Origin of the sequence: Tsukamurella paurometabola DSM 20162, assembly GCF_000092225.1 — a bacterium.
Taxonomy (GTDB): Bacteria; Actinomycetota; Actinomycetes; order Mycobacteriales; family Mycobacteriaceae; genus Tsukamurella; species Tsukamurella paurometabola.
On sequence record NC_014159.1, the window covers coordinates 1 to 56,153 of the forward strand.

Genomic DNA, 56,153 nt, shown 5'->3' on the forward strand with positions numbered 1-56,153 from the left:
AAATTTAGACCTGCCTTTCGATTGCTCTCGCAACACGGACAGGTTCGGGTGTGCTTACCAGTACCGATCGTTGGTCATTAAGTGTGATCAGAACCGCTGGCCCTGGGCCGGACACGTAGCCGGTAAGAGACCCGGATCGACGAGCGAAACCTATCCCATGTCGCCACAAGCTCTTCGCTTCTTCGGCTTTAGCGATGTCGTCGATGGGTACCGTCCTTTGCCCAACCCAGAATCCTTTGATCGTGACGTTCTTCGACGAGACATGCACCGTTATTCCTGGCCACGCAATAGCAGTGAGTAGGGCCATCAGGAGAAGGCTCAGCAGTAACCCCCGGGATAGCGTTGAAGAGGTTGATTTGGTGCCGTCTATCAGCCACGAGACACCGAATCCACATGCGGCAGCAGATATCGCGATAAGTAGTCCAGGGACGAGCGGTACGCGCGAGTTCGTAATAATCACTGTATCTCCAAACCCTGATTGTATGGCGCTTCGAGTGCTGCGGTGCAATAATGGTGCGTATGCAACTCCGTACCTCTTTCGAGACGATCTCACCACTAGTGAGGGCGTTCACTATCGTGAACGTAGTAGTGGCTATTTTTACCGGTGCTTCAGTCGCGTTTAGCTACGCTGATCTGCCTAATCCAGCGGCGGCGCAGTGGAAGCATGGTGAGGTCGTCAACACCGAACCTCCTCTGTTCTTCGTTGGAATCGGCGTCGCCCTCACACTGGTTGTAACCGCTTCGTTTGCCATAGCGATAACGGTACGCCGACCGCGCCCGATAGTGGCGAGAGTGCTCGCTGCGGTCGCTTCTGGGGTACCGCTATTTGTTAACAGCCTTCTCTTGCTGGTCCTTTTCGGACAATTCGGTATTGCCGATGCGGGCCGCGCTCTGCCTCCTTCTTTGGACCAGATTTGTGGTGTTGCCGGAATTGCGGCGGTGGTCGGCATTGTCGTGGCGTGCTTCTTCTCTCCGGGCGCTACCGGCACGTCCCCGCGCCAGATTGTCTCCAAGTGATCTAATCGGAAAAGTAACTTTAGCGAGTTGTGGTAGAAATTTCTGCAGGCTCCACCCTAACGGCACAAGCATGACAATATCCACCGCCCACATTGTAATGGCGAAGCTCCACAGGCCGAGGAATATGCCGATTAGAAGATGAAACCCGATTCCCATTGCAAGCATTATTCTTCGAAATCGAGTGTTGGATGAAAACAGAGCGAAGACCAAAAAAATTTCTATTAGTAGCGGACCCCATGTGAACAATGGCAGCGTCCACGGGTTCGAAAGCAGAGGTGCTAATAGCGAGTGTAGCCACTGGGTCATCCCGAAGGCCGGGTCTGTGCTCCAGTAGTAGAAGGCTGTTCCGTTTGCCCATTCATCGTGGGACAGTTTCGATACAGACGACTGGAAGTATATAATCGCGCCCTGAAGTTTCATGAGCAATACACCCACGGCTGCAATCGCGAAAGCGTAAGAAGTCTTGTTCGAAGTGGAGGATTGACTACCCGGTTTAGGGCGATAAGCCTGCCATGCCCAGCGACGACTGTCAGTCAGGCAGATTGGCAGCAGGAGCAGCGTCATGATCGTGGCTACCTGCTCGCCACCGTCGGGTGCAGCTACCGCAGTGATGAAGCTGGCTTGAACGTACCAGTGCGGTAAACAGGTGAATTGAGGGCGCCATCCGCTGGCAATCACCAGTAGCACTATGACTGCCAGCGTTTGCATCCAGCCAAGATAGGAGCGTTCGACAAGACAGAATGCAAATGCCTGATTTATCCCGGTGCATGTTGGAGCCAAGCCGGTATCAAGACGATACGTGAAGAGCGAATTTGGCGACGAGAACGTAAGAGTGCCTGCTAGTGAAAGTGCGATCAAACTTCGAACCAGCCCGATCGTGCTCGTCCAGGGTGCTGGGACTCGTAGATCGGTCAGCATTGCACCTCCACGCTGGTAGCCTCTGTTGCCGCGCGCGCTGGTACATTCAGATCCCGCCAAGCCCACGGCGTAGTCTTCATGCGCACTACCTCGATTCGCCCGCAATATGTCGGCGAAGGTGTTTCAGATTTCGCCATATTAACAGGCTTGTCATCTAAACTGGCCTGGCCGGCACAGGTTGCCGCATCCTTCGATTTGCACCGCCGCCAGCTGTCGCTAGAAATCCTTTTCAACGCAACAGCCATCTCCATTGACTGTTTCCGGGGCTCGCGATCCAAACCGAACACATTACCGGGCTTGCTGTAAGGAAAGTCTCCGACCGGTGCTGCAATTCCTTTGGTTTCGACCTTGTACAGTGCGAACGAGTCCTCCATAGGCGACTTCGTGAAAAATGCCCAGCCTTGCGGAGATAGCGCAGCTAAGCCGCTACGAACATACTCTGCCTGGCCTGGAAGGTGGAACGGCGTCGCTGGCAGCCATGCTGCTGCCACGTAAAAGCAGATCACCACAAAGGGGGCCGCCACAATTGCCATGATGCGACGTGGCACGGTCGCATAGACCGCAGGGTTAGCGTCTGTTACGGACGACGTCTCTTCGGTGGAGTCAGCGGCGCCGCTCGTGCCGCCTCTATCCAACGTTTTGCAGCGATTTCGTGAGCTGCCCCATGAATCGATCTCGATCTAGGCTGGAAGCTGTCCCGTTCGCGCGCTCTGCATTAGGCCACAAGACATTCTGGGCGTACACTGCGTTAGCCGCCACAGCTGCCAGCTCAAAGACCGCTCCCCCTACGGTTGTTACCGCGGCAGCGACGTGGAATACTGCCAGTGCGACAAAGGGAAAGACTCCGCATTCCGGCGCTTCAGTTTCGATCTCTTTTGTGGTTATTCCAGCGCTGCGGATCTGTACGGGACCGTCATTGATTGCTGCTTCGACCGCGTAGGGGTCACCGCTGGTGGTAGCGCTCTTGAATTGTGCGAAATAGCCAGGGTTCTTAGCATTGATCTTGTCGACGATCAGATTGCCAGCAGCCAGCGCTTGAGGAGTATTGTTCTGCGGGTAGGCTGAAGCCAACTTCGACAGCAGTTCCGGATTGCTGGCGGCCAGTTTCTGTGCCAGGGGGCCCTCTCCAAGGAGCACCGCGCGGAAGATTTCTTCGCCGCCTGTTCCGCCGGTAGCCGCTGGACTGGCGGGTAGAGGGCTTGAAACAGGCTGGGCTAGAGCAGGCGCAGCTGTCACAGCCGCCCCCGCGATGCATGTTGCTGCAATGAGTGCGGTCGCGCGTCGCTTGGTGTTGTTCATGCGTGGTTCCCCTCCAAGGATCCGCAGCGTGCGGTCTCACGCCGCGAGATGTAGTGCGTCTCACTAAGGACACTCTCAGGCTCGCACAGCTCGGACGCGTCGTCAACGGTTCGTAAGCACTTGGTACGTAAGCACCTGGTATGAGCCACCTCCCGCGTGATTCGCCGCGCTTCACCAGGGCGGCAAGGAGGGCGCCGTGGGGATATCGCGAGGTTCGAAATGTGTGTGGCCATCGAGTTCATTGAAGGCGCCGTACGACACGGATTCACCATCGCCGTCGCGATGCATGTCATCAGCAACGCCCGCTGCCACGAGCCGCAGTTCGCTCAGCCGCGCGTCCTCTTCGGGGTCAAGCCGGATCTGTGGATCGGCCCGAGCATGCAGCCGAGCGCTCCGCTGATCGAGGTCATGGCCGAGGTGAGCCCGCCGTCCACGGTTTTGATCGACACGCGTGCTCGAAGCGCGGAAGAAGTTCCTGGACGGATCCCCGGAATGAATGGGAAGTGATGATGAGCAAGAAGATCGATCAGGGCCGCTACAACCGGCTGGCGGACTGGGCGCAGTCCGACGCTCCTGTGATCCACCCATCGCGCGGCATCAGCGGTGACGCAGCCGCGGCCGCCGGTGCGGACCTTCTGCGCCGCGCCGGCCGTCCTAGCCTGGAAGAGTCTGGCGCGACGTCGCCGCGCCGCCAGGTACGGCTACCAGAGTCGCTGAGCAAACGCGTCGACGCTCTCGCTGAGGCCGATGGGCGCACACCGAGCGAGCTGATGCGCGAAGCGATCGCCGACTACGTCGACGCACATGAAAACCACCGGGCCGGATAGCAAGACCGGATCTACCTGTCAGGGGCATTGGAGAGGATCATCGGCATGAACAGCGCTGCTATGACGATCATGCTGGCCGCCGGTAATCCGGCTGATGCGCCGATGCCGTTCTTCGAGATGTACGTCCGACCTCTGATCCTGATCGGCGTCGGCCTGTTCGTCGTGACGTGGCCGCTGTGGCTGGTGCTGGCGTTCGTCCTGGCCAAGCCACGCGCTCATGCCCGGGCTGCGATGCTGGCGGCGCGCACTCGCGGGCAGTACCGGGTCGCGCGGCGGCGGCGCAATTGGCTGGTGTTCTGGCACACCTTGGCCTGCGTGCTCGGCCTGGGCCCGTTCTTCGCGGTGGCCTTCGGTGCGATCAAGGGGCCGGTGATTGCTCCGCAGGCCCGGTCGTATCCCGTCCACTACCCGTACTAGAAGACGGTGCGCCAGCATGAACGCCGACCTTCTTGTGCGCGCTCGGGCCTTCTTTGCAAACCGACCGGTTGACGCTTCCTGTCTCTTGGTGCTCGTCCGCGTGATCTGGGTTTCCGCTTCGATTGTCGCGCTGATGGCACCGGAAGAACTTTACGAACAAGACCTCTCGCGGGGAGTCGTGCTCGCGGCTGTCGCCGCGACGGTCGGCATAGTTGTTGTAGTTGGTGGGCATTGGCTTACTCAGTCCTCGCTTCTCCCCTCCGCCAGCTGGCTAGGATTTGCTTTACCCCGACGGTGGTGGCTGTGGCTCCCCGTAGGCGCAGCCGCTGGCTTCGCCCTCTCGCGAGGTCTAACTGCACTGCATCTTCCCCAGCTCTGGCCTGCACTGACTGATTCGACCGCGCAACAACTGGCGAACAGCGAGCAGCAAGCAGCTGAGGCGTTCACCTGGACGGACTGGACACACGCAGCAGGCGAGGAAGTGATCTTTCGCGTGCCCGTGATCATCGTGGCGTGTTCCGCGCTCGGCTTGGCCGGAGCCCGGATGACCGATGCGTCTCGGGCCCGTCTCAGCGTCCTGGCTGGCGTGGTGATTGCAACGACACTCTTGTTCGGTCTGATTCATCTTGACTACGGCTGGTTCAACGTCGTTACCACCTGGGTGTTAGGTGCAGGGTGCGCCGCCATCGCGATCGCCTCTCGATCGGTGTGGCCAGCAGCGGCTCTGCACGCGGCTTACAACACCGCCAACCACTTCCCAGACATTGTGTGGAACCTCTGGTGACCAAAGGGTTCCTGAGCAGGCAGCAGCGGTCACCACAGCGGCAGGGTGGGCGCCGTGGCGGTGATGTCGCGGAGGCGCCGGTAGCTACTCAGGTCGAAGGGTGTGCCGTCGCGGTGGGCGATGGTCAGTTCGCGGACAGCGACCGACAGCTCCGCTCGGCGGCTGGAGTCGACGACGGCTTCGCTGTTGTGGTGTCGGCCGGAGCTGATGGCGTGGCGCAGGTTCGCGGATTGGGTGGAGGGGTGCACGTGGGCGCCTGCGACCCTTACGCATAGGGGTTCGTTGCAGTGGTGTTCGAGGACGCCGTCGGCGGGCAGCTGGCCTTGGTGGGCCCAGAGGGCGAATCGGTGAGCGGAGACGGTCACCGGCTTAGCCTCACCGGGCATGGAGATGGTGACGCGGCCGTACCCGTCGGGGGTGGAGATGGCGCCGGTGAAGATCAGGCAGCCGGTGGGGATGGTGACCAGCTTGCCGGCGAACGCTGCGACCGCGGCCGCCGGTGGCGGCGCGGTGAAGGCGCGCCGCGGCGCGCGCCCCCGCCCGCCTGGGGCGACCGCGCCGCCGGCCTGGCCGTCGACGGCAGGCAGGCCGGGGATCTCGAACGCGAGCTGCACCAGCTCTGCCTCACCGCTGTTGCCACTGCTGTGCTGGCTTTTCATCATTGCCGCCGCCTGGTCATGACTCGTAGGGGTTGCGGGGCGGGTCGATGACCGCCGATTCGATGACGGTGAGCTGCGGCCCGTCCGGCCCACGGGCGGCGGTCACGGTCGCGGTGATCCACGTACCCGGTGCGAGCTGGCCGGTGCCGGTGATGCGGATCGACGAACGCACCGCGTCGGAGGCGCAACAGGTGAGCTGCATCCGCGCGATCCGCAGCCCGCCGTCCTCGTCGACGAGCTGCCCGGTGACGGAGATGGTTCGGCCATCGAGGGTCTGCCCGACCCGCAACCGGCCGCCGATCTGATGCAGCGGCACCGTCGGGACGCCGTCGGGCAGTGCCTTGAAGACCGGGGTCCGCTCGCCTCCGGCGAAGAGCGGCTTGCCCGACGACAACGCTCCGGTCACCGGTCCGGTCGCGCAGACCGCGATCAACGCGGCGCCGGCGAGCGCCAGCCACACCGTCAGCCCATGCCCCGCCCCCGAGTCGTCGGCGCGCGCCTGGTGGCCGTCGCCGTGCTCGAGGTCGGTGCAGCTGCACGGGTGATCCTCTCGCGCCTCGGTGTGACCGCGACCGGCGATACCGGTCGCTACGACGATGATGCCGCACACCACCAGGACCGCGGCGGTGGCCAGCAGTGGCAGTTGGTAGGTCGGGCGTACGAACCACAGGTACCGATCTGACAGCGCGGCTGCGGCGAGAACCGCGCCGACGGTGATCGCGGCGCCGGCCGGCGCCCACTCGCGGGCGCTCATCCGGTCACCGTCTCGATCACTGCCGCGGCGACGGCCGCGATCGGCAGCGCGAGTGCGATCGCCAGCACCGCGATCCTCGCTGCCACGCGAGCGCTGAACGCCCGCGCGTGCAGCGCGGTCAGCTTGACGTCAGCGACGGGCCCGACGAGCAGAAACGTCAGCTGCGCCGCGGCCGGCATACCGGGGAAGGAAGCGACGATGAACGCATCCGAGCTCGAGCACACCGCGAGCAGGTATGCCGCCGCCGCGGCGGCGAGCATGACCACCAGCAGCGGTACCGTCTCGCTGACCTGGAACCCGGTCACCGCGAACACGGCGCGCACCCCGGCGACCATCACCGCGGCGCCGACCAGCGCACCGATGCCGGTAACCGCATCGCTGAGGACCTGTCTGACGATCACAGGACCGCTATCCCCGTGCTCGTGCCCGTGCCCGTCATTGTGGTTGGTGCCGCTGAGCCGGTACCGGGTGATCGCTGCGGCTGCGGTGGGCCACCACCGGTCCAGCAGCACCGCCGCCAGTGCGGCGAGTACAGCACCGCCGGCGATCCGCGCGAGCGCGATCTGCGGCTCGCCCGGCAGCGCCGTGAACGTCGCGACCGCGACGATCGGGTTGACCGCCGGAGAAGCGAACATCACCGCCAGCCCTGCCGCCCGCGACATCCCACCGGCTGTGAGGCGCTGGGCGATCGTCACCGACGCGCACTCGCACCCGAGCACCCCAACGCTCGCCGCTACGCCGACACTGGCTGCACCGACACGGCTGCGCGGCACCCACCGCCTGAGGTCGACCCGCTGCGATACCGCGGTGATCGCACCGCCGGCGACCGCACCGAGGACCACGAACGGCGCTGCCTGCATCACCACCGCTGCGGCGATCGCCACCGCATCGGCGGCCTGCGGCCATCGCAGCCCGGCCGCCCGCGACGACAGCGCCAGCAGCATCACCGTCACCGCCGGCAACACAGCCGCCAGCTTCGCTCGCCCCGCTCCCCCACTGCCGACGTGGACCGCCTCCGCTCCCATCGCCTCATCGGCGGCATGGTGCGAGCGTGTTCATCGCCGCCGGCCCCACGCCGGCGTTCGCGTTCGCGCTGGCCGGGCCTGCGAGCGTGGTGCGCGGTCGATCACCGCGACACCGATCGCGCTCAGGCCGCTACCTACCGCGGCGCCGGCCGCCACACTCGCTGCGAGCCCGAGCGCCTTCACTGTGCTCTCGGATGCCAGCACGGCATTGCACCAGACGATGCCCGCGACCGTCACGGCCAGGCCGGCGCCGACCGCGAGCACCCAGCTCGCGGCCAGCGCCGCCCGTCGCCCTCCGGATCCTCTCTCGCACCGCACGCCGGCCGCGCCCCTGCGAGCCGCCGCGGACATCACGCCTGCACCCGCTCCGCCGCCGACGCGCCACCGTTCGCGCCCTCACCGTTGTCGGCACCCGAGCTCTCGTCGTCCGTGCCAGCGGCCACGCCCTCGGCGGCAGTGGTGTTCTCCTGCGGCGCGGCGCTGGCTTTGCGGCCGCGGGAGACCAATCGGCTGACCTCGCTCGCGCTCGCGCCGGTCAGCTCGGCGATGTCGCTGTGGTTGAGGCCGTCGTCGGCCATCGTCGCCAACGCGATCGCCTGCGCCAGGTGCTGCGCGTCGCGTTTGGCGTCGAGCTTGTCGAGCTCTTCAGTCGCCTTGAAGTAGTCGGTGACCGCGTCCTCTTGCCGCTTCTCCCGCTCGCGCCGGGCCCTGGCCGCGGCTGCGACCGCTGCCCGCGCACGATCACGCGCGCTCACCCGGGCCCCGGTTGATCCTGCCGACGCTCCGCTTGCTGCCTTGCTCGTCTTCTCACTCGTCGGTGCCGCCATTGCAGCTTCCCCTTCCTGTCCGGAAATCCAGGCACTCGCCTGGTTGGTCGCTGACCGCAGTCGCACCCGCGCACCCGAATCGCTGTCAGCTCTGACACGCAACCGCCGTGGCGACAGTCCGGCCCACGCGGGGCCGCAAAAAGGGGTGGGGTGCTCGCTCTCGGCGCGAGCCCAAGGGGACCGACGGCGATCGCTGGCGCAAGATCCCTCCTCGCGCCCGGTGAGAGGCGTCAGGAGGGTGCTTGGCCGCGTCGCGCAGACGCGCACCTGGCTTTCGGGTTTCGTGGGTGAGGCGAATCCCGGGGGCCGGTGCCGATGCCGTGTGCAGTCACCGACGATGCTACCCGCGCCGTCGTGATCCTGAAGGCCCTGACGGCCTGACACAAACGCCCCCGCGCGGCCCGCCTCGCCGCCGCTTCGCCGCCGCCCCGCGGCTACCCGGGCCGCGCGCCCGCCGCCCGGCCGCGGTCCTGTGCTCTCTCACGATCTGCATCGACTTGCGGGCTCTCGCCGCCGGGGCTGTGGCCTGACTTCACCGGGCGGTGCCCTGCTCCTGCTCGCCGGACGCGCTACACGCGCCGCTCGCCTCCGTCTGGCCTGCGGCCAGCTCTTGCCGCTTCGCGGCTACGAGAACTCCACCCGCTTCGCTGGACGATCTTTTGCCCTTGGCACCTGCGGTGCATCCCGCACGCGGGACCGGACAAAGATCGACACACCTTTTGCAGAGTTTCTGACTTTCGGGGCTGACCCGTATTCTGGGCCACGTACGTGGCCCTGATTTGCGCCCTGACGGCCGCAAATGATGCTGGTGAGGAGGTGGTCGACCGTGGTGATGACGATGCACGTCCTGCACGCTGGGGACGGCTACACCTACCTCACCCGCAGCGTTGCGAGCGCCGATCAGCAGCGCGGCCGCGGCACCTCCCTATCGGACTACTACGCCGCCAACGGCACCCCGCCCGGCCAGTGGACCGGCCGCGGACTGGCCGACCTCACCGCGTTCGGCAGCCCGGAGGGCGAGAGCGGCCTGGTGGGCGGCGCGGTCACCGAGGCGCAGATGCGCGCCCTGTTCGGTGAGGGCCTGCACCCGAACGCGGACCAGCTCATCGACGCCGGCGCCGACGTCGGCGATACCCGGCTCGGGCGGCGGTTCCCGCTCTACGCCAACGCACCGAGCCCGTTCCTCAAGGACTTCGCCGCCGCTACCAAGGCGTTCGAGGCAGGGCAGCAGCGCCGCCCGGACGCCGCCGAACGCGACCAGATGTGGATGCGCGCTGCCCGCGAGCACTACGAGCTCGCGCACCCGAACAAGGTCGATCCGAGCGAGCAAGCGGTGCGGGCGTGGGCGGGTCGGCAGCGCGCCGCCACCCGCCAGCCCGTCGCCGGATACGACCTGACGTTCACCCCGGTCAAGTCCGTGTCGGTGCTGTGGTCCCTCGGCGATGAGGACACCCGACGCACCATCGAGGCGTGCCACCGGGAGGCCGCGGACGAGTCGATCCGCTACCTGGAAGACAACGCTCTGGTGACCCGCCGCGGCGGCAAGGGCGAGGCGCAGATCGACGCCGGCGGGCTCGTCATCGCTGCTTTTGATCACTACGACAACCGCGACGGCGAGCCGAACCTGCACACCCACTACGCGGTGTCGAACAAGGTTCTCGGCTCTGATGGCCGGTGGTCGAGCATCGACGGCACGCCGTGGTTCAAGGCCGCATCGACCGCCTCCGCCCGCTACAACGCCGCCCTGGCCGACAAGCTCACCGACCGTCTCGGCGTCGAGTTCCGGTCCCGGTCCAAGGGCGCGGACAAGGAGCCGGTCCTGGAAATCGCGGGAATCACCGACACTCGTATCGCTTCGCACGCCGGCCGCACGGCGACCATCGAGCAGCGTTACGCCGAACTCGAAGCCGACTACATCGACCGGCACCAACGCGCCCCCGGGCGCGCGGCTCGCTACCAGCTGCGGCAGAAGGCGAACCTGGACACCCGCCGCGCCAAGGCCGCCCTGGCAACAGGTTCCGCGGCCGACCGGGGCGACGGCGCCGCCGTCGTGCACGGCCTCGGCGCAACTCTAGAGCGTGCCCGCAAGGTCGATGTCGCCGCGCACCCGGACGCCGCCCGCGGCCGAGCTCTGCTCGAACACTGCCAGGCCGAAGCCGCCCGACTCACCGATTTCCGCGCCGACACCGCGCGGCTTTCGGTCGACGAGCTCGCCGACCTCACCACCGCCAAACTCGAGCAACGGTTCAACAGCTGGTCCCCCACCACCGTCACCCGGTGGGCCACCATCGTCGTCGCGCAGCAGGCCACCGAGGGCACACTTCCCGATGGTGTTGCCCGCGCCGATCTCATCGAGCAGGTCACCGCGGCGGTCACCAGGGACAGCCTGCGGATCGACGCCGTCCATCCCGTCCTCGACACCAGCACCGGCCTGATACCGGAGGCCATGCAGCGCCGCAACGGCGAGCACATCCTCACCCCGGTCGGCTCCACACTGCTCACCTCCACCCGTGTCGTCGAGTCCGAGCACAACCTGATCCTGGCCTCCGAGACCGTCACCAGCACCGTCGCCACCGACGCCGCAGTCAAGGCCGCGATCGCCGCGGTGGGCGAGGAAACCGGCTTCGCCCTCAACGAAGGACAGGCCCGCCTCGTCGAGCACTTCTGCTCCTCCGGCGCACTACTCGCCGTCGGTGTCGGCCCTGCCGGCACCGGCAAGACGACGTCGATGAAGGCGACGATCGCCGCGTGGGAGAACACCACCGGCCTGCCGCAATCCGTGCAAGGCCGCAAGGTCATCGCCCTCGCGCCGTCCGCTGCCGCCGCTATGAAGCTCGGCGACGAACTGGGTATGGGAACTAGCGGTGACCCCGCCGATGCCGCCCGCACCATCGACACCGAGGTGGTGTTCTTCACCGCGAACATGAAGGCGCTCGCTGCCGCCCGCGAGGCCGGTGACACCACGCAAGTCAAGAGGCTCCGTGAGCGCATGACCCGCCGCATCCCCCGCGGGTCGATGCTGCTCGTCGACGAAGCGGGCATGGCATCCACGGCCAATCTCCACGAAATCCTCCGGATCGCCAAAGCCACTGGCTCCGTCGTCCGCCTCCTCGGCGATCCCCTCCAGCTCGACGCCGTCGACCGCGGCGGCGCACTGGAACTGCTCGCCAAACACACCGACGCGCCCACCCTCACGAAGGTCGTGCGGTTCGTCCAGTCCGAACGCGCCGCCGACGGCACCCTCGCCGCAGCCACCACACAGGTTGTGGAAGACGGTGTGGAGAAGACCGTTAAGAAGGGGCTCGACACGATCGCCGCCGAGAACAGTCTGCGGATGCGCGACGGTCACCACGACAGCCTCACCATGTTCGACGAGCGCGGCTGGACCCACCATCACAGCGCCAAAGAAGCAGCGCTCACCGATGTCGTCGCCGCCCACCTCGCCGATCAGCAACGCGGATCCAACGCGATGGTTGTCGCCACCACCCGCGCCGATGTCAAGACCCTCAACGAGATGCTGCAAGCCCACCACCGCGAGACCGGGACCGACCGCACCGACCGCACCGTCAGCCTCTCCGACGGCCTGACCGCCGGCCGCGGCGACATCATCGTCACCCGCGACAACATCAAGATCAAACGCCGCGGCGGCAGCCACGACCGCATGCCGATCGCCAACGGCGAACTGTGGACGGTCGAAAAGATCGACCGAGACGGCGGCATCACCGCCCGCAACATCGACGACGGTGGACGCATCGAACTGCCCGCCGACTACCTGCGCGCAAACACCGAACTCGGCTACGCACTGACCATCCACCGCTCACAGGGGGCCACCGTCGACACCTTGAACCCGCCGGTCGGGTTGACGGTATCGAGGCGCAGGCCCAGTAGCGGAGCGAGCGCTCGGTAGTCGGGAAAGTCGCCTGCGTAGATCGCCATACATCGAATCGTACGTGCAAATGTGCGGCCTACCCGAGGCTCAACGGTCCGGGTTTTCTGACACACTGCCGTGCGATCCTGCAGGTGTGACCACGCTCGGATACGCCCGCGTCTCGACTGCCGATCAAGACCCCGCGCTACAACACAACGCGCTCGCTGCGGCCGGGGCTGAGCGCGTCTGGACGGACACGGCCAGTGGGGCCCGAGCAGACAGGCCGGGTCTTACCGACCTCCTCGCGTACGCCCGCTCAGGGGACGTTCTGACGGTATGGAAACTCGATCGCCTGGGCCGCTCACTCCCCCACCTGCTCGCCACCGTCGAGCACCTGGCCGCCGAAGGTATCGAGCTGCGATCACTCACCGAGGGCATCGACACCACCACGCCAGGCGGTCGCCTCGTCTTCCACACCCTCGCGGCCGTCGCAGAGTTCGAGCGTGACCTCGGCCGCGAGCGCACCCGCGCCGGCCTCGCGGCCGCGCGCGCGGCCAGGCGCCGCGATTGGCCGGCCCAAGCTCGCAGAATCGACCCGCCTGGCGATCGCGAACCTCGCGGCTGCGGGGACCGCCAAGACCGAGATCGCCCGCACACTCGGCGTATCGCGTTCCAGTGTCTACCGCGCTCTCGGCGAGGAGGAGTGATCTACTTCTGATCGACGGCCTCGATTTCCGGCGTTGTCGTCGTCGAATCTGCCTCCCACTGCGCCTGAGGCGAATCCGCCGAGGCATCCCAGAAAGCTTGCTCGTCGTTGGGCAGTGGGGCGTCGAAGTTATCAGGAATCACCAGGTCCGGGGACTGTCCGAACGTTCGAGCCGCCGGCATGTCTTCCTTCAAAAGGGGCACCTCCTCTTTGCGGGCTTCCCGGCTCAACGTACTGCCAGACTCTCTCACCACTGCAACATACTGACATATATATGTCAGTATGTTCCTTGCTGTGTCGTCGCCAGCTCGTACCGTCTACGACGTGAACAAACGTGAGTACACGCGATTTCTGTTGGACACGGAGCAGAAGACCTACGCCCGGTTACGCGCCGCGCGGCCGCTACCGACGGAAGTGACAGCCAAATGGGACATGGACTTTCGGGGCGATCTGCGATTCATGAAGGCAGCCCGCAAAGGTAGCTGGGAACTCGGAGTCGGATACCTGAAAGAACGGCCGTTGGATGCTCAAGCTCGAACGCTCCTCATCGGACACGACGGCATCATGGCAGGAGTCGTCGTTGAGATCATGATGGACGAGGCCCAGGCCGCCGCGGAGGATCTGCGTACAGCTCTCCGCGGCAAGCAGCCTCGATCGCTTCTAGGGTTGACTCCTCCGCTCGATCCCCAGGACACGCGCAACTGCGCCAAGTTCCTCGATCAGGCGGCGGACTACGTCGGTGTGCTCGGGTTCGTGCACGGCGAAGAACTGCCAGCAGGCACAACAGTCGTCAATGGCCTTATCTACCTCGGTCCTCAAGGGGTCGCCGGGTGGCGCGACGAGTTCTAGGAGGCGAGCCGGAAGCATATAGACATACGTATGGCAGTCTGCCATGATGTAGATATGTCGAATCAGCTCCCCGAGGGCGTGCCCATCGACCCGCGCCTCGATGAAGTCCGAACCCAGGTCACCGACCTGCTTGTCGCCGCAGCTCAAATGCAACGTCGTACGTCCGGCGATCGGTCCGGCCCGCTCGAAGAGGGTGGCCGGCCACTGTGGAACGGCCCGGCAGAGCCCATCGACTTCTCGGACTTCCTCGCGTCCGTGCTGTGCGACGTTGCCGATCGCGTCGGCGGCGTCGACACGCTCATTTCCGGCCGTCCCGGCTCCTGGGAGTCCGAGCATGTCGCCGCCCTAGCGCAGTCCCTCAACTGACATACCGACAGAAAGACATACATATGTCCACCGTTGCATTCGTCCACACCAAGGGCGGTGTCGCCAAGACGACCAGCTCGATCTATCTCGGCGCGGCCGCTCATAAGCGCGGCATGACGGTCGAGCTGCTCGACGCCGATCCGCAGCGATCTGCGGGGGAGTGGGCCGACGATGCAGCCCAGGCCGGCGACCCGCTGCCGTTCCCCGTCCGTACAGTGACCGCCCGTAGCCTTCGCCCGACGCCGGGCGTAGACCTCAGCATCATCGATACCCCGCCCGGCACGGCGTCGGTGATCGCGCCGTCACTCGAGGTGGCCGACCTCGTGGTGATCCCTACTGGCGTCTCGCCGCTCGATGTGCGCCGCGTCTGGCCGACCCTCGAAGTGACGGCACACAAGCCCACTGTCGTGTTGTTGACCGGTGTAGCGCTGAATACAACGCTCGCGACCGAGGTTCGCGCGGCCCTCGATGACGAGGGTGTCGCCGTGGCTACGACCCCGATCCTGCGCCGCGAGGGAATCAGGAAGGCGTACGGCACCGCTCCGCGGTGGCCGCTCTACGGATATGACGACGTGCTCGATGAGTTGATGGGAGTGCTGGTGTGAGCGATCTACGGAGCAAGGTGCAGAAGCGGGTCCAGCCCGCGGCAGCGGCGAAGCCGGTCGCTGACGTGCTCAAGTCGGAGCGCTCGGACGTGAAGCGCACGACCTTATACCTGTCAACCGATGATGTGCGGGCACTGAAACAGCTTGCGCTTGACGAAGATACGACCATGACCGCCCTGGTCAACGAAGGGATAGCCTGGGTGCTTCAATCCCGAAGCAAGTAGCCATACCGACATACATATGTCTGTATGTCGATATGGGTGATCCGGGCCAGTCCTCGACGGAACCCGTTGCGGAACAGATCGGCTACGCGGAGGCATGGTCTGGACCTCAGCTCCACCGTGCAGCATCCTCACGCGCTGTAGCGAGAGCCGGAGCGAGCGCACCTCCTGCACGTAGATGCTCGACGACGCTCGCGCCGTGCAGCGCACTATTGGGTGCCTGAAGCCACATGATCGCGATCCACGGATCTGCTGCAGGTTGCTGCAGGATCTGCCACACCTCGATAAGCCCCGGGATGACGGTGCGGTTTTCGGTGAACTGCCAGGCCGGGTACACCCAGGTCCGGTGGGCGTCATCCTGCAGACACGCTACGACGGTGCCGGCGTCGACGCGCTCGGCGAGCGCATGCTTACTGATTCCAAGCCAGTCGGCCACCCCGGTCGAGTCGTAGAAGGGGCCGAACTGGTCGTAAGCACGTGCCGTCACTACGCCTCCCCTCTCAGCTGGGTTCGCTACGTTCCAGCACCTCCGGGCGCTTGAGAAAGACGCGAGCCGCAGGCCTCGTCATCCGGCGAGTAATCCTGCGGCTCACTTTCAACCCCACCTCGATAGGGCGGCTACAGATATCAGCTTAGCAGTCTGCCTGCTAGCAGACGAAGCGAGTAAGCCGCAAGCGACACGCGGAAGTTCGTGTTTATGCAGGTAAGGCGCTGTATTCCAATCTCTTCGCCCTCGGCTGTATCTGCCGCGCGTACGAATCCCCCGCGTGTCCCTGCCTTTCTGCACCCCCGGCATGCAGGGTTATGACCGCGTGACCGCCGTGGTCGCGCCCCGTAACTGATCGGGCCACCAGATCGGCTACAACGTGCTCGACCGAAAGGAGGTGAGGCCATTGAAGGCACCGACATCACGCAAGCGCGGCAGGAAGAAGCGGAAGCCGGGCGAGCGTTGGGCGATTGCTAGTTTCGCCGTCAACGTCGCCCGGCTCGGCGTCGAGCTGCTACTGCTCATGTTCTGACCCCACAACCCGATGAAGGCAATGAAGCCGCCTGTCTCCTGTTCCCGCAGGACCAGGCGGCTTCATCGTAGTCAGGGGACGTTTCTTGGTGCCAGAGGTCAGGGATTTGCCGCGAGAACCTCAAGGGCACTGCGGCCACGGGTCGCCCACGGCTCACCAGGCGCGACCCATGCTCGGTGCCCAGGATCCTCCAGCGCCTCCCACAGAAGCTGCACGCGGGAGCGATCGTGTCCAATCATCCGCTTCTTGTGCTGGACTGGGTTCTTAACTGTGCAGGCTAGGATCGCAGCGTCGTCGAGGTGTCGATCCCGGTCGCGCGGATCGGACCGATAGGCGGCACCCTTCAGTACGAGCGCACCGAGCACATCGGGGACGCTGACCACGACAATCCCCTGATCGGTGTTGATTTCGCAGTTCACGGTTTTGCGTAGCGCCGAGGTGCCCCCAGGCACAGCGAACACCTCCCGCTTGAGCACACGCGGCCGCTGAGACGGTGGCAGATGGTCGGCGACCATCACGTCGACCTGCTCCTGTTTCCGAGGGCCGCGGGTGAATCGGTGCACCGGCCCATCACCTACGGGCTCGCTAAGTACGTATCCGAGTCCTTCTAGCTGCTCACGGATGCTCCCCCAGGTTGCAGCGCCGGTCTCGATGTGGATCACCATGTCGACGTCGACGGTGGGCCGCGTCAGCTGCATCCCGGCGTGAGCTGCGTGCAACTGCACCATCAGGCCTCCGACGAGCGTCCACTTCTCGTGAGGGATCGCACGCACCAGCTCGACGAGCTGCGGCCACGGAGGCGCCCACCCGCCGGGAGGGGCCTCAACCTGCCACTGCGGCCGCTCCTTACCCGTCACGAAACCTGTCCGAGCAACTGCGTCAGCACGCGGTGGCCGGCCGCGGCTTCTCGAGTATCTAGCGATTCCATCAGGTCAACGGCCACCGTAGCGATGTAGATCTCGTCGACCGGCCACCGCGCTTCGGTCGGCACAACCCGAAGGTAATACTCGCCCCTAGGGGCCTCGATGAGCCCCAGGTCCCGCGCCGTGGATTCGACCCGATCCTCGGCAACGTAGCCCTCGAAGTCGTCTCGGTGGACGGTCGCCAGTCCAAAGAGCTCGCCCCAGTAGGGGTCGGCAAGCACACTGGTACCGGTCGCCAGCAGTCCCGTATTGTCGCCCCACCCCTGCATACGCTTGACCCTGGCCATGCGCCGGCGTACTAGCCAGGCCACCTCCTCCGCGCTGCTGCGCCGCAATCGCGCGCGCAGCCGGGAAAGCACCGGCGGATCTACCCAGTCCACCGACTCGTCAGAGAGCAGCGCGAGAGCCGCCCACGCCGCGGCCGCACTCAACGGACGGCCACGGTGCGGGCGGGCCTGCGCCCGACGGTGCACCGACGCGCCATCGAGCAGCAGCACACCCCCAACTGTCCGAGCCACTGTCAGCTCACCGCGGTTCGCGAGTCGCGCGACCTGCCGCGGGGTCACCTGCAGCCTCTCCGCTGCATCCGCGACCGACATCTCAGCACTCATACGCTATATGGTCGCGCAGTCGACCTATTTCTGCAATAACTAGTGTTTAGAGGTTACGCGCAAGATCGATTACGATCCGCCGGCGTGTCTCCGGAGAGACCAGGATCCCAAGAGGCGACAGTGTGCGGAGTCCGCCACCAAAGTCAGTGTCAGCTGTGATCTGCGCAGCGAGCAATTCCACATCACCCACCGAGAGCAGGTGCACCCACTGCCGGTAGCAGCGGCTGTAGAACTCGCCCTTGACGCTACCGAAATTTCCCTCAAGTCTGGTGCGCAGCCGCGGATCCAGCATGCGAGCAGGGTCATTGCGTAGAACCTCAACAGCAGCTATCGCCATCCTCATCTGACGCGCATACCGGTCGCCCTGCAACCGCCCAGCCTCCCTCCCGCCGAGAATTACCCCTACACCGTAAGCGCCGCACCCAACCGGGAGTATCGGAATTTCGGTGTAAGTGGCCCGACTCGCTGACCAGAGCTGGTTGGTGGGAAAGAGGGTCTGATGACCGAGACACTGCATGTCATGGACGATGGCAGGCAACCAACTGAGCAGGAGCTGCAGCTCGCGCGGGAGCTCGTCGCGCAGGCCCGGGAGCAGGGCGCGTCGATGAGCGCGCCGGGGATGCTGCGGGCGTTGACGAAGACGATGCTCGAGACCGCCCTCGATGAGGAGATCACCGAGCACCTGGGCTACGACAAACACCACATCGAGGGTCGAGGAAGCGGGAACTCCCGCAACGGTGCCAGGACGAAGACAGTGATCACCGAGACCGTCGGGCCGATCGAGATTGAGGTGCCACGCGATCGGGAGGGCTCGTTTGATCCGAAGATCGTCGCCAAGCATCAACGTCGTCTGAATGGGGTTGATGAGATCGTCTTATCCCTCGCTGCGAGGGGGCTGACCAGCGGCGATATCGTCGCGCATTTCGATCAGATCTACGGCGCCTCGATTAGCAAGGACACGATCTCCCGGATTACGGACAAGATCGTCGAGGAGATGACCGGCTGGTTCAACCGGCCGCTGGAGCCGATCTATGTCGCGGTGTTCATCGATGCCCTGCACATCAAGGTCCGCGACGGGCAAGTCGCTAACCGGCCGTTTTACGCGGCGATCGGCGTTGATCTCGACGGGCACAAGGATGTCCTAGGGATCTGGGCCGGCGAAGGCGGCGGGGAGTCGGCGAAGTTCTGGTACGCGGTGCTGAGCAGCCTCAAAAGCCGCGGCGTGAACGACGTGTTCTTCCTCGTCTGTGACGGATTGAAGGGCTTGCCGGCGTCGGTGGCCGCGGTCTGGCCGGAGACGATCGTGCAGACCTGCGTGATTCATCTGCTGCGCAACAGCTTCAAGTACGTGCCTCGCCAGCACTGGGACACTCTCAAACGCGATCTCAAGCCGATCTACACCGCCATCGACGCCACCGCCGCAGAGGCAGCTCTGGACGCTCTCGACGACACCTGGGGGCAGAAGTATCCGACGATGATCCGGCTCTGGCGCAATGCCTGGGACGAGTTCATTCCGTTCCTGGACTACAACATCGAAGTCCGGCGGGTGCTCTACTCCACCAACGCCATCGAGAGTCTCAATGCCAGGTACCGGCGGGCAGTCAAAGCCCGCGGGCATTTCCCGACCGAGCAGGCAGCGTTGAAAACGCTGTACCTTGTGACCAGGGCGCTCGATCCGTCCGGTCGGGGCCAGAACCGGTGGGCGGCCCGCTGGAAACCCGCCCTGAACGCGTTCGCGATCACCTTCGCCGACCGCATCCCCGGCCTCAACCGAGACCAGGGCTAACAACGCCACTTACACCGAAAATCTGACACTCCCACCCAACCTGACCTGCGAACGTTGAGTTCTCAACGTGTTTTCGCAGGTGAGAGGGTGTTTTTGTGGTTGCAGATGATCGGTTTTCGACGTAAGTTACTGACATGCTGCGTTCTCGGATCGGCCGAATCCTCCTGTTGCCGTTTACCTTAAGTTTGTAGGTGCAGTTGATTCGTGATGAATTACGTTCGGCTGTAGCCCGGGTGGGCCGGGTGTGGCCGTTGCTGCTTTGCCGGCCTGTCGTGGTGCGGCTTGAAAGGATTGGCCGCCCGGCCTGCCTGGACGTCCTCGGGCCGCTGATTGAGATCTGCGAGTGATCGCTTGTTTAAGGAAATGCTGGCGAGGTTGTCCATCGGGTTCTCACTGGTAGACAAGCGAATAGGAGCGCAGAGATGGCCGGTCCGGATCGATGGTGGGTGGGAGTTGACGTCGGCAAGGAGTTCCACTGGGTCGCGGTCTGTGATGACGCCGGCAAGGTGGTCTCCTCCCGCAAGGTGGTCAACGACGAAGCTGCGATCGCCACGGTGATCGCCGAGGTTGATGGCCGCGGCGGAACGGTGTCGTGGACTGTGGACTTGATCAGCCCCTATGCGACGTTGTTGTTGACGATGCTCGCCGCCGCAGGGCACTCGGTGCGGTACCTGACCGGCCGCGCGGTGTGGCAGGCATCGGTGGTTTACCGCGGCGGCGAAGCGAAGAGCGATGCCAAAGACGCCCGCGTCATCGCTGATCAGGGACGGATGCGTGGTGATGATCTGCCACTGCTGACTCCGGCTGATGGCCTGGTCACGGAGCTGGCGATGCTCACCGCCCACCGGTCGGATTTGGTCGCGGACCGCACCCGCACGATCAACCGGCTGCGTCAGCAGCTGGTCTCGGTAAGTCCCGCGCTCGAGCGCGCCGCGGAACCGACTGCCGACCGTGGCTGGGTGAGGCTGCTGGCCCGCTACCAGCGCCCGAAAGTGCTGCGCCGAACTGGTGTCGTAAGGCTGACCCGCATGCTCTCCGACGCTGGTGTGCGTAACGCCGGCAAGATCGCCGAAGCTGCAGTCGAGGCGGCGAAAGCGCAAACCGTGGCACTGCCCGGGGAGGATGTCGCCGCCGCGCTGGTTGCTGAGCTCGCGCAGGGGGTGATCGACCTCGATACGCGGATTAAGAACGTCGATGCCGCCATCGAGGAGCGATTTCGCCGACACCCTCTGGCCGAAGCGATCGTGAGCCTGCCCGGCATGGGCTTTCGTCTCGGTGCTGAATTCCTCGCTGCCGTCGGAGATCCCAGCCGAATCGTCTCCGCTGATCACCTCGCGGCGTGGGCCGGCCTGGCCCCGGTTTCCAAGGACTCCGGCAAGCGCACCGGCAGGCTGTGCACCCCCAAGCGCTATCACCGCGGACTGCGACGAGTGATGTACATGTCCGCGGTCACCGCCACCCGCTGCGACCCCGAATCCCGGGCCTACTACCAACGCAAACGGTCCCAGGGAAAGAAACACATTCCCGCGACGATCTGCCTGGCCCGAAAGCGCGTCAACGTTCTCTACGCCCTCATCCGCGACAACCGCACCTGGCAGCCCACCGCACCGCAAATCACGGCCTCGGCTGCTTGACAGCTTCATTGAGAATCCTTTCTGCTGCTGTTCGGGGGAGTTGCGTGCAGCGACGGTGGCAGTGCGCCGTCGACGCCGGCCCCTGCTACGTCGACGTGCGAATCGCTCGGTAGCTCGCTCGATCGGTTGAGCTGTTCGGCTCGGGAGGCTGAGCGTGTCCATCAGGGCGCAGAGCAGCGGTACGAGGAATCTCCGCGCGGCCGGGTTGAGAGCGCGTTCGATCGGGTGCTGACTGTGTGGGGGATCGGTGGCCTGGTCCTCGCGTACCTGGGTGTCATGGTCGCGTCGTGGCGGTTGCCGGCCGCTCCCGAGGGGCGTGATCCGCTCGGCCCCGAGGCGTGCCGTGTAGCGATCGCCCGTAAGGCTCGGATCGCCGCAGGGACGGCGATCGCTTTGCTCGGTTTGGGCGTGTTCTTGGCAGCTCTGACCGGGCTTGTGTTCATCGGGGTCGGCGGCCTGGTGCTCGCGGTTGCCGTGGGGTGGTTCGCGGCATCGCAAGCCCCGGCGATGAACGGGTACGCGGCCGCGGAGGCGGAGTACCAGGAGACCGTGGCGGCGACGGTGACCGCTGCGGAGGCCCGTTGGAGTGCGGAGAACGCGGCGCGCGTGAACCGTGGCGAACGGGTGCAGCCGTTCGATCCGGAGTCGGTGCCGTGGCCCGCTGAACCTCATTTGACCCCCGAGGAAGCTACCGACCTCGGTAATCGAGACGGGTGGAATCCGCCCGAGGGATCTGCGATCGCAGCGCTGACCGACGACAAGGGTCAGCCGACTCCCGCGGCCAACGCGGTCGAGAAAGTCGCGCGGGATCTGAAGTGGGGAAAGTGGGATAACGTCGCCGGCCAAGGGCGCAACGCAAGCGGTGGGACTGAACCTGTTTTCACACCGTGGGTGCAGCTGGTGCGCGTCGAGCAGCTCGATGGGGGAGACGCGCGGGTCGTCCTGGTGTCGCACCACGCGAGCGTCGGCGCCGATGAGCTGACTCGGCGCCTCGATGCGCTGTTGAAGGCGTGGCGAGTCCGTGCGGCTATCCCGCCCGTGGTGTTCCTCGATCACGCGACGGGTGAGCTGTCGGTGACGGTGACCAATCAGCGCAGCAACAGTGGCGGCGCGGCATCGGATACCCCGAACGACGCGGCCGGGTTCACCCCGCCACCCACCAGTGGGCGTGGAAGCGGCTCGGCATCATTCGGTGATGACAGCGGGATCGTCTGGTGAGTGACCCACTCGATGAGTTGATCGGCGATAACGACGCCGATCCTCCCAAGCGCTCGGCCGGCACTAGTCGCCCGCCGAACGTGAAAGCGGCGAGGGCAGAGCGTGGAACACAGGACGCCGCCGCAGCGGCAGCGACAAGGGCCGAGGCGCGCGCGGAGCAGGCAGCACGGGTCGGCCGAGCGGCCGACCAGGTAGCGGCGGCGACGGCCGATGCGAGAGCGGCAGCGGCCACCTTGCAGATGCCGGCCGAGGCCGATCCCATCGCCGCGGGGCGCTCCGCTGCTGAAAAGCTTGTCGACCGCTGGCACGAGGCCCTGACCGATCCAGTGATCGTGGCCGCGCTCGGTCTCCCCGTGGGGGCAACTGGGGTCGCACGTATCGACCAGCTCGACGCATTGGTGGTCACGGTGACCCTGCCCGCACACATCACCGGCATTCGCGTCGAATCCCTCGATCTGGTTCGGCTCGCCATCGATGCCCGGTTCAAGAGTGGCGAGCACCGCGTATCTGTATCGCCTTCGATGCGCGGGCCGAACGGCGAACTTGTGGTGTTGATCGTCCGTGACAACGCAGTCGATTCCTCTGCTGAATACCGCAAGGCGAGCCCTGCCGCGGCCGCGTTCTTCCTCGACGTGGACCATGCGCAACGCCGTTGCTTCTACAGTGCCGGCCTCACGATCACGCGCCCCGATCCCGCGGGCCAGGCACGCACTATGGCCCCTCGCGTTCTCGCCGCGCGCATCGGTCCGACCGGCCCCGAGTTCGACGTCGAGATTCTGCCTGGGCAGACCTTCGAAATGTGGCGGGCGGGCGCGGGGAAGCTGGCCGCGATGTTCAAGACACCCGCGCTCGATGTGGTCCCACACCAGCACCTGGCGAGGATCCGGCTCAATAGCCGGCCGCTCGAGTTCCCGAGGACAGTTCCCCTGTCGCCTACGGCGTTCGTCCGCCCGACAACGGAGGCCGAACGTGCGGCGGCCGCACCGCACCTGGTGGTGCCGATCGGTGTCACAGCAACAGGTGAGCGGATAACGGTGCCGCTTGCGCGTCGGCCGCACTTCGTGATCGCGGGCACGTCCGGTGCGGGCAAGTCGACCACGCTGCGGATGATGGTGTCCGCGCTCGGCCTGCAAGGGGCGAAGCTACTCCTTGGCGACTTCAAGGAGAGCACCGACATGACCTCGCTCGCGGACATCCCTGGCGTGGTGCACGTCGCCACCAGTGTTCCGACTATCGCCCGCATGATCGCGTGGTTGGGGGACGAGCTGGAGTGGCGCAAGGCGGTGACGGCCGCACTGGCAGCCCGAGGCATCGACACCCCTTCGTGGGAACCAATCGTGATGATTGTGGACGAGTGGGGAGCCGGCATCTCGGCCCTCATCAAGGGCGACACCAAGAGCGCGCGCGAACTAGGCGAATCTCTACTGAGCATCGTCACGCAGCTATTCGCCCAGGGACGCAGCTTCGCGATGCACGCGGGCCTGTCGATGCAGGACACCTACGTCGAATCGCTGTCCGGAAAGATCCGACAGAACGCGTCAACCAAGATCGTGGTCGGCAAGCCGTCGACCGGCTCCGCGGCAGCGCACATCAATGCGCTTTTCGAGGCGGGTAGCGAGCAGGCCGCTGCGCTCGAAGCGGCCAAGGGCATCGTCGACGGGATGCGGGGTGTCGGCGGCCATCGTAAGCTCCCCACTGGCGGCCATTTACGGCGCATTTTGTGGCCATGATTTCTCCCCGGGTACGGCCAGATAGTTCCCCACCCCTGTGATGTGAGTGCTACCCGGCGTCGACGCTGGGTGGGTGAAATCGAGCAGGGAGATCATGGAAATTTTGGAGGCGTACGACCTCACCGGAAGTTATCGGGCGGCGGCGGAGCTCGCGGGGTGTGATCACCACACTGTCGCCCGGTATGTGAAGATGCGCGCTGCGGGGCAGCCACCGGACCGTCGGCGGCATCGGGCGCGGGCGATCGACGACTTCCTGCCGAAGATCGAGGAGCTGGTGGTCCGCTCACAGGGCAAGGTCCGCGCCGATGTGGTCCACGAGCGGATCGTCGCGCTCGGGTTCACCGGCGGGGAGCGGACCACGCGCCGGACGGTCGCTGAGGCCAAGGCCCAGTTTAGGGCTGGTCGACGGCGGGTGTATCGGCCGTGGGTGACCGAACCCGGTTTGTGGTTGCAGTACGACTTCGGTGACGGTCCAACGATTTCCGGCCGGAAGACAACCTTGTTCTGCGCGTGGTTGGCGTGGTCGCGGTTTCGGGTGGTGATCCCGATCTGGGACAAGACCCTGCCGACGGTCGCGGCGTGTTTGGATGCGACGTTCCGCCGCCTGGGCGGGGTCCCGGTCTACGTGCTCACCGACAACGAGAAGACCGTGACGATCGATCACGTCGCCTCCATCGCAGTCCGCAACCCGGAGATCGTCGAGGTGGCACGGCATTACGGCACCACGCTGCGCACATGTTTGCCTGCTGATCCGGAGTCGAAGGGCGGGTCGGAGGCGACGGTGCGGATCGCGAAAGCGGATCTGCTGCCGAAGGAGGTGAACCTGCGCGGGCAGTATCACTCCTTCGGCGAGCTTGAGGCGGCATGCCGGCAGTTCTGCACCGACGTCAACGACCGCGTCCACAGCGCGACCAGGCGGCGGCCGGTCGAGCGGCTCGCGGAAGAGGCGCACCGGTTGCATCCGCTGCCCAAGACGCCGTTCACCGCGGTGTTCGGCACCACCCGGAGGGTGAACTGGGACTCGACGATATCAGTGGAGGGGGCGCGGTATTCGGTGCCGCACAAGCTGATCGACACGCGCGTTTGGGCCCGCTTCCACGGCGATGAGTTGATCGTGACTGCGGCCGATGACGAGGACGGCGCAGTCGAAGTGGCCCGGCACCCCCGCGGCCAGCCTGGTTCTCCGGTCCTCGACGACGGCCACTACCCACCTCGGCCCGACAAGGACGACGCGGACCGGATGCCGAAACCCCGCACCGCCGCCGAACTGGCCTTCCTGAGCCTGGGACCAGGCGCAAACACCTGGCTGATCGAGGCCGGCGCAGCTGGAGTGCGCCGGATCCGGGCGAAGATGGCCGAGGCAGTGGACCTGGCCAAGCTGCACTCGCCAGCCGCGGTGGACCGAGCCCTGGGAACGGCGGCGATGACCGCCCGCTTCTCCGACCGCGATCTGATCTCGATCCTCGACTACCAATCCATCCACGAACACGCAGAACCGGTGCGACGCAGCGAGAACCACACCCTGCAACCAGGCACCGCCGCCTGGTCCACCTTCGGCCAGAGCCCAGCCCCGGCCATTGCTGCGGAGGTCACCTCCACCAACGATGACGAAAGTGATAACGCCTGATGAGCACACCCCTGCGCACCGTGACCGGCACCAACGGCGATCCCCTCGCCGAAGCGATCGACCTGACCAAACGCCTCAAGCTGCCGCACATCCGCCGATCGCTCACCGACATCATCCCGACCGCGAAAGCCCAGCGCTGGGACCCCGCCGAAGTCGTTCGGGTCCTGCTTGCTGAGGAAGCCGCCGGGAGGGACCGGGCGAACCTGCACACCCGCCGCAAACGCGCCGGTTTCCCCACGGGCAAGACCTTCGGCGACTGGGACGAAACGAAGTCCTCCATTCCCCGCGCTACCCAAGATGCGCTGCGCACGTTGGAGTGGGTCGGCAGGCGTGAATGTTTCTGCGTCTGCGGGCCTTCCGGCACCGGCAAGAGTCATTTCACCGAGGCGCTTGGGCAGACCGCGGTCGAAGCCGGACTCGCTGTCTCCTGGTTCACCATCGAAGACCTCGGCGCCCTGGTCCGCCGGCATCGCGCCGACGACTCCATCGCCAGAGCGCTCACCCGGATCATCCGCTCCGACCTGATCATCGTCGACGACATCGGCCTGCTGCCGGTCTCCGAAGACGCCGCCGAAGGGTTCTACCGCCTCGTCGATGCCGCCTACGAACGCCGATCAATCGCCGTTTCCAGCAACCTGCACCCCTCCGGCTTCGACGAAATCATGCCCAAAACGCTCGCCACCGCGACCGTTGACCGGCTACTGCACCACGCCCACGTCGTCGTCACCGACGGCGACTCCTTCCGCCTCACCGAAGCCACCACCGGCAAGGGGGTGCGCCCCTTCAGCTAACCCCGACCAGAGACAGCGGGTGGGGAAAACCACTGGCCGCCACCGGGGAGAACCCGTGGCCACCAGCGGGGAGATCTACTGGCCGCCTACGGGGAGAACTTCATGACCGTTGACAGCGGGGGCGAGGGCTACCGAAATAACCAGCACCACGACCACGTTTACTGTTTATACCAAGCCTGCCTGCCAGCAGTGCACAGCGACATTCCGTGCCCTCGACAAGGCTGGTGTCACCTACCGCACGGTGGATGTGTCCGAAGACACCGACGCCCGGGATTACGTGATGAGCCTGGGATACCTCCAAGCCCCCGTCGTAGTCGTTGAAACCGCCACCACTGATCACTGGTCCGGCTTCCGCCCCGACAAGCTCCGCGAGCATCTCGCCGCCTAGACCACGACACACACCCAGCAGGGAAGAGGAGACGCAGGAGGTGACCACCCTGACCGAAACAGCAACAGCCACATGCGCGCCCACGAACGCGCCGGCGCTCTCAGCTGCCGAACCGGGCACGTCAACTGCGGCGCCAGTTCCGGTAGTGGTGCCGGGGTATGCGGACCCGTACCTTCCTGATGATGCTGACCTCGCTGACGAGCGCCTGTTGTTGTGGGCATTCATCACCGCACCCACCGACAAGGCGCGGCACATCGCCGGGCACCTGCGCGCCGCGGATTTCTACCAGCCCTCCCACGCCGACCTCTACCGGGTGGCGATCGCCGCCCGCCGCACCAGCTGCGGCCTGCCCGGCCCCCAGCACGTCATGGACGCCATCGCCACCGTCATGGCCTCTGACTCCGGTCGGCATCGTCAGCTCGTCCGCGACCTACTCGTCGCGATCGTCGGACTCGATGTCGACCCGAACCGACTCGTCGAGTACGCCTCCACCGTCCTGCACCTAGCCATGCGCCGGCACGCCATCAACCACGCACAGCGTGTTGTGCAGCTCACCGCACACGCCCAACCCGACGAGCTGCACGCCCTCATCGCCGAAGCCGGCACCGCACTCCAGGACACCGGAATGCAGCAGCGCTACCGCCAATTGAACGGACTCCCCGTATGACCAGCCGCACCAGCAGCCCCACTGCACGAACTCGACGTCCCTGATAGGGACTTCATCCCACTTGTGCTGCCTACGGCACAGCGGTGAACCTTCGCGAGCAATGATCAGAACCTGTGGATCACCCCGGGAAGTGTGTCTTCCCGGAGGATGATTTGCGAGGTCGCAGGAATCTGATCAAGTCCAGCTCGTCATGGCTGGCGGGAAGGGCATGCCCGTGCTCGCGGTGGTGGAGAATAAGCGCGACGGCTCCGGCGAGACCGGCGACTCGGAGGCGCCGCGGTCGTTGTTGGATGAGATTGTCCGGGACGGTGCGCGGCGGATGCTGGCGGCGGCGTTGGAGGCAGAGGTCGCTGCCTACGTGGCTTCGTGTGCCGGGGAGGTTGATGAGGCGGGGCGGCGGCTGGTGGTCCGTAACGGCCATCATGCGGCCCGGGAGGTGGTGACGGCAGCGGGAGCGGTGCCGGTGAAGGCGCCGCGGGTCAACGACAAACGTGTGGATGAGGTCACGGGCGAGCGGCGGCGTTTTTCTTCGTCGATTCTGCCTGCGTGGGCTCGCAAGTCCACGCAGGTGGCGGAGGTGTTGCCGCTGCTGTATCTGCATGGTCTTTCGACCAGCGATTTCACCCCGGCGCTCACGCAGTTCCTCGGGACCAGTGCAGGGCTTTCACCTGCCACGATCACCAGGCTGACCCGGGACTGGCAGGCCGAAGCAGCAGCGTTCGGCACTCGATCGCTGGCCGAGACGGATTACGTGTATGTGTGGGCTGACGGCATCCACCTCAAAGTCCGACTGGCGCAGGAGAAGGTGTGTCTGCTGGTGCTGATCGGGGTGCGTGCTGATGGTTCGAAGGAGCTCATCGCGCTCGATGACGGGTACCGAGAATCCACGCAGTCCTGGCTCGATCTTCTCCGCAGCTGCAAGCGCCGTGGGATGCGCTCACCGGTGCTGGCGGTCGGTGACGGCGCGCTCGGGTTCTGGGCGGCCTTACGCGAGGTGTTCCCCGAAACTCGGGAGCAGCGGTGTTGGTTCCATAAGATCGCCAATGTTATCAACGCTTTGCCGAAGTCGGTGCAGCGCAGCGCGAAAGCCGCGCTGACGGAGATCTGGAACGCGCAAGACCGCGAGCACGCCGAGAAGGCCGCGCGGGTGTTCGTCGCCGACTACGCCGCTAAGTGGCCCAAAGCGGCCGCGAAAATCACCGACGATCTCGATGTACTGCTGGCGTTCTACGACTACCCCGCCGAGCACTGGGTGCACCTGCGGACGACGAACCCGATCGAGTCCACTTTCGCTACCGTCCGGTTGCGCACCAAGGTAACCAAAGGTCCCGGATCACGGGCGGCGGGGATCGCTATGGCGTTCAAACTCATCCAAGCCGCCCAAACTCGCTGGCGCGCAGTGAACGCACCGCACCTGGTTGCCCTCGTCCGCGCTGGAGCCCGCTTCGACCAAGGCCGACTCGTTGAACGCGCCGCCACCACACCCGAAACCACGGCTGCCGACGACGCTGCCGCCTGACCCTCGTGGCCGTGGCTGCCCCGCTGCGGCCGTGCCATGATCGACAGTATGGGCCACGACCGGCAAGACCGCTTCCCCGACGACCACGTTCCTGGCGGGAACGCCGGCCGCCCCTGGCAGCCGCGCGGCGATCTCGGGGACCTCGACCCGGATGCATTGTTCGGTGCGTTCGGCCAGCCCCTCACCGATGGCCCCACCATCGAGTGGATGCCCGGCATGGCCGATCAGATGCTGCGTGAGTTGGCACCGCTGCTCGCCGAGGACGGCATCGACATCACCGCCGATGCCCTCGACACCGACCTGGCGACCCTGCAAGCGGCCCTCGACCGCGCCGTCGCACGTCACAACCACACGCTCGCCACCCCGACCGGTGAGCAACGCAGCTGGTGCACCTCCACCCTCCGGCTGCTCGCCGAATCCATCGATACCGACAATCTCGACCTCGCTGAAGGGATCCTCGAAACCGTCCCCCCGGAATCACCCGACGGCAAAGCCACAGTCGCCGGCGTCATCGGCGTCGGCGCCCAGCTCCTCGATTCCTGGCTCACCACACCACCGGCAGGCATCAACAAAACCGCGGCAGCAACTATCGTCATCCGACCCCCACGATGGCACGGAGAACGCGCCGCCATCGACCTCCTCGCCCTGGCCCGCAAGAACAAAGCCCACCTCAGCCACGGCAAAATCATCGCGGCCCACGGCGGCCACACCACCCTCTACGGCACCGCTCTCGCCGTCACGGCCGTCCTGGCAGCCTGGGCCGACCACACCAAGACCACCGTCACCAACCTCGCCGGCACGCACCTTCGCTAACACTAGGCAATCCACAGGATTTGACTATTCCTCTCACCGCCGTCGGCACACCGCACTTGATCGCCCCGAAAATCGCCGACGCGCCCGCACCCGCGGCCGCCCCGGCCGCCCCGGCAGCGGCACCCGCCGCCGCACCAGCCCCCGCACCGCCCGCGCCTGCGATCGGGTTCAGACCGCCCGCGCCGGCACCAGCCCCCTGCCCCGCAAGCTGACCGATAGCAGGGATCAGCGACGGAAGCGTCTTCGCTCCCTCAGCGACCGCGCACGCGCCGGCCGACACACCAACACCGGCGACACCCGCGGCGATTCATCGCCGCCTGCCCCGACCCGATCGCAAGCATGATCGCCCGGCCAATCGTCTCCGGCCGCACCTGCACCGACGGAGAGCCGACGAGCGAGGCCAGAATGCGCACCCACTCGACGGAAACCGCACCCAGACTGTCCACGATCCCGTACTGCGGCACACCCGACGGCCCACCATTGACGGCCGACTGCGGTACCGGCCCCTGACCGGACTGCACAACACCGCCACCCGGCCCGAAAGCCTCAGCAGCCGACAGATACGGCGACGACGAAGAAGCAGGCGACGCCCCCGGAGCAGCCTGACCGGTCAAGTCCAACGTCTCAGCAGACGCTGGCGACACGGCGGCCCCAGCAAGGACCGCCGCAGCTGCGAACGATGCCGCACCTCGCTTCCAGCGGGTACGTGAATGTGGACTGGAAATCCACGAAGAATCTTCGGCCATACCGACTCCTTTGGGAATGGAGACGGGGACACCGAGAGCGGCACCCCGCCTTCTTATGCGAGGTACCTGCTTTCCAGGCACGCGAACTTTCAGGCGCACTACGTACTCCCTGTGTACGGCGCGCAAGAACCATGCCTACCGAGGAGCGAACGGTACGATCGCTCCTCGTAGGGCCTGGCCCTGCACTGCGGTCCTACTACTGGTCTCCGATGGAGGACGCGCGTCTGAGGTGCCAACCAAGTCGACGCGCATCCACTAGCCGGGGACCGGTAGTAGGACTCTTCTATGGCCAGAAGCGGGGCCGCACTCACTGCCCAGGTCCACTTCTAGCCGATCCGACGTGTGACCGTGGTAGATCACGCTGGCAATCTATCAGTCAACAAGGATCGAACACAACACCTAGAAAATATGTTGATTGATTGCTGATTGACTGCGACTGGCGGAGTGTGTGGTGAAGCGTCCTGCGGCTCTGTGTGCTGGCTAAGCTGTGCGGACGATGTCTGCCATTGATGAGGAGGAAGCGCGCGCCGAGCGCTTCGCGGCGGTGGTGAAGAGCCGCCGTAACGAGCTAGGGCTGACCCGCGACGATGTAGCCGCCGCGGGTGGTCCGTCGTATTCGACGATGACCACGATCGAGAACGGGCGCCAGTTCGCGCAGCCCCTCCCCGCTACGTTCCGCAAGCTCGAGGCTGCCCTCGGCTGGGCGGAGGGCTCCGCGGTGGCCGCGTGGTTGAAGGGCGAGCCCCCGACGCTTCGCCGGGACTCGCGGCCCGGACATCCGGTTGTCGACGAGGACACCGTGAGTCTGACCATCACCTTCATCGAGGAGCTTGGATCGCTCGCCAAGGACTACGAGGCCCTGGCGCAGGACCTGGACTCACCTGCTCTGCGTGATGTTAATCACCGATTGGACACGATCGTTGACCGCCTCATGCGCAAGTGGGTGATCAAGCAGGTTGAGCTCAGGTCTACCGCACCAGGAGTTTCGACTGATAAGTCATATGAGGTCCTGGTCGGGGAGTACCTCGACAGGCACCTTCCCGAGGCTGGCGTACTCCCCGACGAAGATGTTGATGACCTAAGCTATCTACGTTGGCTGACCGGTCGTAACCTGCCCGAACACGTCGACACGTCCGCCTTCAAACTACGGTGGGCGCAACGCGAGCGCTGAAAGAACCCGCCATTGATGCCTGACTACGCAGACCTCTCCGTCAAGATCAATCGCTTGTTCTCGTACTGGCACAATCGCTCGGAGCCGGAGCTAACGAGCCAGGCGATGGCCACAGTCCTCGGGCAACAATTCTTCGACGGCAGCCTGATTCCTGTTCAGCAGATCGAGCGCCTACGGACACCCGGCGCCCCGCTCGACCCTCAGGCAGACCCGCCTCTCCTGGAAGCCTTGTGCACCCTCTGCGGCGTCGACAGTGCGTACCTCACCGATAGTCTCGCCGCGAGCCGTATCGACCGGCAGCTGCGGCTGTGGATCGCGGTGCGCGATCGCGGCCTCGATCACCTCGCGGTGCGCGCGGGCAAGGCCGAACTGACCCTCGACGAACTCGACGACCTGATCGAGCTTGCAGAGTCCTCCGCGCCTCCGATCGCCCCGGTCACTTCCATTGCCGCGCCGCGCCGGCGCAGGTGGCCGTCCCGCGTTCAGCAGCGCTGACCCCCTCCCCTACCACTTCCAAGGACGCACACTCATGGCTCCGTACTCGAACATCGCAGCATTGGGCAGCTCCTACGCCTCCGGTCCCGGCATTGATCCTGTCGATGACCGGACCGTCGGCCGGTCCGCACGCAACTACCCGCACCAGCTCGCGCAGCGCTTCGGCGCCGCCCTGACGGACCTGACCGTCTCGGGTGCGACGACCGCGACGATCCTCGACGCGCCCCAACGCGTTCTCTTTACGAAGATCGCGCCGCAGATCAACGGCCGTCCCACTAACGCCGACCTGGTCACGATCACCGCCGGCGGAAACGATCTCGGCTACATCGCCGCCGCCCTCAAGCTCGGCGTCGTTGCCACCGCCGATAAGTACACGCGAGGATCAGCTAGCCGCCTGCTGCGACCGAGCCTGCCGCAGACCACCAGCGACCAGATCGCGCTAGCTCAGGCCGGTCTCGCGCGCATCGTCCGCGAGGTTCGAGACCGTGCACCCGGCGCCCGGGTCGTCCTGGTCGACTATCTCCCGCTCCTGGGCGACGCGACTCGCCCCGGCGTCGACGTCCCATTCGATGCGCAGACCATCGCCGCGCTACGCACCGTCGCGGACGAGCTCGCAGCGGTCTTCCGTGACGCGGCCGCAGAGACGGCGGCGGATTTGGTTTCGGCGTCCGAGCTCGGGCGCGGGCATGAACTCGGCTCGTCCGACCCGTGGGTTCAGCCGCTCTACCCGGTCTACCGACTCACCGGCTCTTTCCACCCCACCGCGGCCGGCATGCAAGCCGTAGCCGACGCGGTCGCCGACCACGTCTCCTCCCCCGCGCAGTAGCGCTACACGCGCATCTGCTCGGGGAACGGCGCGCGCCGGCGCCGGACCTCTTGACTCACCGCGATCGCTCCCTCTGCCTCCATCACCCACTCGGGCAGTTCGCTATCGACCTGCATCGCGCCGTCCGCGCCGTCGAGCCCGGCGGCCCGATAGGCCCTCAGGCCGTCCAGTAGTGAGGCTGCCTGCTCTCCCGCTGACGCTCCGCTGCCGGCGGCCGGCACGTGCGCACGCAGGACCGCTAGACCGTCCTCGATCTCCACCAGGTAGCGATGCCGGATCTCCCACCACGATCCACTCGGTGGACGCTGCTCGAGCATCACCTCAGGGACCGCGACGGTGATCGCCCGCCACAGCGGCTGTAGCTGTGTCGCCTGACGACGTGCGGTATCCGTGCCGACCATACGGCGAACGTAAGTTGCGGCAGAGGGGATTCCGCACGCGGTCAGAGCAGCCACGGCAGGGATGAACAGCCCGTCGACGCCAGTCGAGCGCGCCTGGGTCAGCCAGTTGTGCACGCCCAACGACAGGAATAGTCCACTGATCCCGCGGGTGGCGTGATCGACCATCTGCAGGAACGCCGCGATCAGCGTCACGACTGCCCAGAACTTGGGCACAACCCCTCGAATCAGTGCGCCCGTCACGAAGATCAACGTGTAGACACACGCGATCGGTATCGGCGTCGACACCACCAGCAGGTACCCCGCCGTGCGCCAGTTCTCTAGATCCTCGACGGCAATGTTCTGCGAAAGCGTGGGCCAGGTGCAGAAGGTGATCCACACACACGCCACCGCCCACAGCCCCCAGAGGATTCGTATGCTGCGGCGACTTAGCTGCTTTGCCGAGACCCACGAGCGAATGAGCAGGACGAAGACGACCGCTCCCGCCAGCACGAAGTTGTGCGTCACCAGCCGGGCCGCGGCTACATTGCCCGCGAACACGACGTCCTGAATGCCGCCATCGCGCAGAGCCGCGATCGCCAGCGCAATCGTCATCAGCTGCGTTACGCGGATCGAGAACTCCTGGTGCTCGTAGCCACGTCTGATCGCTACCCACCGCACCGCAACGATCGCCAAGCACACAGCGAGCAAGGGAACCGCCACTGCCGTGGGGGTCGAGCTCGTCGCCTGGCTATGCAGAATCGCGCTCGGACTGTTCATCCGCGAACCTCACTGGAATGTCGTGCGCAGCCGGCCATGTGCGCCTGCATGCCCCAGATCCCCTACTGTGTAGGAGGCAAGCTTGCTCCCGATGAACTCCGCCTCCGCCTCAGCGGCATCGCTGTAGCTCGAGCGGCCAAGGACGTACCGAAGACCGTCCAGATTCAGCCCGTAGGTCAACTGTGCGGTAGAGGCGTCGATGAGGCTGCGCCCCTCCCCCGCCCCGTGCCCGGCCAGAATGTGACCGATCTCGTGCCCGATCGTCTGCAACCTACTTGTGCGAGACCGTCGGCCGTCAAAGCGGATAACCCACCGGTCCGCATACCCGGCCACGACGCCACAGTGCGTGCGCGCGCGATCGACATTCGCCGACTCCGCCCACGGCTGCAGGTCAACCACCCGGCCCGTGTCCTCGGCGACCCACGCAAGCAGCTCGTCGATACTCCACGGGGGCGTGAGCGGGATCCGTGCGCGAATCGCGTCCCATGCTGTCTGAGGCCCCGCCACCGGCGATCTCCTTCGTGCCAGTAGGTGCCCGTTATGCCCGGCACCCCTTAGCAGTCCACACTATCAGCACCGGAGCCATCGAGCGGTAATCCACCCCTCCGTTGGCACATCGCAGATGTGGCGAAGCGCGATCAAGCATGTAATGGACGTATGATTAGCACTCCACTAGAGTTCAACACGAGGCGGGTTGGACTAACCTCCGGCGCGCCTCCCCCGATCGGCCTGGGGCTTGTGTTGGGATGCATGGTGACCTATCCCTACCTGCAGAGGAGAGCGAGACCGCGATGACTGCCGCTACTGACCCCTAGACGCGCCTCAGTAGCGACAACTCAACAGTGTGGGGATCACCGCAACCAGCGGAGATAGCAAAAAACCCCGGATGGCCGTCCAGGGTTTTCAGCAGTTTCTAGTTGTGTGAACCGAAGTTGGCGCTTCAGTTCGGTGGTTGATCCCTCGACCCCTCGAAGGGACCATGACTAACAACGATGTCTGGCCTCACGATAGCGCGTACCGTGACAACGATGCAAGCAATTCAGCGAGTGTGGGCGCGTCGTCACACCCGACAGGGTGGGATGCCCACTCGCTACCCCGGTCTACCAGCACTGACGCCGATACGACTGTGTCGGTTGTGTCTGGTGGGGCTGCTGTGGTCGGCGTGTCGCCTGACGCGGCCTGGGATTTCACTCGTGCGATGTCGCTGCGTTCGCATGTGCGTGGCCTTACTGCTGATGGTTACAGCGAGTTCATTTCGTGCGATGGTGCGGCGCCGTCCGGTGTGTGGGCGGTTTACCTGACTGATGCTCGGCTGCGGTATCGGCTGCTCGGGTTCGACTTCGATGCCAAGGGCGATACTGCGGAGATCGCCGCGGTCGCTCGGACTGCGGCTCAGCACAGTGCCGACCAGCTGGTGTCGATGCTTCAGGAGTGCGGCATTGAGCACGTGGTGTGCGAGTCGGGCCCGTCGGGTGGCCGGCATGTCTGGGTGGGCCTGGCTACGCCGCTGTCGGTGGAGTACGTTTCGGCGCTCGCTGATCTTGCTCGCACGGTTTTCGGCCGCGTTCAGGCCAGCGGTGAGTGGGTGCTTGATATCGGCATGCTCAGTAACCGCAAGACCGGGTTGCTGCGCCCACCGGGCGCCCCGCACGCTGCCGGCGGCGCGTCGACGGTGATCGCCGGTGATCCGACGGTGTTGCTGCCGGATGCGCGCTCGACGACCCGTCAGCAGGTCGACGCGCTTGTGCAGCTGCTTCAGGAAGCGAAGGCTGCGCTGCCCGCAGACGCAGGCGACCCGATTGATGGCGGTGGCCACCAGCGGTCCGTCACGGTCGCCGAAGCCCCGGATGGGCACTTGTGGATTCCGGGCACTTTCCGTGAGCTGTCGGGCCCGGCCCTGGCGAAGGTCCACGCCCCTATCACCGCTAGTACGGACGCCTCGGATGTGTTGTTCTCGATCCTGTGTAGCTGTGCCCGCGCGCACTGGAGTTTCACTGACGTCCACACGCGTCTCGCGGGGCTGCCCGGTCTCGAGCACGCCCGCACCCGCCGCAGCAAACACCACCCTGGAACGCGCGAGCGCCGCCCCCGCAAGGGCAGCCAGTCCCCCAAACAAGTCCTTGCCGCCGACTGGCGCCGCGCGATCGCTTACCTCGCCGACCACAGCACCACATCAGAGGACCACGACCTCCCCGATGATCCGGACTTCGCCCGCCGCACCGCGGCCATCTGCCAGGCCACCACCGGAATCCGCCAGCGGGCCGATGCGAACATGCGCCGCTGGAGCATCCGCGGCGGCGCCGCCGACCGCCTCGTCCTCGACGCACTGTGCGAGATCGCCGACAACGTTGTCCAACTCACCATCGGCGCCGACGTGCGCACCCTCGCCGAAATGGCCGGCATCACCCGCGAACGCAGCCGCAATGCCCTTCACCGCCTCTCCCGCGACGGCTGGATCACCCTCGCCGCCGAACACACCGGCCCCCACGCCGCCGTCTGGACCCTCAACAACAACAACAACAACACAACCCCGCAGCCTGCGGAGGTACCTACTGCAACACCTACCGAGACGGCACCGGAGAGGGGACCACACGTGGATCGCGAGCAGAGCACTACTCGCGTGTCACTCGGGGCCATAGGCCCCGAGGAGCCCACCCCACCTGCTGCCGAAGGGCCTCCCGCGGAGGATGGACCGAGCCGTCGTCGGCGCCAACTGCGTGAGGCTGCTGCTGCTCGTGAGCTCGCGACTCACGACTGCTTCACAGGAACAGGCGAAGAGGGTCTGTCGACGTGGGATGGCTTGGTCTATGCCCGGATCCCAGTAGCGCCGACAGCACTCGAAGAGGTACTGCCGTGCTCGACTCCTTCGGAGGTATCCTCGGCCGCGGTACAGGCGCTGCATAGCAGCGGTTTGATTGATATCGATGCGTCCGGTCGGGTGTATCGGGTGCATGAGGCCGCGCGAGCGAGTTACGCGCAATGGGTCGGTACCACCGGCACCCTCGACACCCGCAAAGAACAGCACCGCATCGAACGTGAACTGTGGGCATGGTGGCTCGACGAGATCACCTGGACCACCACCTCCCGCACCACCGTGCGTGGCACCGGATACCGCAGCGCACGCCGACGACCAGACCAGCACAGCCTCGACCTCGGGCTCGCCCGCTGGACAGACCGCGCCCCCTACCCCCGCCGATCCGGCGGCCGTCGCGACCACCGAGCCGCCCGCGCCAGCCTGCGTGCGACTTAGCTGTGCTGATGATCGTTCCCCGGCAGCTCCCATGCAGCTGTCCTTATCGTGATCGCCGCCTGCCTCCCCCGCCCCGAGTGTGGCTCCGCCTGACCGGTGGCCACCTTGTCCAAGAACTGGACCAAGGCTGTCGAGTTCCTTGCCGACGACGCCCACACCGGCCACCAGCTCACCGCTACTGACCCCGGTTTCGAGGAGCGCGGCGCCGCGGTCCGCACCCTCGCCAAACCACCGGATTCTCCCGCGACAGCGGCCTCCGCGCGCTTTACAGCCTCGAGGACGACGGCTGGATCACCCTGCACACCCCCCGCCGACCCGGCGGACGCCGAGACCATGGGAGTATCGCGATTTCGGTGTAAGTGGCCCGACTCGCTGACCTGAACGGGTTGGCAGAGAGATGGGTCTAATGACCGAGACACTGCATGGCATGGACGACGGCAGGGAACCGACGCAGCAGGAACTGGATCTTGCCCGGGAGCTGGTCGCTTCGGCGAAGGAGCAGGGCGCGTCGATGAGCGCGCCGGGGATGCTCAAGGCGTTGACGAAGATGATGCTCGAGACTGCCCTTGATGAGGAGATCACCGAGCATCTGGGCTATGACAAGCACCAGGTCGAGGGCCGTGGGAGCGGCAATTCCCGTAACGGGGCGAGGGTGAAGACGGTGATCACCGAGACGGTCGGGCCGGTGCAGATCGAGGTGCCGCGCGATCGTGACGGTTCGTTCGATCCGCAGATCTTCCGCAAGCACCAACGCCGGCTAAACGGGGTCGATGAGATCGTGCTCTCGTTGGCTGCGAGGGGGTTGACCAGCGGGGAGATCGTGGCGCATTTCGATCAGATCTATGGCGCCTCGATCAGCAAGGACACGATCTCCCGGATTACGGACAAGGTCGTCGAGGAGATGAACGCATGGTTCAACCGGCCGCTGGAGCCGATCTACGTGGCGGTGTTCATCGACGCCCTGCACATCAAAGTGCGCGACGGGCAGGTCGCTAACCGGCCCTTCTACGCCGCGATCGGCGTTGATCTCGACGGCCACAAAGACGTCCTGGAGATCTGGGCCGGCGAAGGGGCCGGGGAGTCCGCCAAGTTCTGGTACGCGGTGCTCACGAACCTCAAAGCCCGGGGCGTCAACGATGTGTTCTTCCTCGTCTGCGACGGCCTGACCGGGCTTCCGGCATCGGTGGCCGCGGTCTGGCCCGACACGATCGTGCAGACCTGCGTTATTCACCTGCTGCGCAACAGCTTCAAATACGTACCCCGCCAGCACTGGGACGCCCTCAAGCGTGATCTCAAGCCGATCTACACCGCCCCGAACGCCGCCGCGGCCGACGAGGCCCTCACCGAGCTCGACGAGCGGTGGGGTCAGAAGTATCCGACGATGATCCGGCTCTGGCAGGGCGCCTGGGACGAGTTCATCCCGTTCCTCGACTACAACATCGAAGTCCGCAGAGTGCTCTACTCCACCAACGCCATCGAATCCCTCAACGCCCGCTATCGGCGGGCCGTGAAGGCCCGCGGGCACTTCCCGACCGAACAGTCGGCGTTGAAAACGCTGTACCTTGTCACCAGGGCACTCGACCCCAGCGGGCGAGGTCAGAACCGGTGGGCCGCACGCTGGAAACCCGCCCTGAACGCGTTCGCGATCACCTTCGCCGACCGCATCCCCGACCTCAACAGAGACCGGGGCTAGAAACGCCACTTACACCGAAATTCGGATACTCCCGAGACCATCGCGCAGCGGGTAGGCAGCTCTCGGAATCGCTCGGTCAGCAAACAGAAAGTCCAAAGGTCCGCTAAATCCCCAACTGACGGGGGACCCGAGGGGCGTCGATCAGCTGGAGGTATAGGCGGGCGACCTGGTGCAGTTCGTCACGAAGTGGAGCGATCGGCTACGCGTGTATCTTGCGCCGCATAACTGGCAGAACTGCGCCCCGGCATCGGTACAGCTAGCGAGCGAGATCGCATCATGTCCAGGAAGCGACAAGAGGCGTTGGGCTGAATATCTTGTGGCACTCTGTGCGGCAGTGGAGGTCGGTCTCGACCTAGGGTGAGTGCTTGTACAGCAGAAACCCGGCGGACCTGCGTGGCTTGGACGTCATCTTGAGGGGGTAACCATCTGAGCCGCGCGCGTAATCGCAGGTCGGGGCACAGGGCCGACCTCGAGCGCTTCTCAGCCAGTGGGGGCCAGCAGGGACTTGTATTGCGGTTCGGAGAGAGGGCCGCACGACATGCCCTCCATCTGCCCTCGAAAAGTGATGTTCCGCACCCAGGCGGTGTAGCGAAGGTTGAGGAATAGTCAAATCCTGTGGATTGCCTAGTGTTAGCGAAGGTGCGTGCCGGCGAGGTTGGTGACGGTGGTCTTGGTGTGGTCGGCCCAGGCTGCCAGGACGGCCGTGACGGCGAGAGCGGTGCCGTAGAGGGTGGTGTGGCCGCCGTGGGCCGCGATGATTTTGCCGTGGCTGAGGTGGGCTTTGTTCTTGCGGGCCAGGGCGAGGAGGTCGATGGCGGCGCGTTCTCCGTGCCATCGTGGGGGTCGGATGACGATAGTTGCTGCCGCGGTTTTGTTGATGCCTGCCGGTGGTGTGGTGAGCCAGGAATCGAGGAGCTGGGCGCCGACGCCGATGACGCCGGCGACTGTGGCTTTGCCGTCGGGTGATTCCGGGGGGACGGTTTCGAGGATCCCTTCAGCGAGGTCGAGATTGTCGGTATCGATGGATTCGGCGAGCAGCCGGAGGGTGGAGGTGCACCAGCTGCGTTGCTCACCGGTCGGGGTGGCGAGCGTGTGGTTGTGACGTGCGACGGCGCGGTCGAGGGCCGCTTGCAGGGTCGCCAGGTCGGTGTCGAGGGCATCGGCGGTGATGTCGATGCCGTCCTCGGCGAGCAGCGGTGCCAACTCACGCAGCATCTGATCGGCCATGCCGGGCATCCACTCGATGGTGGGGCCATCGGTGAGGGGCTGGCCGAACGCACCGAACAATGCATCCGGGTCGAGGTCCCCGAGATCGCCGCGCGGCTGCCAGGGGCGGCCGGCGTTCCCGCCAGGAACGTGGTCGTCGGGGAAGCGGTCTTGCCGGTCGTGGCCCATACTGTCGATCATGGCACGGCCGCAGCGGGGCAGCCACGGCCACGAGGGTCAGGCGGCAGCGTCGTCGGCAGCCGTGGTTTCGGGTGTGGTGGCGGCGCGTTCAACGAGTCGGCCTTGGTCGAAGCGGGCTCCAGCGCGGACGAGGGCAACCAGGTGCGGTGCGTTCACTGCGCGCCAGCGAGTTTGGGCGGCTTGGATGAGTTTGAACGCCATAGCGATCCCCGCCGCCCGTGATCCGGGACCTTTGGTTACCTTGGTGCGCAACCGGACGGTAGCGAAAGTGGACTCGATCGGGTTCGTCGTCCGCAGGTGCACCCAGTGCTCGGCGGGGTAGTCGTAGAACGCCAGCAGTACATCGAGATCGTCGGTGATTTTCGCGGCCGCTTTGGGCCACTTAGCGGCGTAGTCGGCGACGAACACCCGCGCGGCCTTCTCGGCGTGCTCGCGGTCTTGCGCGTTCCAGATCTCCGTCAGCGCGGCTTTCGCGCTGCGCTGCACCGACTTCGGCAAAGCGTTGATAACATTGGCGATCTTATGGAACCAACACCGCTGCTCCCGAGTTTCGGGGAACACCTCGCGTAAGGCCGCCCAGAACCCGAGCGCGCCGTCACCGACCGCCAGCACCGGTGAGCGCATCCCACGGCGCTTGCAGCTGCGGAGAAGATCGAGCCAGGACTGCGTGGATTCTCGGTACCCGTCATCGAGCGCGATGAGCTCCTTCGAACCATCAGCACGCACCCCGATCAGCACCAGCAGACACACCTTCTCCTGCGCCAGTCGGACTTTGAGGTGGATGCCGTCAGCCCACACATACACGTAATCCGTCTCGGCCAGCGATCGAGTGCCGAACGCTGCTGCTTCGGCCTGCCAGTCCCGGGTCAGCCTGGTGATCGTGGCAGGTGAAAGCCCTGCACTGGTCCCGAGGAACTGCGTGAGCGCCGGGGTGAAATCGCTGGTCGAAAGACCATGCAGATACAGCAGCGGCAACACCTCCGCCACCTGCGTGGACTTGCGAGCCCACGCAGGCAGAATCGACGAAGAAAAACGCCGCCGCTCGCCCGTGACCTCATCCACACGTTTGTCGTTGACCCGCGGCGCCTTCACCGGCACCGCTCCCGCTGCCGTCACCACCTCCCGGGCCGCATGATGGCCGTTACGGACCACCAGCCGCCGCCCCGCCTCATCAACCTCCCCGGCACACGAAGCCACGTAGGCAGCGACCTCTGCCTCCAACGCCGCCGCCAGCATCCGCCGCGCACCGTCCCGGACAATCTCATCCAACAACGACCGCGGCGCCTCCGAGTCGCCGGTCTCGCCGGAGCCGTCGCGCTTATTCTCCACCACCGCGAGCACGGGCATGCCCTTCCCGCCAGCCATGACGAGCTGGACTTGATCAGATTCCTGCGACCTCGCAAATCATCCTCCGGGAAGACACACTTCCCGGGGTGATCGGGAGTGTCAGATTTTCGGTGTAAGTGGCGTTGTTAGCCCTGGTCTCGGTTGAGGCCGGGGATGCGGTCGGCGAAGGTGATCGCGAACGCGTTCAGGGCGGGTTTCCAGCGGGCCGCCCACCGGTTCTGGCCCCGACCGGACGGATCGAGCGCCCTGGTCACAAGGTACAGCGTTTTCAACGCTGCCTGCTCGGTCGGGAAATGCCCGCGGGCTTTGACTGCCCGCCGGTACCTGGCATTGAGACTCTCGATGGCGTTGGTGGAGTAGAGCACCCGCCGGACTTCGATGTTGTAGTCCAGGAACGGAATGAACTCGTCCCAGGCATTGCGCCAGAGCCGGATCATCGTCGGATACTTCTGCCCCCAGGTGTCGTCGAGAGCGTCCAGAGCTGCCTCTGCGGCGGTGGCGTCGATGGCGGTGTAGATCGGCTTGAGATCGCGTTTGAGAGTGTCCCAGTGCTGGCGAGGCACGTACTTGAAGCTGTTGCGCAGCAGATGAATCACGCAGGTCTGCACGATCGTCTCCGGCCAGACCGCGGCCACCGACGCCGGCAAGCCCTTCAATCCGTCACAGACGAGGAAGAACACGTCGTTCACGCCGCGGCTTTTGAGGCTGCTCAGCACCGCGTACCAGAACTTCGCCGACTCCCCGCCGCCTTCGCCGGCCCAGATCCCTAGGACATCCTTGTGCCCGTCGAGATCAACGCCGATCGCCGCGTAAAACGGCCGGTTAGCGACTTGCCCGTCGCGGACCTTGATGTGCAGGGCATCGATGAACACCGCGACATAGATCGGCTCCAGCGGCCGGTTGAACCAGCCGGTCATCTCCTCGACGATCTTGTCCGTAATCCGGGAGATCGTGTCCTTGCTAATCGAGGCGCCGTAGATCTGATCGAAATGCGCGACGATATCGCCGCTGGTCAGCCCCCTCGCAGCGAGGGATAAGACGATCTCATCAACCCCATTCAGACGACGTTGATGCTTGGCGACGATCTTCGGATCAAACGAGCCCTCCCGATCGCGTGGCACCTCAATCTCGATCGGCCCGACGGTCTCGGTGATCACTGTCTTCGTCCTGGCACCGTTGCGGGAGTTCCCGCTTCCTCGACCCTCGATGTGGTGTTTGTCGTAGCCCAGGTGCTCGGTGATCTCCTCATCGAGGGCGGTCTCGAGCATCGTCTTCGTCAACGCCCGCAGCATCCCCGGCGCGCTCATCGACGCGCCCTGCTCCCGGGCCTGCGCGACGAGCTCCCGCGCGAGCTGCAGCTCCTGCTCAGTTGGTTGCCTGCCATCGTCCATGACATGCAGTGTCTCGGTCATCAGACCCTCTTTCCCACCAACCAGCTCTGGTCAGCGAGTCGGGCCACTTACACCGAAATTCCGATACTCCCGGGTGATCCACAGGTTCTGATCATTGCTCTCGTCGTGATACCAGAGTCGCACAGGCAGAGACCGTGCATCAGTCCAGGTTGTAGCTGAATTTCTACCTGGTCCAGTAGGGGCCTCCTGGCAGGGCCTGCAGAGAATCTCGCTGGGAGGGCGCAGTCAGGTAATCGATCGGTTGCTCGGCTCGCCGTAGGCCTTCAGCGATGGTTGTCGGCGTGTAGCTCGGTCCGACGAGTTCCCCGATCCATCGTCGGTCGGTGGCGACCATGTCCTTGCTGAGGCTTTCGATGAGTGCCCGGACGGTGGGGTTCGGTACGTCGGCCACGCGCGCTGCGATCTGCCCGACGAGCGTTTGAGGGACGAGTGGTACTCGAATGGAGGGTCTTTCGAGGTTGTTGGCGGCGAGATAGCGTGCGATGAGGTCAGGGTAAGGCAGTTGTTCCCCTCCGCCGATATCGAAGTACCTGTTACTGCCAGCGCTCGGAGCGGTCAGTGCGCCGGTGATAGCGGCGACGAGGTCGGCGACGGCAAGAGGCTCTACCAGGTGGTTCATCCAGTCCGGTAGCACGGTGACAGGTAACCGCCGTGCCAGTTGACTCATCAGGGAGTAGCTGGTGGATCCGGCGCCGATGATCATCGCCGCGCGCAGGGTGATCGTTGTCCCGTGGGTCTGGTTGAGTATCTGTTCGACCTCCAGTCGCGACTGGAGGTGGTCGGAGAGATCGTCTCCCGCGGTGTCGGGGATGATCCCGGAGACGTACACAAGCCGGTCGATTCCCACAGTGTCTGCGGCGGCACGGACTGCGGTGGCGGCCTGGCGATCAGTGTCTTGGAAGGCATCGCCAGCCATGCCGTGGACGAGGTAGATAAGTGCATCCAGGTCTTTAGTGAGGGCTGATCGGACGGACTCGTCATCGAGGACGTCCAACGGGCGGGCGGTGACCTGTTCGCGCCACCAGAATCGATCCAGCTTGGCTGGTGTGCGAGCGGCGGCGACTACCTCGTGACCCGCTTCAAGAAGTAGGGGGATAGTTCTACTCGCGATATAGCCTGAAGCTCCGACCACCAAAATCCTCATGCAACACTCTAAGCTGCCGGACATGGGCATGCCGGACCTAAAAGGTGACCGCGCACGATGGGCGGCGGTGTTGGCCGTTGTGATCGCCGTGGTCGGGGCGGTATTGCTGCGGGCCACCTTCGCCGCCACGAGCAGCGGCGGCCCTTTGCCGCCGGTTAGCGCAGCTGTCGCAGCAACATGGCTGATTGGGGGGATAGTGGTCGTTGCGGCCGCCAGCACGACGCGCCCGCCCGACACCACCGAACCATCGGTCCGTTTCCTGCTGCGGGCGTTGCGTCAGCCGCCCACGCGGATGCAGGGGTTCCCGGTGGCGGCGGCAGTCGCCGTGGGCTTGGCGTTCGCTATCGTCTGCGTCATCGGGGCACTCACTCTGTTGCGGTTTCCCTGGACGGCGCAATGGGTGTCCGCAGCGCTCACTACCGCGCGCGGTGACGCGGCCATCGTGTTCAGTGTCGCTCTCGCGACGGGGGCGGCGGAGGAAGTCTTTTTCCGGATTGGACTGCGGTCGGTGCTCCCGGCACGTTGGTATGTCCTTGCATCCACCGTCATCTACGGTGTGGTCACCGCGGCAACCGGCAACGGCGCACTGGTCATAGCCTCAATCCTACTGGGTCTCGTTGCAGCACAGATGTATTACTGGTTCCCCCGTTGGTACGTCCCGGTCATCATCCACGCGCTCTGGACAGTCGGTGTCATCGGAATATTCCCAACGCTGAGCAGCTACTAGACCGCCCCTGTGACGATGCGCTCACGGTTGATCAATCTGGTCCCTTCGCCATCTGCCCTCTTTCAGGACGATGTTATGTGCCAGTGGTATTTGATGTGATGCGCTTTCGAGGATATGCATCAGGTATCCGGCAGTGTTGGTGAAGGCGATCAGGTCGCCCACGGCTACGCCTTCGGGGAAGGTGATTCTGCGGCGTGTGATCAGCTCGGCTTCGATGCAGTAGGCCCCGACGAGGAATCCGGAGATGGGTGGCGTGGGTGCGCGCTCCGGTGCTGGGATCAAGATTGGGTCGAGGATGAAGTCGTCGGCGGCGGAGCGTAGCTGGGTTCTGTTCATGGCTAGTCCGATCAGCCAAGTGCCGTCGGATCGTTGTTTGCGGAACTCGACTCTCGCCACAGTGAGGCCGCACCCGTCAAGGAGGCAGCGTCCAGGTTCGGCGTGGAGGCGGATGCCGGCGTCGGCGATGCGCTGTGCGAGGCCTGGTGCGCTTAGAACTGATGCGAGCCAGGCGCCTCGCACTAGCTCCTGCCACATGGGATAGACGTTCTCGGGCGCCTTGGCTGCCCAAAAGGCGGACAGATCACTAGATTTGGTGGACTGCTGATACGCATCCCAGGTAGCCGGTGTGTCGAGGTAGCGCATGGGAATGCCGCCCCCGATGTCGATGAAGGTGGGCCGGTGTTGCTGATGGCGGGCAGTGGCTATCAGGTCGAGCGCCTGTGCGAGAGCCTCGCTTCGATGCTCGGCACTATAGCCGTGCAAATGAAAATGGAACCCAGACAGGGCGAGTTGGCCTGGGAAGTTGTTTAAGATCTCGCGGATCTGCTCCTGGGCCATCCCGAACCGACTGGGGGCGGCGCCGGGAAGCTCCGCTGCGATCCGGAGGGCCACCGGAACGTCTTCCCGGTGCTTGCACTCTGCGATGACTCGGACCAGCGCAGCGAGCTCGTCGCCGTTATCGATAGAGATCACAACGCCGGAGTTCACAGCCAGCTTTAGTAGCGCATTGGGTTTGACAGCGGCGGTCAGGATGATCCGGTCAGGCTGAGGATTGAAGGCCAATACTTGTCGCAGTTCCTGCTCAGAAGCGACGTCGATGCCGTGCCCGGCAGCGAGAGCAGCCTCGACAAGGGCCAGTGCCTTGTTCGCCTTGCGAGCGAAGTACACCCGCAGGTCGACCCGCGCTTCCTGCGCCGCTGCAATGAGCTCTCCGGCGTGCCCGGCGAGCGGAGCCGGGTTGATGACGTTCACCGGTGAGCCGTGCTCTTCGATCAGCTGGTGCAGGGTTGCCCAATCGCGAAGCAGGTCGACCTGCCATCGCACGAGACGCCCAGGGACTGCGGGTTCACCGTGCGCGCGGAAGCGCAGCTGGGCGTTAGCTGAAACGGAGTTCTCGGGCATTTGCTGTTGTCCTCCTAGGTGCGTCTTAGCTGGGCAGCCCACCGATGAAGGTGAGGGTGCAATACGTGATTGAGAGTGTCGGTGCCCAGTACCACCCCTTCGACCGAGCGGCCGAACACGGCCAATCCTTCAATGCGTTCGCCGCCGACAAGGACGGTTGCGTCGAGGTCGATCGCCACTGCGTCTCGATCGGTCGCGCGTTCGATAAGGCCTTGCTCGCGGAGCGAATGCCACAACGAATCCGTCGAGTCGGGCAGCCCCGCTGGGGCAAGAACCGCATCGATCACCAGATCAGCCCTCGGTGGTGTCGTGCCGGCGTCGATGGACAGGACGCCGGCGTGCACGAGTGCGAGCATCTTCTCGGCGTTGATAGCGGGCGGACCGAAGGCGAGTGGCTCCATCGCCTGGCAAAGCTTCGAGAAGTTGGTCCAGCCCTCCGGCGGAGCACCACCGGACTGCTGCAAGCGCAGGTGACGTTCGATGAGGTGCGGGTAAAGCGCCTTCCACGCCTGCCCCTGAGCCCACAGCAGGTCGGGCGGGCGCGCTCCGTGCGCGATAAGTAGATCACGCTCGAGCCACGCTCTTGGGTCATCGGTGCGACGAGTTTCGTCACCGCCAATGCGGACCAGGATCTGCGCCGCAGCATCATTCACGACGAGCGCCGTGTCCTCAGTGGCGAGCTGCTTGGCACGGGTCCGCGCTATCGCCGGAAGCCAACGCATGCTGTTGAGCACTGCGCGGTCTGTCTTGGCGCACATGAGCCGTCCGGTTCGCGAAAACCAGTGAATACGTTGGGGACTGTCCGGACTCGGCTGGTAGGCAACTTCGTGCGGGCGCCCAGGCACTGCGGTAAATCGCCCGCCGCTTCCCTGGGTGCAGGCAAGAGTTGCGTCAATTGCGCTCAGTGCGGCTCCGCGGATCGCCACAGACTCCGGGAGAGGGCCGCCTGCGTATGTCTGGGGATATGCGGGGGCCGCTGCTTGTAGTTGGCCCGACCATGTCGCCGCGTGCCCCGTGACGAGCAGTACTGCGTCGACCGTATGGTGTTGTGCCCCCGCATGAACGACCCAACCCGAGTCGGTAGAGGTCAGATTGTGAGCACGTTCGCCAATGTGAGTGACCGTGGGAAAACGCCGGGCAGCGCTGGTCGCGGCCTCGACTAGGTAGCGGCCGGCGAGTGCACGGGGCGGAAACAAGTGGTCAGCGTAGGGATGGTGTACCCGAAGCCAGTCCACGAACCGGGGCGAGGTGGTGGTGGCTGGGAGAATGGCATCGGCCGCGACGTTGAGGAGGTTCCACTCAGGTTGCTGCGGGTCGTAGGCCCACCCAGGGCCTATCGCGCTGTGTGGCTCGAAGATTATGAGCTCGGGGAGGTCGTGTTCGCACTCGGCGATGAGCGACTCCATCGCGGCCACACACCGAGGACCGCCGCCGACGATGCCCACTCTCAACGCAACGCCCCCCATGTGCCGGGAGCAGCCTGCACGCGGGCGGTCAACTCCGCAGCATCGCAGCCGAGTTCGGTCTGAACCCACGAGTCACTGTAGACAGTGTCGAGATAGCGTTCGCCACCATCGTGGAGCACCATGCAGATGCTCTCGTCGCGATCGACATCGAAATGCTCCACGGCCGCAACAACCGCGCCGCCTGAGGCTCCAGCGAGGTAGCCTTCTCGCTGGACGAGACGTCGGCACCCGACCACGCTGTCGAGGGCGGAAACCTTGATTACTTGATCCGGAGCAGCTGAGGCGGCGAGTGCAGGCGCAACGCCGGCTCCGAAGCCGGGAAGGGCGCGGCAACCACGGTCTCCGTCGAACAGCACGCTGCCCACTGCGTCAACAGCGACGAACCGGGTGTCCAGGCTGTGTTCCTTCGCGTACCGCATGCAACCTTGCAGCGTTCCAGTCGTACTCGTAGCGACCACCAGCACATCAGGCGGCCCCGAAGGGGACTCGGCGATCTCGCGCATTGTTCCCTCGGCGTGCGCACGAATGTTGGCTACGTTCGCGTACTGATTTGGCCACCAGGCGTGAACCCCCGTCTCAGCCATCTCCCGGACGATCTGTTCTACAGCAGTTATGCGAGCCTGCAGAAAGTCACCGGATACCGGATCAGGCTGTTCCACATCGACAATGTGGCCGCCATAGGCACTGATGAGAGCACGTGTGGAGCGGTTAGTCCTCGGGTCGACCACGCAGGTAAACGACAGCCCCAGCGTCAAACACTGCTGTGCCAGCGCCACACCTAAGTTGCCTGAACTCGACTCAACAACATGATCGCCGCGACGTAAATCCCCCGATTCGAACCCGCTGCGAAGTAGTGCTCGCGCGGTTCTGTCCTTCGCGGAACCAGAAGGGTTGAAGCTCTCAAGTTTGGCCGAGAGATACGTCGGCGACGGCGCGAGGAGATGTGCAAAGCGGACGAGTGGGGTAGCGCGCGGAAGCGCGCTAAGCGCGTGACCAGTGACCTGTCTGATGCAACTAAGTATTGCAGGTGGTGGCAACTGCTGCGCGGGGGCCCTGGGCTCTGCTCGGCCGGTCATGGTGACGGACGGCTACCGAAGTTCGCATCGAAAGTATTGACGGCGACGGTTAGGACTGGCAGTCGTATCGCCGTGGGTGGCGCACTGCTTGTCGTTGCTGTTGCGACTGTGACGACGGCGGCTGGTGCCGTGGCCACCCGGTTTCTCCCACCGATGTGGCCGGTGGACGCGCCTGGGGCACAACTGTCGTCTAGCCTCCGCTATGCTTCGCGGCGTCACGCACCTGTACCAGGGGTGGGCCTCGGCTCTGGGTGCAATGGCCGAGTCGTGTGTCTGCTCGACTGGCGGTGGCGGGCACTTCTTGGTTTGGTCCTCGGACACGCGCTCTACAACGTCGTTTTCGCCGGCCTACTGTTTCCTGGCGGATCCGCAGCCACTATCTACGCGGTAATGCTCAGTGTCGCTGTGGCTGCTGTCGCCGCTCTGCTCCTAACGCCTGCACGCAATGGCGATGCTCGGTCACAGTGATGGTCCGTCGTGCGAGGCACCTGGTGTTTCAGGGCTGCGCCGGTGCGATTGGACGGCGGGTGGTGTAGCCGTACCACCACTCACGCCACCACTCTCGCCGCTCCTCCCGGTCGCTGTCCGTCCAAGGCTGGCGTTGAGAGCGCTGCGGCCGCGGATGCTCCGGGCGGGTGCAGGGAGTAGCTCGAGGCCGTGTTCGTCGCGGATGTATTCGGCGAACCCGGGCAATCCGAAGGTCAGCATGCCCCGTCCGGCCTCGGTGATGACGCCTGCCTCGAGTAGCTCGTCGCGGGTTGTTGATAGGCCTGTGCTCGACACTCCCAGCTGCTGGGCGATCGCCGCTCGCGGGACCGGCCCGTTGCCCAGCTGCGCCATCGTCATCACGAACTCCTGCTGCGCGGGCGTCGATGCACGGTCTAGCCGCGCTTCATAGATCTGCTGCATCGACCTATCCACCAACGCCTGTCCATGCTCCACATGCTCGACTGTGATGAGTGCGCCTGGATCGGGTCGGCCTGCGGCCGCCCACGTGTGTTCACCGATCAGCTGCACCGTGTACGGGTAGCCATCGGCGATAGCTACTGCTCTGCGCAGCGCTTCCGGCGTCCACTGCACGCCACGCTGCTGCGCCGGCGCTGCCAAGGCGATCGCCGCGGCATCGTCACTGAGTCCACCGAGGGTGCGGTAGTCGAAGCGCTCCGCGTTCATCACCGCCTTGTTGATCACCGCAGTACTCGTCGGTAGGCCGGCCCCGAACAGCGCCACCGGAAGATCCGGGCGCCGAGCCTGGAGGTTCTGCCACGTGTAGCTCAACGTCCGCAGGCTCGCCGGATCGCCCTGCTGGATCTCGTCGACGAACACCACCACACCGCCGGGTCGCTGCTTGCGCACCTTGTCCCGGACCTCAGTGAGCAGGTCCTGCAGGTCCCAGGTGTCGACCGGCCCCTCCCCCTCCCGCTCACGCGCACGAGGCGCCACCGTCGCCTCCGCCGACCCCACTCCCGGTACCGACAGTCCGAACTTCACCGTCAACCGCTCACTGAGCCGGCCCCGCTCACCGCCACGGTCGCCAGTCACGTCCGCTACCGCCCGCTCAGCCGACCGCGCGATCGCCGACAGCAACGACCCCTCCCCCGCCACGACCCACACCGACAGCGCGTTGAACTGCTGCTCAGCCATCGTCTCCGCAGCCCGCAACATCGACGTCTTACCCAGCCCCCGCGGCCCACGGTCGATCCGAATCCGCGGCACCAGCGACTGCGTCGCAGCCATGAACGACAACCGCTCCTGATAGTCCGCCAACTCCTGGTCCCGACCAGGCACCTGACGCGCGATCGCGCCAGGCGTGTACGGACTCGGCTGCACCATGCTCGACCACCCACCAGATAGATTCAGATAAAACAGGCCAATTATCTAGAACTATCTGACCACGGGAAACAGGCTCCGACAACAGCTGTGCACGGGAGCCGAAGGGTAGCCTCTGCCGCATCTATCGAACGCCCGTGCTACCGTGACCGTAGGCCTGGCGGGGACGTAGGGAAGACGAACCCGCCAGGCTATAACTATATCCGCAGGCCATGCGGACTATTGACGACAAGATCGCCTCCCGCGTTACCATGAAAGCATGTTCGATCCGAGGGTGTGGCACGAGCGGAATCCGCCCCGCCCCGTGCGCGTCGACATCAGCAAGGCGTTCCCGAACCTCGCCCGCGCCGCCACCCGCGCGGACCGGCTACCGCTATGGCTCCGCAGCGCCGGCGTCCGGCTCGAACTCACCATGGATGGAGAAGTCCTCGGCGTCTGCCGCCTCATCGACGGGCAATGGCTCATCAACGTCCGGATCCGGCCGCGCATCGGTGGCGACGGGGTAGCCAGCATGCCCCTCTGGGTCCAGGAGTCCGCAGTCGAGGCCTGGCCCTCCGGCCGAGGCAACGACCGCCCAACGGGAGCGGATCGCGCCTCGCGGCACAGCTGAGTAGCGCACAGCACTGCGGTGTATTGCACCGCATTGCGCTGCACTGCGCTGCAATACAGCGACGTGCGGCCCTTCGAGTGGTATGAGTGCAGTACAAGGCGGTGCGGTGCACTGTTGCGTCATGTATTGCAGTGCGTTGCGCTGTATTGCGCCGCAATACACCGGAACGTATTGCGGTGCGTCGTATTGTGTCGTACTGTTACGCCATGCAGTGATTCGCACTGCATCGCGTCACATCACATCTCACAGTTAGGCACTGCAACGAATCGCACCTACATGCATGACACTGCAGAGCATCGCGACGCAACGCCGTGTCACGCATGCGAACGCACTGCACTCCGATACAGTGCAATCACTCGAAAGGACCGGTGTATGACCAGCTCAACGCCCGTTTATGCCATTGCGAACCAGAAGGGCGGCGTCGGCAAGTCCGCCACCGTGCTAGGCCTCGCCGGCGCAATCTCGCACGCAGGCGGTCGAGCCCTCCTCATTGACCTGGACCCGCAGGCCAACATCACAACAGGGCTCGGGGTCGAGGTCGAGGAGGACACGCCCACGATGGCGGACCTCCTGGCCGAATACGCCGAAGGCTCGGCTCTGGACATCCGGGTTAAGACGCCCTGGCCGGGCATCGACCTCCTGCCTGCCGACCTCGGGCTCGCCAACCGCGACACCGACGGAGCGCCGGATGTGCCGTATCGGCTTCGCGCAGCGTTCGAGAACGTCGACCTCAGCGAGTACGACGCGGTCCTGATCGACTGCCCGCCGAGCCTCGGGCGACTGCTGCTCAACGGCCTCTACTACGCCGACGGGATGATCCTTGCCACGGAAGCCATGGTCGACAGCGTGCGGGGGATCGAGAACATCGTGAAGACCTCCAACTTCGTCCAGAAGCAGGTCAACACCAAGCTGGCGATTAAGGCCATCGTGATCACCCGCCGAGAGAAGAACGGCGAGCAGGACTTCCGCGAAAGCGAACTCCGCGAGTCGTACGGAAGCCTCCCCGACGGTGGTCTGGTTGCCCGAACCGTCACCCCGAAGCGCGCCGCATGGGGCGACGCGCACGGAACCGGGCAGTCCGTGTTCAACCTCCGCGGCGACGGACCCATGGCACTCCAGATCGCGTTCACCGACCTCGCCACCGAACTCGACCTGATCCGCACCAAGTAGAAGGAGAAGCCCATGCCACCGATCGAGCGCAAGAAGGTCACCAAGCGCCACGAGCAGCACCCGGCGGAGGCGCTCGCCGCGCCCGGCCCGGCCGAGCCGGCTGCTGCCCCCGCGGCGCCGGAACAGCCGCCCGTCGCGCCGGCTCCGCGACCTGCCTCCGCTCCTGTCCGGGCTGCAGGGGAGGAGGTGCCCCCGGCTGCGGAGCCGAAGGTCCCGTCCTCGTTCCGTCTACCCCGGACGCTGCTCGATCGACTGGACGCCGGCGCGGTGAAGATTCCCGCGATCCTCGGGAGGCGCGTGTCCAAGAACCAGCTCGTCGAGAACGCGCTCGACGAGTACCTGAGCCGCTACGGCCTGTAGCGGGTGCATTGCAGTGCAATACACTGCACTGCAATACACGTGGGTGCGTGAATCGCGGCTCTCTACCGCCGGGCGTCTAGGGGAGTTGCTCCAGCAGCCCGCCGCGATCATCCGCGTACGCCAGCGCGTCGGCTTCCTCGGCGGCCCCTGTGACCTGCCAAGTCGCGTGAAATTCCGCCACGAAAACTGAGACACGACAAGTTCGTTGCCGATCACCCGCTCTGAGCGTTATTACACATGGTTTGGTTGCGGTAGCTCGCGGGAATTTCTATTCCCGCAGCCAAACTGGACACTATGCAGGTCAAAGCGAATTTGGTACCGTCAGGGGCATGAACATGCACGTCAGCACCCGGAAGGCGCCGCCGGCCGCCGCCGCGGCGACGTGCCCATGGTGTGGGTCGAGCGTGGCCACCACGGCGTGGCCCGGCGAGACCGAGCGCGTTTACGCCGACCATCCGCTGCCGGCACCGCACGGCCGCCTGCGCTGCCCGGCGTCCGGGCTCACCCGGTCCGAGGTCGAACCGCCCGGCGGTCCGCGGTGACCGCACCGTCGGACGACTTCACGTCACGTGACGCCACAGTCGTGCGCAGCACGCCGGGCGACGCGGTGGCGTTGCCGCCGGAGATCGTCGCGCGCATGGCGGAGGTCGTCGAGCACGCGCAGGCGTCCGGTACCAGCCAGGCGTACCACGCCGCCTGGGTCCGGTTCGAGGACTGGTGCACCCGCCACGGCTACACCGCCCTGCCGGCGCGACCCGAGGTGATCGCCGCCTACCTCGTGGTCGCCCGGGACACCGTGACCCAGGCGGGGAGGCGCGCGTACGCGCCGTCGACGCTGAGCAAGTGGGTCAGCGCGATCGCCGATCGGCACCGCCGCGCCGGCATCACCGACCTGCCGACCCGGCACGAGCTCGTCCGCGCCACCCTCGCCGGGATCAAGCGCGAGTACGCGACCGCGGGGGAGAGGCCCCGCCAGCCCCGCGCCCCGCTGCTCACCGACGATGTCATGGACCTGGTCACCACGGCCCGCGAGCAGGTGCTCGGCTGGGCTGACGCCGTCGTCGAGCGGCGCGATAGCGCCCTCCTGCTCGTCGGTCTCACGACCAGCATCCGTCGGTCCGAGCTGGTCGCCCTTGTAGGCGACGACGTGGAGCTGCACCGCGCGGACGGCCTGCACGTCACTGTCACGCGGTCGAAGACCGACCAGGAAGGCGAAGGACGCCTGCACCCCGCGCCGCGCGCCGAAGACCCCCGACGTTGCCCGGCATGCGCCGCGGTCCGCTGGGCCGAGGTCGTCGCCGCCAGCGACCGCTACGGCCGCCGCGGCGTGATCCGCCTGCTCACCGGAGCACCGTCGCTGGAGGCGACCGGGCACGTGTGCGCCAGCACCGACCAGCTCGTCGGCCGCTGGGTCGCCGCCCGGCGGCCGTTCTTCCGGTCGATCCGCCGCAACGGGCTCGTGGGCGAGCAGGCCCTCGCGGCGTCGTCCGTGCACGCCATCGTGCGGCGCCGCGCCGAGCGCGCTGGCATCGACCCCGCCGTCGTCGAGCAGCTCGGCGCGCACAGCCTGCGCTCCGGGCATGTCTCCCAGGCCCTGCGCAACGGCGCCACCTTCGAGGAGGTCATGGCCCAGACTGGTCACACCAACGTCGCCACTGTCCTGCGGTACCGACACGAAACAGCGCCCCTCGTCGCGAACTCCGTCACGAAACTCGGCCTATGAACACGGTGGACGACCTCGGAGTGCGCGAGCGCGCTGTCTGGACGCTCTGGAGCGACTGGTGCGCGGCCATCGACGAGCCCGCGATGCCTACCCCACCCGTAGCGCTGGCCCGGTTCATCGCCGCCAACCCCGCGGCACCTCGCACGCAACGCCGCCGAGTCGCCGTCATCAACGGAGTGCACCGTCGCGCCGGCCACCGCCCGCCGGGCATAGCCGAAGAGGTGCGCGAGGCGATCGACGTCACGCGGGCGGCGCGGCGGCGGCACCTCATCGACCTCGCGGTCGACGTCGCGGCGCACCTGCCCGACGGGTGGCCCGCCGCACTATTCGCTCGCCGCGACGCGCTGCTCCTGGTGCTCGCCACCAGCGGAATCGGCCCGACCGCGCTGTCCCGGCTCACCGCCGGCGCACTCTACGTCGACGACGAGACCGACGAGCTCCGCATCACCGCCGCGGGTGGCGAAGAGTTCACCACGGCGCCCGACCTCCAGAACGCTGGCGTCTCGCCGGCCGCCGTGCTCGAGGCGTGGTTGCGCCTGCGCGCCCTGCAGCACCACGTCCCGAGCCCGAGCATCACCGCTACCGCCCTGCGCGGAGAACCGGTCCCTGCCGTGCCGGCCGTGCCGGACGGTGCGCCGATGTTCACCCCACTCGACGGATGGGGCGCGCCGCCGCTCGACACCACCACACACCTCAGCGCCAGCGCGATCGGAGCACTGCTCCGTGCCCTCCTCGCGGGCGGTGCTCCCGCTCACCGCCACATCGCTCCCCGGCCCACGCCGGCCGGCGAACCCGCTGCGACGGAGTACCCCGAGCCGGCGCCGCTCGACCCTAGTAGTTGGGACCGCGGCCTGGCCGCGCGCCGCGCCGCACAGGGCACCCTCGCCGACGTCGATGACGTGCTCGACGATGTCGATGCCCGAGCGGGCAAGCTCCTCGAGGAGCTCCTCCAGCTGCTCGACGACGCAACCGCACCCTGACGGGAACCGATCGGCGCGCTGGCGCGTCCAATTCATGTGACCAACGAACTGTACGCCCGCGCCCTCGATGCCCTTCTGGCCGCAGAATCTGGCCGATTCGACCCCGAAGTCGCGGAGAGACCAGACCTCGACGCCCAGATCATCGACGCCATTCGCGCATCCACGCCCCCGTTGAACCAGACACATTGAACCGCTGGAATATTCACTGATTCAGAGGGTGCGAGTGTCTGGTTTCGTTGTCTGCATTTCGGTTCCATAAACAGGCGTACTTTCCAGACGATTGCGGACCGATAC

Annotated in this window: 55 protein-coding genes and 2 pseudogenes; 33 read left to right on the forward strand and 24 right to left on the reverse strand. The window is 65.5% G+C overall.

Going from position 1 to position 56,153, the window contains the following annotated elements:
* Positions 1-822 precede the first annotated feature (822 nt).
* From TPAU_RS22605 to TPAU_RS22615, 3 genes are all read right to left on the reverse strand, one after another.
* Positions 823-1,935, reverse strand: a complete 1,113-nt coding sequence (locus TPAU_RS22605) for a sporulation-delaying protein SdpB family protein (RefSeq protein ID WP_013128801.1) — start codon at positions 1,933-1,935, stop codon at positions 823-825.
* Entirely contained in the window at positions 1,929-2,468 is a 540-nt protein-coding gene (locus tag TPAU_RS22610; protein WP_115330051.1) for an SdpA family antimicrobial peptide system protein, read from the reverse strand. The genes TPAU_RS22605 and TPAU_RS22610 overlap by 7 nt, the downstream gene beginning before the upstream one ends.
* Positions 2,469-2,562: 94 nt before the next feature.
* Positions 2,563-3,234, reverse strand: coding sequence for a sporulation delaying protein family toxin (locus TPAU_RS22615; protein ID WP_013128803.1), 672 nt, complete (start codon positions 3,232-3,234; stop codon positions 2,563-2,565).
* A gap of 219 nt (positions 3,235-3,453) precedes the next feature.
* On the opposite strand from TPAU_RS22615, the gene TPAU_RS21205 reads away from it, so the two are divergent.
* Genes TPAU_RS21205 through TPAU_RS23020 form a run of 4 tightly spaced genes read left to right on the forward strand, consistent with a single transcriptional unit; the run spans position 3,454 to position 5,262 of the window.
* Positions 3,454-3,741, forward strand: a complete 288-nt coding sequence (locus TPAU_RS21205; protein ID WP_013128804.1) for a hypothetical protein — start codon at positions 3,454-3,456, stop codon at positions 3,739-3,741.
* Positions 3,742-3,743: 2 nt separating this feature from the next.
* Complete coding sequence (locus TPAU_RS21210; protein ID WP_013128805.1) at positions 3,744-4,061, forward strand: CopG family ribbon-helix-helix protein; 318 nt, start codon at positions 3,744-3,746, stop codon at positions 4,059-4,061.
* A 45-nt stretch (positions 4,062-4,106) separates the two neighbouring features.
* The gene (locus TPAU_RS21215) at positions 4,107-4,478 is read left to right on the forward strand and encodes a hypothetical protein (protein ID WP_013128806.1); all 372 of its coding nucleotides are present in this window, start codon (positions 4,107-4,109) and stop codon (positions 4,476-4,478) included.
* A gap of 16 nt (positions 4,479-4,494) precedes the next feature.
* Positions 4,495-5,262 carry a CPBP family intramembrane glutamic endopeptidase gene (locus TPAU_RS23020; RefSeq protein ID WP_115330055.1) on the forward strand — a complete coding sequence of 256 codons (768 nt, stop codon included), beginning with the start codon at positions 4,495-4,497 and terminating at the stop codon, positions 5,260-5,262.
* Positions 5,263-5,291: 29 nt separating this feature from the next.
* Here the strand turns inward: TPAU_RS23020 and TPAU_RS22125 are convergent, their stop codons facing one another.
* Genes TPAU_RS22125 through TPAU_RS21245 form a run of 5 tightly spaced genes read right to left on the reverse strand, consistent with a single transcriptional unit; the run spans position 5,292 to position 8,527 of the window.
* On the reverse strand, positions 5,292-5,924 hold the full coding sequence (locus TPAU_RS22125) for a hypothetical protein (RefSeq protein WP_013128808.1): 633 nt from the start codon (positions 5,922-5,924) through the stop codon (positions 5,292-5,294).
* A gap of 13 nt (positions 5,925-5,937) precedes the next feature.
* Entirely contained in the window at positions 5,938-6,675 is a 738-nt protein-coding gene (locus tag TPAU_RS21230) for a hypothetical protein (RefSeq protein ID WP_013128809.1), read from the reverse strand.
* The gene (locus tag TPAU_RS21235) at positions 6,672-7,700 is read right to left on the reverse strand and encodes a permease (protein ID WP_013128810.1); all 1,029 of its coding nucleotides are present in this window, start codon (positions 7,698-7,700) and stop codon (positions 6,672-6,674) included. The genes TPAU_RS21230 and TPAU_RS21235 overlap by 4 nt, the downstream gene beginning before the upstream one ends.
* A gap of 30 nt (positions 7,701-7,730) precedes the next feature.
* Positions 7,731-8,051 (reverse strand): hypothetical protein, encoded by a 321-nt coding sequence (locus TPAU_RS21240; protein ID WP_013128811.1) that lies wholly within the window; start codon positions 8,049-8,051, stop codon positions 7,731-7,733.
* A complete protein-coding gene (locus tag TPAU_RS21245) occupies positions 8,051-8,527 on the reverse strand; it encodes a helix-turn-helix domain-containing protein (RefSeq protein WP_013128812.1) in 477 nt (158 codons plus the stop codon). The genes TPAU_RS21240 and TPAU_RS21245 overlap by 1 nt, the downstream gene beginning before the upstream one ends.
* Positions 8,528-9,335: 808 nt before the next feature.
* On the opposite strand from TPAU_RS21245, the gene mobF reads away from it, so the two are divergent.
* Complete coding sequence (gene mobF, locus TPAU_RS21250; RefSeq protein ID WP_187291005.1) at positions 9,336-12,434, forward strand: MobF family relaxase; 3,099 nt, start codon at positions 9,336-9,338, stop codon at positions 12,432-12,434.
* Between the two features lie 115 nt (positions 12,435-12,549).
* Positions 12,550-13,102: pseudogene (locus tag TPAU_RS22620) on the forward strand (recombinase family protein).
* 1 nt (position 13,103) lies between these two features.
* On the opposite strand, the gene TPAU_RS21260 reads toward TPAU_RS22620, so the two are convergent.
* Complete coding sequence (locus tag TPAU_RS21260) at positions 13,104-13,352, reverse strand: hypothetical protein (protein WP_147291143.1); 249 nt, start codon at positions 13,350-13,352, stop codon at positions 13,104-13,106.
* A gap of 73 nt (positions 13,353-13,425) precedes the next feature.
* On the opposite strand from TPAU_RS21260, the gene TPAU_RS21265 reads away from it, so the two are divergent.
* From TPAU_RS21265 to TPAU_RS21280, 4 genes are read left to right on the forward strand one after another with little or no spacing between them, the layout of a single operon-like run.
* Complete coding sequence (locus TPAU_RS21265; protein ID WP_147291144.1) at positions 13,426-13,950, forward strand: hypothetical protein; 525 nt, start codon at positions 13,426-13,428, stop codon at positions 13,948-13,950.
* Between the two features lie 54 nt (positions 13,951-14,004).
* Positions 14,005-14,316 carry a hypothetical protein gene (locus tag TPAU_RS21270; protein WP_013128815.1) on the forward strand — a complete coding sequence of 104 codons (312 nt, stop codon included), beginning with the start codon at positions 14,005-14,007 and terminating at the stop codon, positions 14,314-14,316.
* 23 nt (positions 14,317-14,339) lie between these two features.
* Complete coding sequence (locus TPAU_RS21275; protein ID WP_013128816.1) at positions 14,340-14,921, forward strand: ParA family protein; 582 nt, start codon at positions 14,340-14,342, stop codon at positions 14,919-14,921.
* A complete protein-coding gene (locus TPAU_RS21280; protein WP_013128817.1) occupies positions 14,918-15,145 on the forward strand; it encodes a ribbon-helix-helix domain-containing protein in 228 nt (75 codons plus the stop codon). The genes TPAU_RS21275 and TPAU_RS21280 overlap by 4 nt, the downstream gene beginning before the upstream one ends.
* A 106-nt stretch (positions 15,146-15,251) precedes the next feature.
* On the opposite strand, the gene TPAU_RS21285 is transcribed toward TPAU_RS21280, so the two are convergent.
* Positions 15,252-15,629, reverse strand: coding sequence for a hypothetical protein (locus TPAU_RS21285; protein ID WP_013128818.1), 378 nt, complete (start codon positions 15,627-15,629; stop codon positions 15,252-15,254).
* A gap of 406 nt (positions 15,630-16,035) precedes the next feature.
* On the opposite strand from TPAU_RS21285, the gene TPAU_RS23765 reads away from it, so the two are divergent.
* Positions 16,036-16,161: a hypothetical protein gene (locus TPAU_RS23765; RefSeq protein ID WP_013128819.1), complete on the forward strand. Its 126-nt coding sequence runs from the start codon at positions 16,036-16,038 to the stop codon at positions 16,159-16,161.
* Between the two features lie 98 nt (positions 16,162-16,259).
* On the opposite strand, the gene TPAU_RS21290 is transcribed toward TPAU_RS23765, so the two are convergent.
* From TPAU_RS21290 to TPAU_RS21300, 3 genes are all read right to left on the reverse strand, one after another.
* Positions 16,260-17,018, reverse strand: coding sequence for a nucleotidyl transferase AbiEii/AbiGii toxin family protein (locus tag TPAU_RS21290; protein WP_086012739.1), 759 nt, complete (start codon positions 17,016-17,018; stop codon positions 16,260-16,262).
* Positions 17,015-17,581, reverse strand: a complete 567-nt coding sequence (locus TPAU_RS21295) for a DNA-binding protein (protein ID WP_245537958.1) — start codon at positions 17,579-17,581, stop codon at positions 17,015-17,017. The genes TPAU_RS21290 and TPAU_RS21295 overlap by 4 nt, the downstream gene beginning before the upstream one ends.
* A 160-nt stretch (positions 17,582-17,741) precedes the next feature.
* Positions 17,742-17,987 carry a hypothetical protein gene (locus TPAU_RS21300; RefSeq protein WP_013128822.1) on the reverse strand — a complete coding sequence of 82 codons (246 nt, stop codon included), beginning with the start codon at positions 17,985-17,987 and terminating at the stop codon, positions 17,742-17,744.
* Positions 17,988-18,215: 228 nt separating this feature from the next.
* Here TPAU_RS21300 and TPAU_RS21305 point away from each other — a divergent pair, with 228 nt between their 5' ends.
* From TPAU_RS21305 to TPAU_RS21370, 13 genes are all read left to right on the forward strand, one after another.
* A complete protein-coding gene (locus TPAU_RS21305) occupies positions 18,216-19,481 on the forward strand; it encodes an IS256 family transposase (RefSeq protein WP_245537922.1) in 1,266 nt (421 codons plus the stop codon).
* 422 nt (positions 19,482-19,903) lie between these two features.
* Positions 19,904-21,115 (forward strand): IS110 family RNA-guided transposase, encoded by a 1,212-nt coding sequence (locus TPAU_RS21310; RefSeq protein ID WP_013127436.1) that lies wholly within the window; start codon positions 19,904-19,906, stop codon positions 21,113-21,115.
* A gap of 225 nt (positions 21,116-21,340) precedes the next feature.
* A complete protein-coding gene (locus tag TPAU_RS21315; protein WP_013128823.1) occupies positions 21,341-22,333 on the forward strand; it encodes a hypothetical protein in 993 nt (330 codons plus the stop codon).
* Complete coding sequence (locus TPAU_RS21320) at positions 22,330-24,063, forward strand: FtsK/SpoIIIE domain-containing protein (protein ID WP_013128824.1); 1,734 nt, start codon at positions 22,330-22,332, stop codon at positions 24,061-24,063. The genes TPAU_RS21315 and TPAU_RS21320 overlap by 4 nt, the downstream gene beginning before the upstream one ends.
* Before the next feature lie 73 nt (positions 24,064-24,136).
* Complete coding sequence (gene istA / locus TPAU_RS21325) at positions 24,137-25,690, forward strand: IS21 family transposase (protein WP_041945385.1); 1,554 nt, start codon at positions 24,137-24,139, stop codon at positions 25,688-25,690.
* Complete coding sequence (gene istB / locus TPAU_RS21330; RefSeq protein WP_013128826.1) at positions 25,690-26,481, forward strand: IS21-like element IS1415 family helper ATPase IstB; 792 nt, start codon at positions 25,690-25,692, stop codon at positions 26,479-26,481. The genes istA and istB overlap by 1 nt, the downstream gene beginning before the upstream one ends.
* Positions 26,482-26,590: 109 nt before the next feature.
* Positions 26,591-26,869, forward strand: coding sequence for a glutaredoxin-like protein NrdH (gene nrdH / locus TPAU_RS21335; RefSeq protein ID WP_013128827.1), 279 nt, complete (start codon positions 26,591-26,593; stop codon positions 26,867-26,869).
* Positions 26,870-27,077: 208 nt separating this feature from the next.
* Positions 27,078-27,536: a replicative DNA helicase gene (locus TPAU_RS21340; RefSeq protein WP_147291145.1), complete on the forward strand. Its 459-nt coding sequence runs from the start codon at positions 27,078-27,080 to the stop codon at positions 27,534-27,536.
* 214 nt (positions 27,537-27,750) lie between these two features.
* The gene (locus TPAU_RS21345) at positions 27,751-29,055 is read left to right on the forward strand and encodes an IS256 family transposase (protein WP_041944585.1); all 1,305 of its coding nucleotides are present in this window, start codon (positions 27,751-27,753) and stop codon (positions 29,053-29,055) included.
* Between the two features lie 48 nt (positions 29,056-29,103).
* The gene (locus TPAU_RS21350; protein WP_041944233.1) at positions 29,104-29,868 is read left to right on the forward strand and encodes a hypothetical protein; all 765 of its coding nucleotides are present in this window, start codon (positions 29,104-29,106) and stop codon (positions 29,866-29,868) included.
* A gap of 1,242 nt (positions 29,869-31,110) precedes the next feature.
* Positions 31,111-31,785 carry a helix-turn-helix domain-containing protein gene (locus TPAU_RS21360; protein ID WP_013128829.1) on the forward strand — a complete coding sequence of 225 codons (675 nt, stop codon included), beginning with the start codon at positions 31,111-31,113 and terminating at the stop codon, positions 31,783-31,785.
* A 105-nt stretch (positions 31,786-31,890) separates the two neighbouring features.
* On the forward strand, positions 31,891-32,280 hold the full coding sequence (locus tag TPAU_RS21365; RefSeq protein WP_147291146.1) for a hypothetical protein: 390 nt from the start codon (positions 31,891-31,893) through the stop codon (positions 32,278-32,280).
* Positions 32,281-32,314: 34 nt separating this feature from the next.
* Positions 32,315-33,106 (forward strand): SGNH/GDSL hydrolase family protein, encoded by a 792-nt coding sequence (locus tag TPAU_RS21370; protein ID WP_013128831.1) that lies wholly within the window; start codon positions 32,315-32,317, stop codon positions 33,104-33,106.
* A gap of 2 nt (positions 33,107-33,108) precedes the next feature.
* Here the strand turns inward: TPAU_RS21370 and TPAU_RS21375 are convergent, their stop codons facing one another.
* Positions 33,109-34,263, reverse strand: a complete 1,155-nt coding sequence (locus tag TPAU_RS21375; protein ID WP_013128832.1) for a DUF6545 domain-containing protein — start codon at positions 34,261-34,263, stop codon at positions 33,109-33,111.
* Positions 34,264-34,272: 9 nt separating this feature from the next.
* Entirely contained in the window at positions 34,273-34,770 is a 498-nt protein-coding gene (locus tag TPAU_RS21380; protein ID WP_013128833.1) for a M48 family metalloprotease, read from the reverse strand.
* Positions 34,771-35,416: 646 nt separating this feature from the next.
* Here TPAU_RS21380 and TPAU_RS21385 point away from each other — a divergent pair.
* Both TPAU_RS21385 and TPAU_RS21395 read left to right on the forward strand, forming a co-directional pair.
* Entirely contained in the window at positions 35,417-37,513 is a 2,097-nt protein-coding gene (locus TPAU_RS21385) for a hypothetical protein (protein WP_013128834.1), read from the forward strand.
* A 406-nt stretch (positions 37,514-37,919) separates the two neighbouring features.
* Positions 37,920-39,206: an IS256 family transposase gene (locus TPAU_RS21395; protein ID WP_013128835.1), complete on the forward strand. Its 1,287-nt coding sequence runs from the start codon at positions 37,920-37,922 to the stop codon at positions 39,204-39,206.
* Between the two features lie 630 nt (positions 39,207-39,836).
* On the opposite strand, the gene TPAU_RS21400 is transcribed toward TPAU_RS21395, so the two are convergent.
* The 4 genes from TPAU_RS21400 to TPAU_RS21415 form a co-directional block, all read right to left on the reverse strand.
* A complete protein-coding gene (locus tag TPAU_RS21400) occupies positions 39,837-40,601 on the reverse strand; it encodes a hypothetical protein (protein WP_041944233.1) in 765 nt (254 codons plus the stop codon).
* Positions 40,602-40,649: 48 nt separating this feature from the next.
* Positions 40,650-41,954: an IS256 family transposase gene (locus tag TPAU_RS21405; RefSeq protein ID WP_041944585.1), complete on the reverse strand. Its 1,305-nt coding sequence runs from the start codon at positions 41,952-41,954 to the stop codon at positions 40,650-40,652.
* Between the two features lie 131 nt (positions 41,955-42,085).
* Positions 42,086-43,351: an IS256 family transposase gene (locus tag TPAU_RS21410; protein WP_245537922.1), complete on the reverse strand. Its 1,266-nt coding sequence runs from the start codon at positions 43,349-43,351 to the stop codon at positions 42,086-42,088.
* 184 nt (positions 43,352-43,535) lie between these two features.
* Complete coding sequence (locus tag TPAU_RS21415; RefSeq protein WP_013128836.1) at positions 43,536-44,516, reverse strand: NAD(P)H-binding protein; 981 nt, start codon at positions 44,514-44,516, stop codon at positions 43,536-43,538.
* A gap of 22 nt (positions 44,517-44,538) precedes the next feature.
* Between TPAU_RS21415 and TPAU_RS22130 the strand changes: the two genes are divergently transcribed.
* Complete coding sequence (locus TPAU_RS22130) at positions 44,539-45,243, forward strand: CPBP family intramembrane glutamic endopeptidase (RefSeq protein ID WP_160160299.1); 705 nt, start codon at positions 44,539-44,541, stop codon at positions 45,241-45,243.
* A gap of 21 nt (positions 45,244-45,264) precedes the next feature.
* Here the strand turns inward: TPAU_RS22130 and TPAU_RS21425 are convergent, their stop codons facing one another.
* From TPAU_RS21425 to TPAU_RS21440, 5 genes and pseudogenes are all read right to left on the reverse strand, one after another.
* A complete protein-coding gene (locus tag TPAU_RS21425; RefSeq protein WP_013128838.1) occupies positions 45,265-46,644 on the reverse strand; it encodes a type III PLP-dependent enzyme domain-containing protein in 1,380 nt (459 codons plus the stop codon).
* A 14-nt stretch (positions 46,645-46,658) separates the two neighbouring features.
* Positions 46,659-47,378, reverse strand: coding sequence for an FAD/NAD(P)-binding protein (locus TPAU_RS23660; protein ID WP_245537959.1), 720 nt, complete (start codon positions 47,376-47,378; stop codon positions 46,659-46,661).
* Between the two features lie 285 nt (positions 47,379-47,663).
* Positions 47,664-48,110 (reverse strand): annotated as a pseudogene (locus TPAU_RS23850) (FAD/NAD(P)-binding protein); the annotation flags it as partial.
* Positions 48,092-49,186: a pyridoxal-phosphate dependent enzyme gene (locus TPAU_RS21435; RefSeq protein WP_013128840.1), complete on the reverse strand. Its 1,095-nt coding sequence runs from the start codon at positions 49,184-49,186 to the stop codon at positions 48,092-48,094. The pseudogene TPAU_RS23850 and the gene TPAU_RS21435, both read right to left, overlap by 19 nt.
* A gap of 459 nt (positions 49,187-49,645) precedes the next feature.
* Entirely contained in the window at positions 49,646-51,019 is a 1,374-nt protein-coding gene (locus TPAU_RS21440; protein WP_013128841.1) for an AAA family ATPase, read from the reverse strand.
* Positions 51,020-51,275: 256 nt separating this feature from the next.
* On the opposite strand from TPAU_RS21440, the gene TPAU_RS21445 reads away from it, so the two are divergent.
* The 6 genes from TPAU_RS21445 to TPAU_RS21470 all read left to right on the forward strand — a co-directional run bounded on the left by TPAU_RS21445 (position 51,276) and on the right by TPAU_RS21470 (position 55,859).
* On the forward strand, positions 51,276-51,626 hold the full coding sequence (locus tag TPAU_RS21445) for a hypothetical protein (protein WP_013128842.1): 351 nt from the start codon (positions 51,276-51,278) through the stop codon (positions 51,624-51,626).
* 372 nt (positions 51,627-51,998) lie between these two features.
* The gene (locus TPAU_RS21450; RefSeq protein WP_013128843.1) at positions 51,999-52,796 is read left to right on the forward strand and encodes a ParA family protein; all 798 of its coding nucleotides are present in this window, start codon (positions 51,999-52,001) and stop codon (positions 52,794-52,796) included.
* Positions 52,797-52,808: 12 nt separating this feature from the next.
* Entirely contained in the window at positions 52,809-53,156 is a 348-nt protein-coding gene (locus tag TPAU_RS21455) for a hypothetical protein (protein ID WP_013128844.1), read from the forward strand.
* A 329-nt stretch (positions 53,157-53,485) separates the two neighbouring features.
* On the forward strand, positions 53,486-53,698 hold the full coding sequence (locus tag TPAU_RS22755) for a hypothetical protein (RefSeq protein ID WP_041945393.1): 213 nt from the start codon (positions 53,486-53,488) through the stop codon (positions 53,696-53,698).
* A complete protein-coding gene (locus TPAU_RS21465; RefSeq protein WP_013128845.1) occupies positions 53,695-54,879 on the forward strand; it encodes a tyrosine-type recombinase/integrase in 1,185 nt (394 codons plus the stop codon). Before TPAU_RS22755 ends, TPAU_RS21465 begins: the two co-directional genes overlap by 4 nt.
* A complete protein-coding gene (locus tag TPAU_RS21470; protein WP_013128846.1) occupies positions 54,876-55,859 on the forward strand; it encodes a hypothetical protein in 984 nt (327 codons plus the stop codon). Before TPAU_RS21465 ends, TPAU_RS21470 begins: the two co-directional genes overlap by 4 nt.
* Positions 55,860-56,153: the final 294 nt, after the last annotated feature.

Bases quoted from the DNA above. Each gene is read 5' to 3' on its own strand.
- TPAU_RS22605 (WP_013128801.1), bottom strand. From the start codon at position 1,935: ATGCTGACCGATCTACGAGTCCCAGCACCCTGGACGAGCACGATCGGG.
- TPAU_RS22610 (WP_115330051.1), bottom strand. From the start codon at position 2,468: ATGGCAATTGTGGCGGCCCCCTTTGTGGTGATCTGCTTTTACGTGGCA.
- TPAU_RS22615 (WP_013128803.1), bottom strand. From the start codon at position 3,234: ATGAACAACACCAAGCGACGCGCGACCGCACTCATTGCAGCAACATGC.
- TPAU_RS21205 (WP_013128804.1), top strand. From the start codon at position 3,454: ATGTGTGTGGCCATCGAGTTCATTGAAGGCGCCGTACGACACGGATTC.
- TPAU_RS21210 (WP_013128805.1), top strand. From the start codon at position 3,744: ATGAGCAAGAAGATCGATCAGGGCCGCTACAACCGGCTGGCGGACTGG.
- TPAU_RS21215 (WP_013128806.1), top strand. From the start codon at position 4,107: ATGAACAGCGCTGCTATGACGATCATGCTGGCCGCCGGTAATCCGGCT.
- TPAU_RS23020 (WP_115330055.1), top strand. From the start codon at position 4,495: ATGAACGCCGACCTTCTTGTGCGCGCTCGGGCCTTCTTTGCAAACCGA.
- TPAU_RS22125 (WP_013128808.1), bottom strand. From the start codon at position 5,924: ATGATGAAAAGCCAGCACAGCAGTGGCAACAGCGGTGAGGCAGAGCTG.
- TPAU_RS21230 (WP_013128809.1), bottom strand. From the start codon at position 6,675: ATGAGCGCCCGCGAGTGGGCGCCGGCCGGCGCCGCGATCACCGTCGGC.
- TPAU_RS21235 (WP_013128810.1), bottom strand. From the start codon at position 7,700: ATGGGAGCGGAGGCGGTCCACGTCGGCAGTGGGGGAGCGGGGCGAGCG.
- TPAU_RS21240 (WP_013128811.1), bottom strand. From the start codon at position 8,051: ATGTCCGCGGCGGCTCGCAGGGGCGCGGCCGGCGTGCGGTGCGAGAGA.
- TPAU_RS21245 (WP_013128812.1), bottom strand. From the start codon at position 8,527: ATGGCGGCACCGACGAGTGAGAAGACGAGCAAGGCAGCAAGCGGAGCG.
- TPAU_RS21270 (WP_013128815.1), top strand. From the start codon at position 14,005: ATGTCGAATCAGCTCCCCGAGGGCGTGCCCATCGACCCGCGCCTCGAT.
- TPAU_RS21275 (WP_013128816.1), top strand. From the start codon at position 14,340: ATGTCCACCGTTGCATTCGTCCACACCAAGGGCGGTGTCGCCAAGACG.
- TPAU_RS21300 (WP_013128822.1), bottom strand. From the start codon at position 17,987: ATGCTGGATCCGCGGCTGCGCACCAGACTTGAGGGAAATTTCGGTAGC.
- TPAU_RS21305 (WP_245537922.1), top strand. From the start codon at position 18,216: ATGGACGATGGCAGGCAACCAACTGAGCAGGAGCTGCAGCTCGCGCGG.
- TPAU_RS21310 (WP_013127436.1), top strand. From the start codon at position 19,904: ATGGCCGGTCCGGATCGATGGTGGGTGGGAGTTGACGTCGGCAAGGAG.
- istB (WP_013128826.1), top strand. From the start codon at position 25,690: ATGAGCACACCCCTGCGCACCGTGACCGGCACCAACGGCGATCCCCTC.
- TPAU_RS21350 (WP_041944233.1), top strand. From the start codon at position 29,104: ATGGGCCACGACCGGCAAGACCGCTTCCCCGACGACCACGTTCCTGGC.
- TPAU_RS21360 (WP_013128829.1), top strand. From the start codon at position 31,111: ATGTCTGCCATTGATGAGGAGGAAGCGCGCGCCGAGCGCTTCGCGGCG.
- TPAU_RS21365 (WP_147291146.1), top strand. From the start codon at position 31,891: ATGGCCACAGTCCTCGGGCAACAATTCTTCGACGGCAGCCTGATTCCT.
- TPAU_RS21370 (WP_013128831.1), top strand. From the start codon at position 32,315: ATGGCTCCGTACTCGAACATCGCAGCATTGGGCAGCTCCTACGCCTCC.
- TPAU_RS21375 (WP_013128832.1), bottom strand. From the start codon at position 34,263: ATGAACAGTCCGAGCGCGATTCTGCATAGCCAGGCGACGAGCTCGACC.
- TPAU_RS21395 (WP_013128835.1), top strand. From the start codon at position 37,920: ATGACCGAGACACTGCATGGCATGGACGACGGCAGGGAACCGACGCAG.
- TPAU_RS21400 (WP_041944233.1), bottom strand. From the start codon at position 40,601: ATGGGCCACGACCGGCAAGACCGCTTCCCCGACGACCACGTTCCTGGC.
- TPAU_RS21410 (WP_245537922.1), bottom strand. From the start codon at position 43,351: ATGGACGATGGCAGGCAACCAACTGAGCAGGAGCTGCAGCTCGCGCGG.
- TPAU_RS21415 (WP_013128836.1), bottom strand. From the start codon at position 44,516: ATGAGGATTTTGGTGGTCGGAGCTTCAGGCTATATCGCGAGTAGAACT.
- TPAU_RS22130 (WP_160160299.1), top strand. From the start codon at position 44,539: ATGGGCATGCCGGACCTAAAAGGTGACCGCGCACGATGGGCGGCGGTG.
- TPAU_RS21425 (WP_013128838.1), bottom strand. From the start codon at position 46,644: ATGCCCGAGAACTCCGTTTCAGCTAACGCCCAGCTGCGCTTCCGCGCG.
- TPAU_RS21435 (WP_013128840.1), bottom strand. From the start codon at position 49,186: ATGACCGGCCGAGCAGAGCCCAGGGCCCCCGCGCAGCAGTTGCCACCA.
- TPAU_RS21440 (WP_013128841.1), bottom strand. From the start codon at position 51,019: ATGGTGCAGCCGAGTCCGTACACGCCTGGCGCGATCGCGCGTCAGGTG.
- TPAU_RS21445 (WP_013128842.1), top strand. From the start codon at position 51,276: ATGTTCGATCCGAGGGTGTGGCACGAGCGGAATCCGCCCCGCCCCGTG.
- TPAU_RS21450 (WP_013128843.1), top strand. From the start codon at position 51,999: ATGACCAGCTCAACGCCCGTTTATGCCATTGCGAACCAGAAGGGCGGC.
- TPAU_RS21455 (WP_013128844.1), top strand. From the start codon at position 52,809: ATGCCACCGATCGAGCGCAAGAAGGTCACCAAGCGCCACGAGCAGCAC.
- TPAU_RS22755 (WP_041945393.1), top strand. From the start codon at position 53,486: ATGAACATGCACGTCAGCACCCGGAAGGCGCCGCCGGCCGCCGCCGCG.
- TPAU_RS21470 (WP_013128846.1), top strand. From the start codon at position 54,876: ATGAACACGGTGGACGACCTCGGAGTGCGCGAGCGCGCTGTCTGGACG.